This window comes from Ignavigranum ruoffiae (assembly GCF_900110675.1).
Taxonomy (GTDB): domain Bacteria; phylum Bacillota; class Bacilli; order Lactobacillales; family Aerococcaceae; genus Ignavigranum; species Ignavigranum ruoffiae.
In genome coordinates, this window is sequence record NZ_FOEN01000004.1 from 74,294 (window position 1) to 131,964 (window position 57,671).

The window sequence follows — 57,671 nt, forward strand, 5'->3', positions numbered from 1 at the left end:
TCTTTAACGGTTACCCCAAATTTGTTGGCGATAATGTATAAGCTTTCACCGGCTTTGACCGTATAGGTATTTTTATCGGGTTGTGGGGTTGGTTTCGGCTCTGCTGGTTTTTCATGATTAGCGCTTGGAATAATCAAAACTTGGTTGGGATGGATTAAGTCTGATTTAAGTCCATTTGCGGCTTTAAGCTGATCTGCGGTAATATTAAATTTATAGGCAATAATATAAACACTTTCACCCGCTTTGACGGTATAAGTATTTTGAGAGTTTGGATTAGATACTGATTCAGGTGTATTTTCTGAACTTATTTCTAGGCTTGGGCTTTCTTCTTCTGTTGTTGTAAGATTTTCTTCTTGATCAGTTGAACTATCAACTTGTTCTGTATCTTGAGCCACTAATAATACTTGATTGACGTTTAAATTGTTGGATTGAAGTTGGTTCCAATTTTTAAGATTTTCGACACTGATGTCATAACGTTTAGAAATTGAATAAAGCGTCTCACCTGCTTGAACAGTGTGGTAGGTTTCTTCGGCGGCTACGGTTTGAGCTAAAGATAGGCTGGCAGTTGCTATAAGTGGAAGAATCATTTGTTTATATGATGGGGTCATGGAACTCGCATCCTTTCTTTGAAATATAAATGTAATATATAAGTCCTTATCTTGGCTATATTGTAACAATATTACACAATTGTTACAAGGTGGTTACGATGAAGTTAATAAGAAATGTTTATGAATTTTTTAAGAAGTTTTACTTTTTCTTAAAAAATACTTGAAAGACTAGTATTTTGAACATTTTGTCTTTATTAGAAAAGGAGGAATTATATGCACTACGAGATTTATGGTCAAGGGCAATCAATTTATTTTATTCACGGACACGGTTTATCACTGGTGTCCATGGTTGAAACTTATGAGAAAATTTTTTCAGATTTGTCAAACTATCAACGGATCTATATTGACTTGCCGGGCATGGGCCAAAGTGTTGCAGACTATCAATTGGATTCGAGTCATGCCATTGCCAAAGCTTTAGTCGAACTGATTAAGTCTTTGACACCGGATGATCAAATTATACTTTTTGGCCATTCGTATGGAGGTTATTTATCATTAGCTATCAATTATCTAATGCCTGAGCGAATTAAGAAAATATTCTTAACCTGTCCTCCGGTAAAAGCAATCAAAGAAGAACGAAAATTAGCCGAACATAAGAATGTCTGTTTCTCTGAGTTTGAAATCGATCCTAAATATGCCAAAGCCTACTATAATATGAGTGTGGTCATTAGTCCTGAAACTTTGAGACGTTATCAGCGTATTAGTTTGCCAGGTATTGAAGTTTTTGATTCAGATTATGATAAATTTCTTCAGCGAGAAGATCAGCGCTATCTTAAGCTTCCTTTTGAAGCAGAAATGTATGCCATGGATCCTCAATTGTGTCTAATTCTTGGCCGAAATGATCAAATTGTTGGCTTTAAAGATCAAATTAAAGCTTTTATCGATAAAGACAACGCCTCGATCTATTTGATTGAGAATGCCGGTCATAATATTATGATTGATCAATTGGATTTTGTGCGTGATAGTGCGAAAGCTTTTCTGACGGATCAGATTGACGATGAAGGGACGAACCCTTAGTTAGAGAATGAGCGCTATATTATAGAAGAAATAGTATAGGCCCTCCTCCAAAATTGTGCTATAGTAAATACATAGTTTACTTATCCTATTGGAATAGAAAAAGATACGGATAATCAGGAGGAAGCTTATATGGAGGTTCAATATAATTTTGATCAAGTCGTTAATCGTCGACAACAACAATCAAAGAAATGGACGGCTTACCAGCACTTTGGTGTTCCGGTTTCTGACGAAATCTTACCACTCTGGATTGCTGATATGGATTTTAAATGTGAGCCACGGATTCGCCAAGCTTTGCAAGCAGTTGTTGATTATGGTATCTACGGTTATGATGCACCTGCGGATGACTTCTTTTCGAGTTTTATCGACTGGCAAGAACAGCGAAATCATTGGCAAGTGTCGTCCGATTTTTTAGTTCCTGTGAGTGGAGTGGTGCCGGGAATCTGTAATGCGATTCGTATCTTGACTCAAGCCGGAGATCGAATTTTAATTCAAACGCCCGTCTATTATCCGTTTTTTAAAGCCATTGAGACTAATCAGCGCTGTTTGGTTGAGAATCCACTGATTCGAAAAGCAGACCAATACGTCATCGATTTTGCCGACTTTGAAGAGAAAATTAAGACCTGTAAGATGTTTATATTGTGTAGTCCACACAATCCGGTAGGAAGAGTCTGGCGAGTAGACGAATTGCAAAAAATGGCTGAACTATGTTTGAAACATGGGGTTATTATAGTAGCTGATGAAATTCATTCGGATTTAATTTTTAAGGGTTATAAACATACACCGTTAGCTAGTTTGTCTTCGGCCATTGATCAACAAACAATCACACTGATGGCTCCAAGTAAAAGTTTTAATGTGGCTGGTCTGAGTCAGTCAGTGGCTATCATTGCCAATCCAGAAATTCGTCAGCGTTTTGAGGAAGGGTTATGTAGTTCAGGGTTTATGCATATGAATTCTTTTGCAGCGGCCGGATTTCCAGCAGCGTATCGTTATGGAGGAGACTGGTTGGATCAGGCCTTGACTTATATTGAAGCCAATGTGGACTATGTTTTGGATTATTTAACTGAGCGACTTCCAGAGGTTGATGCGCATCGACCAGAAGGAACCTTTCTCATGTGGCTAGATTTCACCGAAGTTAGCCGAGATCCAGAAGTTTTGATGCATCGGCTCATCCATCAGGGTAAGATTATTATTGAGGATGGAAGCATCTTTGGTCAGCAAGGTAGAGGTTTCTGTCGATTCAATATTGCCAGCCCGCGCTCTATCATTGAAGAGGCGATGAGCCGAATTGAAACGGCTATCCACTCATAAAGACCGAGCTAGTAATTAGGTCAACCGAATTCAGGACTTAATTTAGAAACTTTAACAAACATCATAAAGTTTTAGAAAATACCAAATATTTAACTGCTGAATAAGGATTTACGAAGCAAGATGATTGGATCCAGTTGAATCAAATCATCTAGCTGATAGCCGAATTATTGGCAGAGAAATATTTGGTATTTTTTTGTATCTCTAGAGCTAAAAAAATTTTTACCAGTCTATTTATTATATAATTTCTAGATTAGTACAGAAAGAAACAGAATCTTCCGTCTGTTGCATTATTGGTTGGCACAGAAAATGTAAGCAAAAACACTTGATGATACTTGACATCACAAGTTTTCATTGAAAATACTCGAAATAATTTCACAAACTCCATTGTTTTCACAAGGGTAAATAAATACAGTTTGCTCTTTAAAAGCACAACAGATCGTGATATAATGAACTTGTAAATTTGGGAAAGCTTTAACAAACTATCCACAAGGAGGAAATATAAATGGAAAAGATTGTCAATCCAGCCACTCAAGATGCTTGGCAAGGCTTTAAAGGACAAAAATGGCAAGAAGAAATTAGTGTACGTGATTTTATTCATGATAATTATACTTTGTATGAAGGAGACGACAGTTTCTTAGCGGGTCCAACAGAAAATACGACGGCACTTTGGAATCAAGTTATGGAGTTATCTGAAGAAGAACGCAAACGTGGTGGCGTTTATGATTTAGATACCAAATTAGTTTCTACAATTACTTCTCATGGTCCTGGTTATTTAGATAAAGACAAAGAAACCGTTGTAGGTTTCCAAACTGATCAACCATTCAAACGTGCTTTACAACCATTTGGCGGTATCCGTATGTCGGTGAGTGCTGCTAAAGCTTATGGTTACGAAATTGATGAAGAAGTTATTAAAATCTTTAACGATTATCGTAAAACCCATAACCAAGGGGTATTTGATGTTTATACACCAGAAATGCGTGCAGCTCGTCACTCTGGTGTGATTACCGGTCTTCCAGATGCTTATGGCCGTGGTCGGATTATCGGTGACTACCGCCGGATTGCTCTTTACGGTGTAGAACGTCTAATGGAAGAGAAACAAAAAGACTACGGCAACATTGGCAATGGTCAAATGTCTAACGATGTGATTCAACTTCGTGAAGAAGTTTCTGAACAATATCGTGCGCTTAAAGAAATTATTGAATTAGGTAATATCTATGGCTTTGATGTAAGTCGTCCAGCTGAAACAGCTCAAGAAGCTTTCCAATGGTTATATTTGGGCTACTTGGCTGCGATTAAACAACAAAACGGGGCTGCAATGTCTCTTGGTCGTACTTCAACCTTCTTAGATATCTATATCCAACGTGATTTAGAAAATGGAACCTTAACTGAAGAACAAGCTCAAGAACTTGTCGACCACTTTGTTATGAAATTACGTTTAGTTAAATTCGTCCGTACCCCAGAATACAACGAATTATTCTCAGGAGACCCAACCTGGGTTACTGAATGTATTGGTGGGATGACTGTAGATGGCCAACCGTTAGTAACTAAGAACTCATTCCGCTTCTTACACACATTATCTAACTTAGGTCCAGCTCCAGAACCAAACTTGACCATCCTTTGGTCTGAACGTCTACCTAAGAACTTCAAACGTTTCGCAGCTAAGATGTCTATTCAATCTTCAGCCATTCAATATGAAAACGATGAAGTCATGAGACCTAAATACGGCGATGACTATGGAATTGCTTGCTGCGTTTCTGCGATGGAAATTGGTAAACAAATGCAATTCTTCGGTGCGCGCGCTAACCTAGCGAAAGCTTTATTATATGCGATCAATGGTGGGGTCGATGAAAAATCTAAAGCTCAAGTAGGTCCTGCTTACCGACCAATTACTTCAGACTACTTAGATTATGATGAAGTGATGGTTAAATATGACCAAATGTTAGAATGGTTAGCAGCTTTATATGTTAATACTCTTAATTGCATCCACTATATGCATGATAAATATTCATATGAATCTGCAGAAATGGCTCTTCATGATACTTATATCAAACGGACCATGGCCACAGGTATTGCAGGATTCTCAGTAGCTATCGACTCACTATCAGCGATTAAATACGCTAAAGTTCGTCCAATTCGTGATGAAAATGGGATAGCCGTTGATTTTGAAATCGAAGGTGACTTCCCTAAATATGGTAATAATGATGATCGTGCCGATCAAATCGGTGTTGAATTATTGAAGACCTTTATGACTAAAGTGAAGAAACATCCAACTTATAGAAATTCAATCCACACAACTTCTATCCTAACTATTACTTCAAATGTGGTTTATGGTAAGAAGACTGGAAATACTCCAGATGGTCGTGAAGGTGGAACGCCATTTGCACCAGGGGCTAACCCAATGCATGGTCGCGATACCCACGGAGCGCTAGCTAGCTTATTATCCGTTGCTAAGATTCCTTATGATTATGCCTTAGACGGTATTTCAAATACCTTCTCCATCATCCCTAAAGCCTTAGGTAAGGAAGATTCTGTTCAAATCGATAACCTCGTTCAAATGTTAGATGGCTATTCAAATAAAGGCGGTCACCATTTAAATATTAATGTCTTCAACCGTGAAACATTATTAGATGCGATGGAACACCCTGAAAATTACCCACAATTGACCATTCGTGTATCTGGTTATGCGGTTAACTTTATTAAATTAACTCGTGAACAACAAATGGATGTTATTAATCGAACAATGCACGAATCAATGTAATAGTTTATCCATGCTAAGATTGCTTAAAGGAAAATAATTAAGAACTGCTGCTTAATTCTTAATTAAGCAGCATTCTTATTATCAGCAAGGATGATAAGGAGGATGTATATGACTGAAGTTAAGAAAGAAGTCATTGGGCGCGTTCATTCTACCGAAAGTTTTGGTTCTGTGGATGGTCCAGGAATTCGTTTTATCACGTTTATGCAGGGATGTCGGATGCGCTGTCAATTCTGCCATAATCCAGATACTTGGAACTTACAAAAAGGAACACCTTACACGCCTCAAGAGTTATTGGACGAAGCGATTCAATACTCTGCTTTCTGGGGAGATAAAGGTGGCATCACTGTCTCTGGGGGCGAGCCTTTGTTACAGGTTGATTTCCTGTTAGAATATTTCAAATTGGCCAAGGCCCAAGGCATTAATACTTGTATCGACACCTGCGGGGCGCCGTTTACTCGTGAAGACCCATGGTTTTCGACCTTTAATGAATTGTTAGAATACACCGACTTGATTCTTTATGATCTGAAACATATTCGCCGCGATGGTCATATCAAATTAACCGGTCTACCTAATGATAATATTATCGAACTAGCCAAGTACTTATCTGAAGTCAATCAACCAGTCTGGATTCGTCATGTTTTGGTCCCTAGTCGAACAGATTACGATGAACTATTAATGGAATTAGGGCATTTTGTCGCTACTTTAAATAATGTAAAGAAGTTTGAAGTCTTGCCTTACCATAAGTTAGGCGTATATAAATATGAAGCTTTAGGTATTCGTTATCCATTAAAAGGGATCGAACCACCGACTCAGGAACGGGTAGAGAACGCAAAACGTTTGTTAAGAACTGAAGACTATCAAGGTTATAAGACCATGTAAACCAAAGTGAATTCATTTCAATGTACTTGCTCTTAAATTTCCTGCCTTGGGGGGCAGAAATTTAAGAGCAATTTTTTTGTTCCGATTAAAGGGGTCTTTCTTGCAAGTCCTAAGCGCATATAATACAATGAGCTCAACATCTTACTTTTTGAGAGGGAGGTTTCTATGGAATACAAGCGTTTTGATCAGACAATTGTTCTTCGCGTTCAGCGTGGGGAAGAACTATTAACTTCGATTCAAAAAGTTGCTGAAGCAGAAAACATTTTTTTGGCGAGTGTCACGGGAATTGGAGCTTGCGATGAAGTGAAATTAGGTTTCTATCAATTGTCGACTCATGAGTACAACGAATCGGTTTATCAGGAAGATTTAGAATTAACCTCCTTGGTAGGAAATATTACCGAAAAAGACCAGGCTTACTACGGACATTTTCATGCGACCTTTGGTCGTGAGGATAATAGTGTCATCGGTGGTCATCTGGTTTCGGCACGCGTGTCGGTTACCGGCGAGATTATTATTCAGTGTCTGCCGGGGCAGGTCAATCGTCAAGCGGATCAGGAGACAGGAATTAACTTGTTAAGTTTTGAATAAGGGGTAAAGGGCTTATTGTAAGCCCTTTTTTAATGTTTTGATGCTTTTTTAAGAATTATTAAATTATCTTTACAATTGTCAATCCACAGTCACTTAAAGGTATTTCGTGAGTGGTTTGTGTTATAATTGCGCTGAATAATTTATATAATTCTTAAGAAATAATAAATAGAAATGAGCTAGATGCATGGAAGAAAGTCAAGAAATTACAAATCAAGAAATGAGTGGTCATAGTCCTCGCCGTAAAGAAATCCACGGTCAGAAGAATAAACTCGGCTGTTTATCGATTGGAGCCATCGGCCTAGTGATTGTCCTCGGTCTGGTAGTTTTTAAATTGTGGGATATGTGGTCGTCCGTAGAGAGCACGGTCAACAAGATTCAAATGCCGCGGGCAGAGAACCAAATCCAAATTAGACCTAAGCCGGTAACTGTAAAGGAAGATCAACCTTTCTCAGTGTTATTACTAGGGATTGATACGGGAGAATATGGTCGCGTAGAAAAAGGCCGGTCAGATGTAATGCTTGTAGCCACGGTCAACCCAAGTAGCGATAAGATTACTTTAACTTCGATTCCCCGAGATTCCTATGTAGAAATACCGGGGACGGCAGATAAAACAAAAATCAATCACGCCTATGCCTATGGGGGGCCAGGTTTAGCCGCTAATGCGGTCCAAAATTTGTTAGATATTCCCATTGATTATACCGTTGCCGCTGATATGAAAGGCTTTAAGGAGATTATCGATGCCGTCGGAGGCATCACGGTGACCCCACCAACCACTTTTTCTCAAGGGGGGTTTGATTTTCAAGAAGGCGTGCCGATTAAGATGCATGGCACGATGGCGCTTGAATATATCCGCAATCGTTATGATTCCGGCGGAGATTATGGCCGTCAAGACCGAGCCCGTCAAGTGGTCTTAGGTATTATTCGTTCTGGCTTAGAATTAGATACCTTAATTAATTATCAGAATATTTTAAATTCTATTAGCAATAATGTGAAGACCGATATTAGCTACGAAGAAATGATGCATATTGCCAGCAATTATCGATCTGCCATTAATCATGTGGAAGAGTTCCAACTCAAAGGTCAGGGAGAGAAGATTGATGGTGTTTATTATGAAATATTAGATCCATCGGCGGTTCAAGAAGTGAGTCGATCGATTCAGGCAGAATTAGATATTGAATAACTATTATTTTCCAGTGAGGAGCCGATTTAAATGCAAAGCAAAGGGGCTAGTCAGCTCATTGTAGACATGGTTGAAAAATTATCCCCCCAGTTAAAACGAGTGATTTGGGACATTGCCGATTTATTCGCATTTGTTTTAACGATATTCTTGAGTTATTTGTTCTTTTACCGAATGATTGAAGTCCCCTGGACTTTCTACCTTTTCTTACTTACTGTAGGATACTTAATCTATCGAATCGTTGGTAGACTTTCCTTACTGGATTCGAGATTGAATCGCTACAGTGGGATACAGGAATTTATTCAATTGTTCTTCTTAGTGCTTTTTAGTTTGTTATTTACTGGGGTCATCGGGATGATAATCTTTAAAATATCCCTCTGGCGGACAGTAATTTTCACCATGATTGTGACGGCTATCTTTTGTGTGGCTTGGCGTTTAATCTGGCAGACGATTTACTTATCACGGTTCAAGTTTCAAGATTCGAACAAGAACAAGCGTCGAGTTATTCTGGTCGGCGCCGGGGATGGCGGATCAATCTTTATGAATAACTTCCGTCGGAAGCCAGGGAACATGGACGTGGTTGCCATCCTAGACTGTGACGAAACGAAGATTGGTAAGGTCATCGGTGGCGTGAAGGTAGTGGGCGATGTCGACTTAATACCAACCATCGCCGAACGCTATGGGGTAAAGGAAATCATTGTTGCCATTCCTTCGATTAAACCTGAAGAATATGAGAACATTCTTCAAATAGCCAATCCCCACAAATTAAAATTATATAAAATGCCGCCAGTTGAAGATATCTTGCAAGGAAACCATCGTTTATTAAAATCGACCAATAAAGTGAATATCGCTGATTTACTCGGGCGTAAAGAAGTTCATCTTGATGACAGTCGTTTGCGCGCTGAAATCGAGGAGAAAGTCATTTTAATCACAGGCGCAGGAGGGTCAATTGGCTCCGAAATAGCTCGCCAGGTTTCTCGATTTGGCCCACGAACGGTTGTTTTACTGGGTCACGGTGAGAACTCTATTTATCAGATTTTCCATGAATTGAAGAAACACCATAATATGGTTGAATATAAACCAGTGATCGCAGATGTTCAGGATTATCAGCGCATTGTTGAAGTCTTTCAAGAGTTCAAGCCTGATATTATCTACCATGCAGCGGCTCATAAACATGTGCCGCTCATGGAATATAATCCGGTGGAAGCTTATAAGAACAATGTGATTGGGACGTATAATGTTGCCAAGGCCGTGGATGCTTGCAAAGTCAGTAAGATGGTCATGATTTCCACCGACAAGGCAATTAATCCACCCAATGTCATGGGGGCTTCTAAACGAATTGCTGAGCTTATCATTACCGGTTTCGACCAACGAAGCGATTCTAACTATTCCGCCGTACGCTTTGGAAATGTACTCGGATCGCGTGGGTCGGTGATTCCGCTCTTTGAGAAACAGATTGCTCAAGGGGGGCCAGTAACTATTACCGATTATCGAATGACGCGATATTTCATGACGATTCCTGAAGCCAGTCAGTTGGTGATTTATGCAGGAGCTTTTGCCAAAGGTGGCGAGGTCTTTGTCTTAGATATGGGTGCCCCGGTTAAGATATTAGATTTAGCCAAGAAGCTTATTTTATTATCGGGCTTCTCAGAAGGAGAAATAGAAATTATTGAATCAGGCATCCGTCCTGGTGAGAAGTTATTTGAGGAAATTTTGACGACATCTGAGGCTGTTTCAGAGCAGGTTGAGAAAGATATCTTTATTGGTCGGGTAACGACGATGCCTTTGGCAGATATCGAATCCTTTATGGAGAGACTTAATCAATCATCCGCTGAAACGTTGAAACGAGAAATTGTTGCCTTTGCCAACCATAGTATTAAATAGTAAATAAGGGGGAGCTTATGCAAGAAGAATTGAGTTTATTGGAACTATTTAAGGTATTAAAAAAACATATCTTTATGATTTTGATATCAATGATCCTCGGCGCCGGCCTTTCGAGTGCTTTTATGATTTTCTTCGTCGATGAGATTTATAAATCAGAGGCTCAATTAATCGTGAACCAGAATTCCAATATCGATAAAGAAGTTGCTGCGGTCCAATATAATGACTTACAAACTAGTATTAGTTTAATCAATACCTATAGCGATATCATTAAATCACAAAGTTTACTTCAAGAAGTAAGTAATTCACTAAATAATGAAATTTCTGTTCCAGCCTTGCGACAAAATTTAACCGTCGAACAATCACCGGATTCACAATCTTTTATGATCAAGGCGAATTTAGGGTCACCTGATTTAGCTCAGCGGGTCGTTGCCACCGTGACTGAGAAATTTATTGATGTTTTGCCGAAAATCTATCAAGACAATACGACCAATGTCTATGTCTTATCTGACGCTTCATATAATAGTGATCGTGTTTCACCAAGTTTATTTAGATATATTGTCATCGGTGCAATCTTAGGCCTGCTCCTCAGTCTGATTATGGTCTTTATTCGCGAAATTAATGATAATACCATTCGCAACGAAGACTTCTTAATGTCGATTGGTCTGGTGAATCTGGGTGAAGTTAATCGTTTATCCAAAGATGAACGCAAGCATGCCCGCTTAGGTCAACAGATGAGTCGGAAATTTGGACGGAGAAAGGGGTAAAGCATGTTTAACTTTATGAACAGACGCAAACGTAAAGAAGAAAAATTCTTGCAAGAACAGGTTGAGGGTGCACCTTTAATTTCTTACTTTAAGCCTAAATCAGTCTACGCTGAACAATTTAGAACCATCCGAACGAATATTACTTTCGCTCAGCTCGATAATGATCTTCGTTCAATCTTAGTATCTTCGAGTGTACCTGCAGAAGGAAAATCAACCATTTCAGCCAATCTGGCGATTGCGATGGGAGCTATGGAGAAAAATGTTTTAATTGTAGACGCTGACTTACGTAAACCTACTTTGCATCGGACTTTTACCTTGAATAACGAGAAGGGCTTGACTACCTTATTAATTAATCCAAGTCTACATTTCAACGAAGTGGTGATGAAGAGTACAGATTTGAATCTTTATCTACTTCCTTCTGGTCCAATTCCACCTAATCCTGCCGAGCTTTTGGCTTCGGGGCGGATGACCAAACTGATGAAAGAATTAGAAGATTTCTTTGATGTGATTATTTACGATGCCCCACCGATTAATTCGGTAACCGATCCTCAAATCCTCGCTTCCAAAGTTGATGGTTGTGTCTTGGTGGTTCGTCATGGCTATGCTAAGAAAGATGAGGTTCGTCGAGCTAAAGAAGTCTTAGAAAATGTGAATGCCAATATTTTAGGTTTTGTCTTGAATGCCAAATCCAATGAAGAAAGTGATGGTTATGGTTATTATTCTTATTACGGATATGGCCAGGACCAGAATGAAGGCGAACATAAACATGGAGATCATTGATTTACATAGTCATTTACTTCCAGCTGTGGATGATGGCGCCCAAAGCCTAGATCAGGCTTTAACATTAGCTCGATTGGCGGTGGATGAAGGGATTTCTAAATTGGTGCTAACCCCTCACCACTATAATCCTCAATTTATTAATCATGCCCAAGGAGTTATCGAGGCCTGTGACCGTCTACAATCAGCAATTGACCGGGAACAGATTCCTTTAAAAGTTTTCCCAAGTCAAGAAATCCGGATTCATGAAGATCTTATCGATCATTTATACAATGAGGATTTGTTATGTTTGGACGAGCAAGGACGTTATTTACTGCTTGAATTTCCGACCCAGTCGGTCCCTGATTATTCTATTCGCTTAATTAAACAGCTATTAGATTTAGGGATACGACCGGTAATCGCTCACCCAGAACGGAATCAGCGTTTTGGTCAAGATTTGACCTTGTTAGCTGAAATGGTAGAAATGGGTTGCATTGGTCAAGTTACCACAAGCTCATTGGCCGGCGCTTTTGGACCCAAATATCAAGAAATTTCTTTCCAAATGATTGATGCGAATTTATGTCATTTCATGGCATCAGACTGTCACCATCAAGAATGGCGTCCCTTTAATTATCAATTGGCCTGTGAGGTCTTAGCCTCACACTATTCTAAGAATAAAGTGGATCAGTTCTTGGAAGTTGCCGAAGCCATCTTCTGGGGACATGAACTTCCACTGGCTCCTGTTCAGTTAGTGGAAGAAGACAAGTCATTATGGCGCAAAGTATGGGGGTTTTTTAAGGAGAAATAAAATGTACAAAAGCATAAAACGCCTACTCGATATTGTTTTATCCCTTTTAGGTTTGGTTATTTTAAGTCCTGTCTTTTTGGTGATTGCTTTATGGATTAAATGGGACAGTCCTGGCCCCGTCTTCTTTAAACAAAAACGGGTTGGGATATACAAGCGATTCTTTAATATTTATAAATTTAGAACCATGCAGGCTAATACGCCAGCCGATATCCCCACCCATATGCTAGGGAAACCTGAGTCTTTTATTACGCGGTCGGGACAATTTCTCCGCAAGACAAGTTTAGATGAACTTCCTCAATTAATTAATATTCTGCGGGGTGAAATGTCCATTATCGGACCTCGCCCAGCCTTATGGAACCAAGATGACTTAGTCGCTGAGCGGGATAAATATGCGGCCAATGATGTCACTCCTGGACTAACAGGCTGGGCCCAAGTTAATGGTCGTGACGAACTGCCCATCCCGATTAAAGCTCAACTTGATGGCGAATACGTGCGAAAGATGAGCCTGTGGTTTGATATTAAATGCTTCTTTTATACCCTATTAAAAGTCTTTAAAGGGGAAGGTGTGGTCGAAGGAGGGACGGGTTCGATTGATCGAAAAGGCAAGCACGAAAACTAAACGGATTTTAATTACCGGTGCTAATTCTTATATTGGTAATGCCTTTACTCAATATGCTACTTCAATGCGCCCAGCTTATCAGATAGAGAAATTAAGCTTGCGCAATATTGATTGGGACCAAGTTGATTTGCAAGGAGTGGATGCTATCCTTCATTGTGCTGGCATCGCCCATAATGCTACTAAAACCAGTGATACGGACCAATATTTTGCGGTAAATCAAGGCCTAACTGACAGAATGGCTAGATTAGCTCGTCAAGCTGGGGTCCCTCATTTTATCTATATGTCCAGTATGATTGTTTATGGCAATACAAGTCGAAGCGGAGAAATTAACCTTGATACCCCTTTAACCCCAGAAAATGCCTATGGGCAGAGTAAATTAGCTGGCGAAGAAGCCTTGAATAAATTGGCTGGTGACGATTTTAAAGTGACCATTATTCGAGCGCCGATGGTTTATGGACTGCATTCGAAAGGAAATTATCCATTATTGGCCAAGTTTAGTCGTCTGAGTCCGATTTTTCCTGAATTCGATAACAAACGGAGCATGATTTATATTGAGAATTTGGCCGAATTGATCTGTCAAGTGATTGATCAACAAATTGAAGGGATTATCCATCCGCAAAATCAAGACTATGTGTCTACCGCGAATCTGGTCCACGAAATTGCCAAACAACATGATAAAAAAATTTATTTAACATCAATTTTCAATGGTGTCATTCGTTTAATGATAAAATATCCCTTAATTCAAAAAGTGTTTGGTGATCGTTACTATAGTAAAGATTTGAGTGCTTGGCCTTATGATTCCTACCAAGTCTGTTCGTTTGAAGAATCGATTCGCAGAACTGAACAGCAATAATATTATAAAGGAGCTAGTGTCTAATGAAAGCAAATATTCAAGAACAATATCAGCTTTGGCTGAATGAGACTGATTTGACTGCTGAATTGAAGGCATTGAGCCCTGGAGAAATTGAAGATCGATTTTATCAGTCGGTAGAATTTGGAACCGGGGGTATGCGTGGCCTGATGGGTGCCGGAACCAATCGAATCAATAAATATACCATTATGCAAGCCTGCTTAGCTCTGGCCAAATTAATCCGACAAGATGGATTTAAGGCTGGAAAAGTAGTGATTGCTCATGATACACGCAATCAGTCAGATTATCTAGCCCGCTGTGCGGCTGAAGCCTTGGCGAGTCAGAGAGTAAAAGTTTTAATGTTTAATCAGCCGACGCCTACTCCTGTCCTCTCCTTTGCGGTGAGGGATTTAGCTTGTCAATATGGCATTGTCATTACGGCGAGTCACAATCCTAAAGAATACAATGGATTTAAGGTATACAATGCTCAGGGAGGGCAACTACTGCCAAACCAAGCCATTCAGTTAACCAAACTCATCGATCCAGCATATCCACTAAATAAGCTGAATAATCTTACCTATCTGCCAGATGATATCCAGAGAATCGATTTATCCTATCGCCAGCGATATATGGCGGCCATACAAGGAATTTCTGCAGATCTAGCCGGATTAGATATTGTTTATTCACCACTTCATGGCTCAGGTTATAAGTATGTGAGTCACATTCTACAAACAGCGAATTTGCAGCTAGTAGACCAACAGATAACGTTTGATGGAGATTTTCCAACCGTTAAAATTCCGAATCCTGAAGAAAGAGAAGCCATGGAAGTAGCGGTTGCTCAAGCCCAAAAGACTCAAGCCGATTTGGTGCTGGCGACCGACCCAGACTGTGATCGTCTTGGAGCGGTGGTCAACCATCAAGGTGAATTCATCCCTTTAACCGGTAATCAGATCGGTGCCTTGATGATTGACTTCTTAACGAAGCGTGATACCGCTCAGAACAAATACGTCGTAAAAACGGTCGTAACTAGCGAATTAGGCGCTCGGATTGCTGAAAGGCGGGGGGCCAAAGTTCTTAATACTTTGACCGGATTTAAATATATTGGTGAGATTATTAATCAACTTGAAGATAAAAATCAAGCTGATCAGTTTCTTTTCGGTTATGAAGAAAGTTATGGATATTTGTGGGGCAGTCATTGTCGGGATAAAGATGCAATTATCAGTGCTTATCTATTAGCTTTAATGGCTAAAGAATATAAGCAGCAAGGTTTCACCTTAATTGACCAACTCGAAGAAATTTATCAATCCTATGGCTATTATCTTGATCACCTAGCTAGTTTTACCTTTACTGGATCAGCGGGACAAGAGCGGATGGGGGATTTGATGGCTGATTTTCGTAACTTGAATCGACAAAAATTGGGCCATGATTATCAGTTGCTGGATTATCAGACGGGCTTAGATCAACTTCCGCCAGCTAACTTATTGAAATTCGTTCTGGATGACGGTTCTTGGTTCGCCATTCGTCCTTCAGGCACTGAACCCAAGTTAAAGATTTATTTTTCGATTCGGGCTGCTGATAAAGAAACCGCTCAAGACAAGTTAAACCGCCTAAAAACCAAACTATCAGAAATAATAGAAGCAAGCTAGACTTTAGAAGGAGGAAGATGTTGGTGAATATGATTCTGCTATCAGGGGGATCAGGCCAGCGCCTTTGGCCACTCTCCAATAGTGTTCGTTCCAAGCAATTCTTAAAATTATTAAAGAATGAAGCTGGAGAAATGGAATCGATGATTCAACGGGTCTATCAACAAATTCGTCAAGTAAACAGTGATGCGAAAATTGCCATTGCTACCAGCCTAAGTCAAGTGGAATCGGTACGGACTCAATTAGACGATGGCGTCAATATTGTGGTGGAACCCGAACGACGTGATACCTTTCCGGCCATTGCTTTGGCTGTAGCTTATTTGCATTATAAGCGCTCAGTAGCCTTGGACGAAGTGGTGGTGGTTATGCCGGTAGATCCTTATACAGAAGATCTATATTTCCACAAAATTATGGCCTTAAATCAAATGATGCAGACTTCAGAGGCCAACCTTGGCTTGCTAGGGATTACACCAACCTATCCTTCTTCTAAATATGGTTATATCTTAAGAGATGGCGATAATATTATCGGATTCAAGGAGAAGCCGAGCGAAGCGGAAGCCCAGCGTCTAATTGGTCAAGGTGCTTTGTGGAATGGTGGGGTCTTTGTCTTCAAGGTGAAATATTTACTTGAAATCTTAGCCAACTATATTCAATTTAATTCTTATGAAGAGGTACTCGACCAATACCAAAAGCTTCCTAAGAACAGTTTCGACTATGAAGTCAGTGAGCAAGAAAGCAAGCTGGCTATGGTTGAATATTCTGGTTCTTGGAAAGACCTTGGAACCTGGAAGACACTGACCGAAGAGATAGATAGCCAAACCATGGGTAAGGTAATTATGTCACCATCTTCTAAACAAACCCATGTCATCAATGAGTTGGATATTCCGCTGACAGTGATTGGTGCCCAAAATTTGGTCATCGCTGCCAGCCCTGATGGGATTCTGGTTTCAGATAAGATTGAATCTGCTCAACTCAAGAAATACCTACCGCAAAAAGAGCAAGTCCCTATGTACAAGGAATCTAATTGGGGTAATAAGAAAATTTTGGACCTTCATGATGGACAAGCGGATACCTATTCGACGACCAGTCTCTATAATATCAATCCAAATCACAGTATTGACTTAGAGAATCCCCATCAAGCTGAAGGAAGCATAACGATTATTGAAGGGACGGGCTCGGTAGAGATTTCAGGGCAAAGCTATGATTTTCATAAGGGGAGCCATTTTGACTTTGATGCTGGAGACTCTGTTAAGATTCATAGTCGACAAGCGGTAAAATTATTAGAATTGTTATTTATTGAAGAATGAAGAAATTAGTAGATTATCAGTAACCATGATAATCTTTTTTTATAAGGATGGTTAAGATGAAAAAAGCGCTAATCTATTGCTCGGTCGCTTCAATGATTGATCAATTTAATCGAGATAACTTGCAGACTTTGCAGAAGCTTGGCTTTCAGGTTGAAGTCGCTTGTAATTTCCAAGAGGGGAATACGATTTCTCAGGAGAGGATTCTTTCCTTGCAAGAGGACTTAACTAAACAAGGGATTCGCTTTCACCAGATTCCGATCCCTCGTTCTCCTTTGGCCCTGGCTAAAATATGGCAAAGTTATCAATTAACAAAGGCCTTATTTAAGCAAGAGGATTTTCGACTGATTCATTTTCATTCGCCGATCGGCGCAGCCATTGGTCGGCTGGCCTATAAGCATAGCCATCTTAACCAAGCTCAAATTATTTACACTGCTCATGGCTTCCACTTCTATCGCGGGGCTCCCTTAGCCAATTGGATACTGTATTATCCGATTGAGTTCTTGTTAGCTAATGAAACGGATATTTTGATTACGATAAATTCAGAAGATCAGGTCTTTGCCGAGAATCATCTAAATTGTAAACAAATCGAATATGTTCCTGGGATCGGCATCGATACTCAGCGATTTATTCCAGAGATGACGCGTCGGGAAAATATGCGTCATCAATTAGGACTAGCAGCGGATGAAGTGATGCTACTTTCTGTTGGTGAGTTAAATAAAAATAAGAATCACCGTGAAATCATTTCAATATTGCCACGCTTAAAAGGGGATTATAAATATTTTATTTGTGGCCAGGGGGCTGAAGAACAAGCGCTCAAAGATTTGGTCCATCAATTAGGGTTAAGCCAGCAGGTTAATTTTTTAGGTTATCGAGCAGATATTCCTGACATCCTCCAAGCGGCTGATATTTACTGTTTCCCTTCTTATAGAGAGGGACTGTCGGTAGCCTTGATGGAAGCGATGGCCAGTGGACTTCCTTGCGTCGTCAGTGATATTCGGGGGAATCGCGATTTAATTGATGACCAAGGTGGAAGTAAATTCCCGCTAGTTGATACTGAGACTCTATACCAGGCTCTACAAACCCTTATCGTTCATGCCGATTTGCGCCAGAAGTTTGGGGCCCACAATCAGCAGAAGATGAAGCAATTTGACAAGGAGATTGTCCAAGCCAGAATGGCTTCAATCTATCAAGCGGCAGAAAGTGAGTTGAAAGAATCATGAAATCTGTGACATTAATTAATTATACTGGTAGCAAGGGTGGTGGGGCGCAATACGCTTTCGAATTAACCCAAGCTCTGTGTCAAGAAGGTCTGCCTCTGGTCGCTGTGATTTCAGAACATAACGAACACCTTGCTGAATGGCGAAGCCTACCAATCGAAAAATTGATTGTCATTCCTACGTATCAGTCCGTGGCTCAATTAATTAGCCGGTCACTATTTTGGCAAGATCAAAAAAACAGAATTCTTGAGGGCTTAAAAGACTATCAGATACAACAAATAATTAGCCCGATGATTACTTTTTGGACGCGACGGATTAATCGTTTGTATCCAAAGGCCGATTCCATTGTGGTCTTGCATGATCCGATTGCGCATAGTGGAGATCGAAATAAACGTGCTCTCCAACTCTTCGGTGAAAGTCAATTACTGAAAGAGGCCAAGGAAATTGTCGTTCTTAGTGATGTCTTCGTCTCTTATGTAGAAGACCGTTATGGAAAAGAGGGTCGGGTCAGCAAAATTCCTATGGGGACGACCCAGGTCTACGGCCAATTAAGGGATAAGATACAAGCCGTTGATTATGCTCAAGATAAGGTGAATTTCCTCTTCTTTGGCACCATCTCAAAATATAAGGGAATTGAAGTGCTTCTGCAAGCTTATCAAAAAATCAGCCAAGCGGTGTCCAATACTAGTTTGACCATTGCAGGTTCGGGAGATTTCTCTGCCTACCGTCACCTCTTAGCAAATCAACCGTCGGTTCAAGTGATTAACCGCTGGATTGCCAATGAAGAAGTTGAATCTTTCTTCGCTGATGACAGTGTGGTTGTTGTCCTCCCCTATTTGGATGCGACCCAGTCGGGTGTCATCCCCATTGCCATCGAATATGAACGGCCGCTGATTATCTCTGATACAGGGGGCCTAGTCGAACAAGCTCAGTCTTATAATACAGGGTTACTGGTTAAGGCGGGCGATGTGGATGCCTTGGCTCAACAAATGCTAGAAATTGCCAATAATGAAGACTTAAGGCATTCATTAAAAGAACAGGCTCGGGCTAATAAAAGCCAAAACACTTGGTCAGCGGTGGCAAAATCCTTCCTAAAACTGTTAAAGGAGGAGAAGAGCTAAATGCAAATTACCATCCTTACACCGGCTTATAATCGAGCAGATTATCTCCAACCCCTTTATCGATCCTTGCAAGACCAAAGTATGAAGGGATTTCAATGGTTGATTATTGATGATGGGAGTCAAGATCAGACTGAAACAGTCGTCAATCAGATGATGAGTCAACATAATCAAAGTTTTCAAATAAATTATTATCGTAAGGAGAATGGTGGTAAGCACTCAGCCTTAAATTATGCTCACCCTTATATCCAAGGGGATTATGTCATGGTCGTTGATAGTGATGACCAATTGGCTCCCCAAGCCATCGAAATTATGAGCCAGGCCATAGAAGATTTAGGATCTGCTACTGATTCTATTGGCTGGCTGGCCTTTCTTAAATGGGAGCGGACTGGTCAGGTCATCGATCCCCCTTATCGCCAAGATGGCGAGGTCCTGACCTATATCGATTATCTTAATGGAGGGCGTAAGGGTGAATGCGCAGACTTGTATCAAAGTCAGGTCTTCAAGACCTATCCTTATCCAGAAATTCCAGGTGAACGATTTGTTTCCGAAGCTTATTTAAATATTTATGCAGCGGTTGAGGGCCAATATCGAATGAAGACCTTAAATCAAGTCATCCAAATTACCGAATATTACGATCAGGGTCTGACCAGCCAGGGACGCCGCTTACAGCTCGCTAGCCCCATCGGCAATGCCAAATTGTGGCAAGCCGTTGCCGGAGCAAAATTCAGCTGGAAGATGCAAGTTAAAGGCATGCTCTTATACCTGACCTATGGTTTGGTGGGGAATCAAACCGGCCACAACTTGATTCGAGAGAGTCGTAACCCTTTCTTGGCCAGACTCATCTTACCCGCTAGTCAAATCTTAAAAGCATATTGGATTAGCAAATATAGATTAGAGGAGAAGAAATGAAGAAAATATTAAACGTCATTGGCAGTCTGAGAATTGGTGGGGCAGAGAACAATGCTATGGCCATTCTTAGACATCTGAATCCTCAAGACTATGAATACCATTTTCTAGTATTCGATCAGGAAGTTGGCGACTATGAAGCGGAAGCCCGCCAATTAGGTGCAACAATCCATCGTTTGCCAGAACCCAAAGCGGCCTACCGAGACTTTATCCATCATTTCCGTCGCTTGCTTCAAGAAGAGCAATTCCAGGTAATCCATGTCAATACTTTATGGAACAGCGGTTTACTCTTAAAGATAGCCGCTCAGGAACAGATTCCTCTGCGAATATGTCATTCCCATAGCACGCAAAGTTCTGCTCAAGAACATCTGGTGTATAAAGTTTATAAAAGACTGATGCAAGCTTGGATTCGGCGTTATGCGACTCATTATATTGCTTGTGGACAGGCAGCTGGAGAATATCTCTATGGGACCAAATTCTTTGAACAACATGGACAGATTATTTATAATGCCATTGACTTATCCATCTTTAAATTTGATAAATCGGTACGCCAGAAGATGCGCGATCAATTACAGATTAATTCACAGACTTTTGTTCTCGGTCATACCGGACGCTTGGCTCCAGTCAAGAACCACCCTTTTATGCTTAAGATATTAAAGGTCTTACGAGACCAAGGGCGACAAGTCGTTTTAATGTTGATTGGCGATGGCCCTGATCGGGATAAGATTGTCCAACTGGTAAAAACACTTGAATTAGAAGAAGCGGTCTATCTATTAGGGAGACAGCACAATATCGGAGAATGGCTTCAAGCGATGGACTTGTTTATCTTCCCATCTTTCTTTGAAGGATTTCCGGTCAGTCTAGTCGAAGCCCAAGCCACGGGACTTACCGCTCTTCTTTCTGACCGAGTGAGTTCTGAGGCCCTATTGACACCATTTAGTCAGGCTTTACCCCTAAGCCAGATCGAAACCTGGATAAGCCAGATTGAAGCCGAGATTAATCAGCCAACAGATCGAACACAGACTAATTTAAAGAAAATTCAGTCATCCTTTGATATTGACTATGTGATTCACGATTGGGAGGGATTGTATGAAGAAATTTAAAGCAAATCCACTTTGGCTTTTGTTATTGATGTTTCTTTGTTTAGGCTTAGGTCTTAAGCAGCCTTTACTTGTATTTGCTGAAAGCGAGGAGACTAAGACCGCAGTCTTTTTTGGCGATAGTATTACTCAGAATTTTGAGGCGGAAGGCCAATCCTATCCGGATATAGTCGGGGAAAAATTGGGCTTCAAAGTGATTAATCTAGGCTTTGGTGGCAGCTCACTTAGTAGCCATCCGGCTCCTCAATTTGATCAGTTCTCATTTGCCGTTCTCAGCCAAGCTATTGTCAAACAAGACTTCTCAAAGCAAAAAGAGGCCTTGGCTGGTGAAGAAATTCCGGCCTATTTTGAAGAGAAACTCAACAAGTTAGAAGCCATTGATTTCAATGAGGTTGATTTGGTCTTCTTAATGTATGGGGCTAATGATTGGGGTAAGCCGATTGATAATGATGACGATACCTATGATCGTAAGACCTATAAAGGGGCTGGGCGCTCGGCAATCGAAACCCTTCAGAAGAAATACCCTCATCTAGATATTGTTTTAATCTCGCCAATTTATCGATATTGGCCGGACTATGATAATCGCGATTCTGAAACTTCAGTCAATAGTCTAGGACTAAAACCGCGTGACTATTCTCAAGCCATGATTGATTTAGCCAAAGAATATCACCTGCCCTATGTCGATGCTTATTTTAGTTTGGGTATTAATAGCTTGAACCGGCAATACTATTTCAACGAGAATGACGGCACCCATCCCAATGACATTGGCACGAAAAAACTAGCTCAACTGATTGTAAAAACGGTTGAATCTTATGGCTTAGGGGAATAATCATGTATATTTTTTATAAAACTTTATATAAATTGTTTGCCAAGCATCTGCCAGTGTCTGATGCACGAATTTCATTCGGGGCGAAACAAATCCGCGCCTTTCTCGGGCGTCGCATGTTAAGTTATTGTGGTAAGAATGTCAATATTGAGCATGGGGCGACCTTTGATCCGACGGTAGAATTGGGCGATAATTCGGGAATTGGTATTAATTGTGCCTTATATGGTCGGGTTATTATTGGTAGCAATGTCATGATGGGGCCGGAAGTCTTCATCTATACTAGTAACCATAATTTTGCGGATTTGTCTCGGCCCATGTGCGAACAAGGCCATCAAGCAGAACAGGCGGTAATGATTGGTGATGATGTTTGGATTGGAAGTCGGGTAACCATCTTACCGGGAGTCAAGATTGGTTCTGGTGCCATCATCGGTGCCAGTGCAGTCGTAACCAAAGATGTGGCTGACTATGATATTGTAGCTGGCAATCCAGCAAAAGTGATCGGCAACCGACTGAAAGAAAGAGGGGAGGACAAACATGGTTAGTAAGAAGAAACTATTTATCACGATGATTTACGCACTGACCAGTATGGTGTTGTATCTGGCCTTAGCTCAATTTAGCCAAGATATGAATCGCCCAGCGATTCAAATAGCTGGCTGGATAATTATGGGTCAAGCGATCAATACAGCTTTAACCTATTATTGGTTAGGTATCCCACTCTTGTCTTTTTCCGGTATTTTTACTTGGTTAATGTATCTATTCCATCTCTCTCAACCCGTGCTGATTGCCTTATTTCCAGATTATAGCCTAGATTTTGATGTCTCCAAATATGTCCTAGCCACTACCTATTTCGAAGCAATTAAATATTCTTTTATGGTCCTCTTCTTCTTAGCAATCGGAGTGCTCATAATGCAATCATACCGGCGAAAAGATTTGCAAAATTCAAGTTTGATTCAGAATCATTCTGAACTCGCAGAATTGATCAAAGCCCATAATTTATTCAAGACCGGTTTATTTATATTCATATTAACGTTTCCTTTTGAGATTTATTTACAGATTTCACGGTTGTTCGTAGCTCTAAACGAAGGTTATTTGGCTACTTTTAATTTTGAATTAGGAGGATTCTTTGGAATTCTGGCTAATATTAGTTTGGTAGGCATGATAATGATGCTCTGTGGTCAGAAACATAATCAAAAAGTGGGCCGTTGGATGTTATTGGCCTACACGCTCTTCTACTTAATTGCCATGTTTTCTGGAGGGAGAATGTGGCAGGTTATTAAGTTACTCTTAGTTTTTACCTATTATCTTCAAATTTATCAAATAAAAATCAGTAAAAAAAATCTGATTCTGCTCTTAATAGGTGGGTATTTATTAGCGGGCTTCTTAAGTGTGATTGCTGATATTCGCTCATATGATTTCACCAGTAGTGGCTATATTCTAGAAATTGCCAAGAATATCTTCGCGCAAAACCCTATCCTCAAAGTTTTAGATGAATTTGGGGGGACAATTTATACCTTGACTTTAACCATAGACAAGGTTCCAGCCATGATTGAACGGTCTTGGGGCAGTCAATTTATCTTAAACTTCGCCAGTTTATTACCCAATCTAACGGGGAAAATCGACGAAATGGTCAATGAAACCAACTTTGTCCTCTTGTTGAAGATGCCTCATATCGGTGGTTCGCTGGTCGCCGAGTTGTATTATAGTTTTGGCAAATACCAACCTATTTTTAGCTTATTGTTAGGGATGGGAATTCAAGCAATGACGCAGAAGATTCGTTGGGATATTCAACATAACCAATATCGCTTTATCACCTATACCGCTTTACTCCAATATTCCTTGATTTCATGGATTCGCGGTTCATCTTCAATCCTTTATCGTAATACTTTTTATGGCAGTCTGTTTGTGCTAGTGGTGGTGACTTATATGTCAATCTTAAAGAAGAAAGAAGTACAACCCTCATGGAGGAGGTCTTAGGATGTCATCTTTAGTCTCGATCATTGTGCCGATCTATAATGCCATGCCTTATTTAGAGCAATGTATTGCCTCGATTTGCCAACAAAGCTATAATCATTTTGAGTTAATCTTGATTGATGACGGGTCTACTGATGAATCCTTTGACCATGCCCAATCTTGGGCTAGCCAAGATCATCGAATTAAGCTTTATCAACAAGTGAATTCGGGTGTGTCCAGTGCTCGAAATAAGGGACTAGAATATGCTAAAGGGGATTATATTTTATTTGTCGATAGTGATGATTATATTGAAGCCCATTGTTTGCAATATTTGCTGGATTTAGCGCAAAGTCTGACTGAAAAAGACCTGATTAACTTCTCTTATGTGGTAGAAGATGCGAGCCAATCCACCCAGATGGGCCAGACATTGGTAGAAAATAAACTCATCCCCTTAGACCAATTGGCCAGAAAATTCTGGACTTATTACCAACAAGGCATTACCAATTCGCCTTGTAACAAGCTGTACCATCATCAGATTATTAAAGAACATCAGCTTAGATTTCCCGAGAAGATGCGTATGGGTGAAGATTTGATCTTTAATTTAAATTACTTCCAATATATCGACCATATTCTCTTTACCTCAGAACCCTTATATCATTATCGGATGCATGAGCAACAAGCCACCAAAAGACCTGATCCAAGCATTAGCCAGGATATATTAGTCTTTCTACCTAAGGTAGAAGAATTTATCCGTCAATTCGCTGGATCAGCTTATTTGCCTACCTACCAGGACCATGGTCATCAATTATTACGACATTTGTTAACCGCTGCAGATAATCTGGATCTGGCTAAGGAAGGGCCAGGCAGGCCTAGCCAAGCCTATGTAGATATGTTTAAGCGGTTCGATCAAAAATTAGATATGCATCAGCTGAATTCACGCAGTAATTATGAGAATATAGTGAAGTTTCTTTTTACTCATCGTTACTTTAACACCTTGGCTCGATTATTTCGCTTTAAACAACAACTCAGAACAGGGATTAAATCATAATAAAGGAGCTTATTATGGATATTTTTTTAGATATTTATTTGGAGAAAAATCTAGGCGACGATCTTTTCTTAATTACTGTCTTAGAAAAATACCCCCAAGTAAATTTCCATGTTTTCTGTCAGAAAGACTATCAGTCAATTGTCAATGAATATCCTAATTTGAAAGTCATCCGTTTGAATAAATATTTTAATTATTTCTTAGCCAAGAGCAAATTGAAAATAGCTTGGATTCAATCCTACCTCCGTCGTCAAAAAATTTCAGCCTATCTGTGTATCGGCGGATCAATCTTTATGCAATCCGACAATTGGCGTTCTATGTATCAAGATCGGCTAAAGATGTGGCGCTTTTTAGATAAACAGGGGATTCCACTCTATATTCTAGGAGCAAATTTCGGGCCTTATCAGGATCAAGAATTTATCGAATCTTATCGCCAAGCCTTTAGGTATGCCAAAGATATCTGTTTCCGTGATAGCTACTCCTATGAGTTGTTTGCTGATTTGGCTCAGGTGCGACAGGCAGATGATATTGTCTTTGGCCTGAATTTGCCTAAGCTACCAAAGATTGATCGAAGTCTAGGAATCTCGATGATTGATTTATCATCAAGACCCCAATGGCAAGCTTATCAACAAGCCTATTTGGACCAAGTCCATCATTTGATTAACCAAGCCCTGGCGGAGGATTACCAGGTATATCTTTTTTCCTTTTGTCAAAGTGAAGGCGATGAGAAGGCGATTAATGATTTGTTGAGTCGGATGAGCCAGCACTCTAAAGTGACGCCGGTCTATTATCGAGATAATCACAAAGAATTTTTGGGTCAATTCCAAGCCATGGAGTTAATCGTCGCCACTCGTTTTCATTCTTTAATTCTAGCCCTTTTAAATGATCAAGCGATTCTGGCGTTGAACTATAGTAAAAAGACGCAAAATATTATTGATGACCATCATCTACCGCTTGAGGCGTATTCGTTGACTGAAATTCAGCAAATAGCCTGGGACGCTTGGTTAAGCCATTTTAAATCAGCGGGTTGTTCGGTGGATCAGCAAATCCAATCAAGTCATCAACAATTTTTATCTTTAGACCGATTGATTGAAGGAGAAGAACACGATGAAATCAATTAGAAATAGCTTGCCTTATCGGGCGATTGCTAAGACCAATCGAAAACGTATCTTAAAAGAATATCGGGAACGGATTGAAAATCAAAATTTTTCAATTCTAGCCAGTAATTGTATGGCTGGTTTCTTCTACCATGATTTAGCACATCCTTTTTTAAGTCCAACCATCAATTTATATCTAGATGGGCCTGATTATATTAAATTTCTAAAAGATTTAGATAGCTATTTAAATTTAGAAATAGAAGCCCATCCTCAATCTGACAGTTATTCGTATCCTTTGGGACTTCTAGGTGACTTGTCCCTCCATTTTGTCCATTATGATTCTTTGGCAGAGGCGATTGCTAAATGGCAAGAGCGCAAAGAACGGCTTAACCTAGATAATTTATTTGTCGTAGCGACTGATCGAGATGGTATGACTATTGATTTAATCAGGGAGTTTGATGCCTTAGACTATCCCCACAAGGTTGTTTTTACTCATCAGGATTATCCTGAACTTCAATCCGCCTTCTATATTCCTGGTTTTGAAGACCAGGGCATGGTCGGGGAATTAAACCTTTATAGAAATCTACGCGGTGAACGTTTATATGATCAATTTGATTTTGTCTCCTGGCTTAATCAAAAATAAGGATTTGATTAGCCATGGTGTTTGTTGGGAGGTAGCATGGAAAACAGGCAATTAAAGCTCGGCGTGATATTATCTTATCTGTCAATGAGCTTGAAAATCATTATTTCTTTAATCTATACGCCAATCATGTTGCGGATTCTGGGCCAACAAGAATATGGGTTATATCAGTTGGTAATATCTGTGATATCGAATTTAAGTATTCTAAATATCGGATTTGGCTCGGCTTATATTCGTTTTTTTGCCCAGTTTCGGGCTCAGAAGACAGCTAAGGAATTGGCTAATATGAATGGCTTGTTTTTTGCTATCCTTTCCATTTTAGCCGTGTTTACCATTATTTTAGGCTTTTGGCTTGGCTTTCAGCCGAGTTTGGTCTTTGGCCAAGGACTTCAAGCTGATGAGTTGCGTTTAGCGCAAGAGTTATTATTTATCTTGGTCATTATGTTAGGTTTTTCTTTTATTAATTTGCTTTTTAATAGTTATATTATTGCGAATGAGAAATTCTCTGTTCAAAGAGGCTTAGATTTGTTGCAAACCTTGGCCAGTCCCTTATTGCAACTTCCTTTATTATTGCTAGGGTTAGGTTCTCGAGGAATCGTAATTGGTACGACGATTACTAGTTTATGTATTTATTCTTATAATATTTATTATTGCTATCGCCGGCTCAACTTTCGCATGTCTTGGCAAGCCATTGATTGGTCGCTCCTCAAAGAAATTGGTCACTATTCTTCCTTTATTTTCTTAGCGATGATTATTGATCAAATTAATTGGAACGTCGATGTCTACCTGGTTGGTCGCTTTTATGGAACTGTAGCAACCGCGGTCTATTCGATTGCTGAGTTGATGGACGGTTATTTCCGTCAATTCTCTTCATCCTTCTCTAGTTTACTGACACCCAGAATTCATACCCTCGTCAGTGAGAATATTTCCGACCGAGCCTTAACCGAATTCTTTATCAAAATGGCACGCATCCAGTTCTTAATTATGGCGCTGATTGCTTCAGGATTTATTTTCTTTGGCCAAGCCTTTATTTATAAATGGGCCGGCCCTGAATATCAAGACTCTTTCTATATTTCACTGGTTCTAATCCTGCCATTATTAGTTCCGATTATTCAAAATGGGGGCATTGAAATTCGTCGAGCTAAGAATCAACATCAGTTTTATACCAAAGTCTCTTTCATTACAGCTCTGATGAATGTTGGTTTTACCATTATTTTATTAAATTTCTTACCAGCGATTGGGGCGGCGATTTCGACCTCAGTCACCTTATTAATCAATTCAATTATCTTAAATATTAACTATCACCGGTCGATGAATTTAGATATGATTTACTTTTGGCGCGAGATTCTTTCTTTATTTAAGGGAATGATTCTACCAATAGTTATGGGAACAATATTCAATGTATTTGTCGATTTAAATGATATGCTTCTCTTCGTCCTTTGTGGCATAATGTATGTGTTCATTTATGGGATATCCATGTGGTTCCTAGCCATGAATGCCTATGAGAAGTCCTTAGTAAAAAATATTTTAGGGATAGGTGATTAATATCGTACGAATGCTGTGGCAAGCTTTGAAAGGCTTGATTAAAATCGCCCTGATTTGTTTGGTAGCCTTTATGGTTGTCATGTATTTCAACTTAGATGTGGGGACAAATCCGCAAAAGGCCGATGTTATTATTGTTCCTGAAGGACAAATTTTGCGGGGCATGAAGGCGGTCAAGTTGCTAAATCAAGACTATGCTCGTAGTCATAAAATTATTGTCTCTCCTCTGAATCGAGCTTCGGGCACCTTGAAACAAACCTATCATGATATTGGTGCCAGCCAGGATAGTATTGTGGCGGAGCCCAATGCTACTAGTACCTGGACCAATGCGACTCAGACGATTAAATTGATGAAAGAACAAGGCTGGAAATCGGCCATCGTTGTAACTTCAGATTTCCATACCCGTCGAACTAAGCTAGCCTTTGACCGAGCCGCTCAAGGAACCGACATGACCTTCACCATTGTTTCAGCTTATGCTGACCATGAGGGTCAAGAAGTTAAGTATTACCAAGATGGTGAGAATTTGAAACTTTCTGTCCAAGAAATTTTTAAATTGGTGGGTTATTATTTGTATTTATATGAGTGGGTAGATATATAAGAAGGAGATTAACATGATACATATTGGCCCCATCCAAAAACAACAGCAGGCGGATCACGCTCGCGTCTGGGCACCTGTCAAGATTGGCTTAGATAGTGAACATGAATTATTTTTTCAGGTTGATTCAGCCTATTTCGATGCTTTAACCGATCAGCGTTCCGATGGTTTCGTGGTTTCCTTACTGCCCTTAGCCTTGGCTAGGGGAGAGGATATTCATTTTGAAACACCGATGTCGCAGCAATTGTATTTTCAAATGAAGCATTTTTTGATTCCGACTTTAGTGAAGAAGGGCTTTGGCAAAGCTTTCTCACTTAATGGACCTAGTAGATCGGACCAGCTAAATTCACAAAATGGCGCGGGGACAGGGTTTTCAGCTGGGGTTGATTCCTTATATACTTTCCTAGCGAATCGTCAACATGCTGAAGATCGCTTTCGTTTAACCCATCTGACCTTATTCAATGTGGGGTCCCATGGCGATTATGGAGGGGAAGAAGCCTACCAAATGTTTAAGGATCGAAGTCAACTGTCGATCAAATTTGCTGAAGAAGAGGGTTATCCACTCATATTATTACATTCGAATATTAGTGAAATTCTGCAAATGCCTTTTATAGCCAGTCATACTTTTCGCACCATTGGGGCGGTATTGACCTTACAGAATTTATTTTCAGTATATTACTTTTCTTCAGGGTATCCAGCCGTGCTCGATTTTAATACGGGGGATACGGCAAGCTTTGATTTGTGGAGTTTACCACTCTTATCGACGGAAAGTACTCAAGTATATTCTTTTGATGGTTATTCAGCACGGCAAGATAAATTAAAGCAGATTGCTGATTCAAGCATTGCTCAGAAATACTTAAACGTTTGTCAGGTCTCTGATGTAAATTGTGGCCAGTGTGAGAAATGTCGGCGCACTCAATTAGGACTCTATGCCTTAAAGCATTTGGATGATTATCAGCAGGTGTTTGATGTTGCTCGTTTCAAGAAGCATCTTAACCGTGAATTGGGCTTTCTCTTGTTTATGAGGCAACAAAAGGGGAGTGCTCGTCCCTATAATGAAATCTATCAGAGTTTAAAGGACAATGGTCTACCCATTCCGCTCTCAGCCTATGGTCATCAACTGGTCTATTATTTCAAACACCTATTCAGAAATAACGAATGGGCCAAAAGTTTCTATTTTAAATATCTGAAAAAATAAAAAAGCTAAGCCAAGGCTTAACTTATATGGATGATTAATGTTGAACTTTATTAGAATCAAATGGATAAAAATGATTATCTAAAGATTCTTTATGAATTAAGCGAACAGGTTGACTGACAACAATAGTATGATCAGGAATATCATCAACGACAACAGCATTGGCCCCAATTCTTACATTGTTACCGACGGTCACATTCCCGATTATTTTGGCTCCAGCTCCGATATAACAGTTGTCGCCGATGCTAGGTGCCCCGTAATGCTTGGAGTCCGCCAGGGTATTGGAACCAATGGTTACTTGCTGGAAGATAACGGCATTCTTACCGATGCTTGCCCCCGAAGAAATATGAACGCCAGTAATGCCATGGGGGAAAGTGGGTCGATTGGCAAACTTGGCGGCTGAAGCAATTGAACTCCCGGAGAAAAACAGAAAAAAACTAATAATTTTACTATAGAATAAAATGAGATACGGATTCCTGGTACGACTTCTTGCTTCAATTAAAGACCAAAGCAACTTCATTCTCTCCACTCTTTTCTAATTAATGGTTTGGTAAATGTAGTTTAGCAAATTTCGATAACGAAATAAACAGAAGTATTGGAGGATATTATGGCACAGAGAAATTACCAATGGATGATTCTTATCAGTATCATAGCAGCTTTGGCTGGCGGATTTACTGGTTATTATTATCAGCATCAACCAGCTCCAGAAAAATTAGCTCTTTCTTTGGGCATTGCCGATATTGGGTCGGCCAATACTGATTTTATTGGTCAGTTTCCCATGAGTCAACATCATATGAATCGGCGGACCCTCTTCGATCAATTAAAGCCGTCGACGGGTCAAACCATTTTTCTTGGAGATGAGATTATTGAAGAAGCTGAATGGCGAGATCTCCTTGGCCAGTCAGATATTTTGAATCGCGGGATTGATTTAGATACGGTTGCTGGCGTTAAAGATCGTTTGCCCCAATTATTAGATCAGCAACCTCAGCAAATTATTCTAAGTATCGGTCGGCAAGATATCCTCCAGAATTCTGATTATTTCCAACGCGATTTTGAAGAAATCCTGGCGCTGATCAAAGAAGACAGTCCGCAAACTAAATTAATTGTCATGGATTTAATTCCTTTAAGTCAGTCATATGCTAATAGTGACAAGCTGAATCCGGTCATTGAACAATTCAATAAGCAATTAAGCGATCTGCAAAAAGAATATGCTTTTGAACTGGTAGCGATTGGAGCTGAGTTAACCGATTCGGAAGGTTTCTTAGCTGAGGAATATTCAGCCGATGGTTGGCAGTTGAATGGTCAAGCCTATCAGAAAATTGTCCAAGCCTTGAAACCATTGCTTAAGGGAGGAGAATAAGGATGAAACAACATCATCTCATTAAATGGATTCTATTTCCGCTGATAAGTTTTGTTATCGCATTTGGATTAATCTACTTTGTCAAAGGGCAAGGATTATTCAATCAATCGGTAGCTTCAACCGATCAAGCTGAGGAATTAGTCAGTGAATTTCAAGCCCGTGAGAATTATCTCAATCGGGAAAGCTCCTTTGTTTATGATTCGATTAGCCAAGATAATATTATCTTTATTGGCGATAGTTTGATTCAACGTAGCGAATGGGCCGAATTATTAAGCAATCCTAAGATTATGAACTTTGGTATCAATGGCGATACTATCGCAGGAGTTTATCGGCGGATGAACGAGATTCTTGAAAGACACCCCCAAGCGATCTTTATGCTAGTGGGGGTTAATGATCTCTATCTCAATCAATTCTCCGAAAGTGAACTGGTTAATCAATATCGGCAGACTGTCCAACGAATCCGCCAGCAATCCCCTGATAGTCAATTCTATGCCCTAAGTCTGCTACCAGTCAATCAAAGTAAATTTGCTCATCCGGTAGATAACCAAAAAGTTGTGAGTTTCAATGGAGAGATTCAGCCCATTGTTGAATCATTGGGAGGTACATTTATTAATGTCCATCCTAAACTCTTGAATCAAGCGGGCGAATTGGATGAGAAATATACCTATGATGGGATTCACTTAAATGCTGATGGCTATACCATCTTAGCCCAAACAATACTCGATCAGATCCAGTAAGATGATTTGAAGTTAAACAAACGAGTGAATGCGATCGAATTATCAAGCCCTACTACTAAATTTAGCTGAAAAAGGACCTGCCATATTTCCCCAAAGGGTAATCTAGCAGGTCCTTTTGTGATGTCTTTTTATCTTACAAACGCCAGAAATTATAACCAGCTTGGACAAATTTTTCTTTATCAAGCACACTTTTAACATCAATAATGATGCGTTCTTTTGGTTCTAATTCTGGATTAAACAAAGAGGTAATTTGTTCGAAATCTAGCTCAGTAAATTCTTTGTGGCCAACAGTAAAGACAAGAGCATCGGCATCTTTAATGGCTTCAAGGGGACTCAGTTGTAAGTGATACTCTCTTTGAGTTTCTTCTGGATTAGCCCAAGGATCGACGACGACAGGTTGAATATGGAATTCTTCGAGACGATGGATAATATCAATCACTTTAGAATTTCGGGTATCAGGGGTATGTTCTTTAAAGGTCATGCCTAAGATGACTACTTTAGCTTCTAAAGGTTTTTTACCTGATTGAATTAACTTCTCGACGATTTTATTGGCAATAAATTCGCCCATACTGTCATTTATTTGCCGACCATTCGCAATAATCTGACTGTGATAGCCTAGATTTTCAGCTTCATAAACAAAGTAATAAGGGTCAACACCGATACAGTGTCCACCGACTAGACCGGGTGTAAAGCCCAAGGCATTCCATTTGGTATTCATCGCTTCAAGGACATCTTTTGAATCGATGCCCATTTTATCAAAAGCTAAGGCTAATTCATTCATAAAGGCGATATTGATATCGCGTTGGGAATTCTCAACCACTTTGGCGGCTTCGGCCACCTTGATTGAAGGCGCGCGGTGAACTCCAGCTTTAACAACAATTTCATAGACTTTGGCAATATCTTCTAGGTATTCAGGGAGAGAGGAGGAGACAATCTTAGTAATGGTTTCCAAGGTATGAACCTTATCCCCTGGATTAATCCGTTCTGGCGAATAACCTACCACAAAGTCAACGCCATGTTTTAAACCAGAACATTCCTCTAAGAGGGGGATACAAATATCTTCAGTAACGCCGGGGTAGACGGTTGATTCGTAGACGACAATCGATCCTTTACTTAAGTTCTCTCCTAAAGTTCGGGTAGCCCCGGTGATTGGAGTTAAATCCGGCGTTTTGTCTTGGTTAATCGGGGTAGGCACTGCGACAATATGGAAGCTGGCTTCTTTAAGGCGGCTAGGATCCGCGGTAAACATTAAGGAACTGTTTTGGATGGCTTGGTCGCCCACTTCTTGGGTAGGGTCAATTCCTTGTTGGTAAAGTTGAATCTTATGTTCATTATTATCGAAGCCAATGGTGGGAACGTGTTTGGCGAAAGCCACTGCAATTGGCATACCCACATAGCCAAGTCCAATGACCGCTAATTTGGCCTGACCTTGGGTTAATTGTTCATATATATTCATCATAATTCCTCGCTTCATTTATAGATTTATCTGAAGTGAGCCCATTATAGCACAGATCTAGCTTTAATGACTCAATAATGTCAATCTCAGTTAATTCTTCATAAATAAGTCTAATATCTACACAAATTCTGTCCTTGGATTATAATAGGATGAGAAGGGGGTCAAGGGAAAGAGAATTTATCAAAGTTTTAGAGGATAGAAAGGAAGAGATGGATGAAACTATTAGCAATTGTGGGTAATAACGCCGATGTTTCGACGAATCGGACCTTATTACAATATATGGCCCAGCATTTCGCCGAGCAAGCAGAAATCAATTTGGCCGAGATCAAAGACATTCCAGCCTTTAATGAGCCAGCAGACCGTCAAGCTCCCCCAGAAATTATAGAATTATCTCAAAAAATTCAGGAAGCAGACGGTGTGATTATTTCTACTCCAGAATATGACCATTCCATACCCGCTGCCTTAAAATCAGTGATTGAGTGGCTCTCTTATACTACCCGCTCCTTAATCGATAAACCGGTGATGATTACCGGCGCTTCATTAGGTGCCTTGGGATCGTCACGGGCACAAGCTCATTTACGTCAAATATTAGATGCTCCGGAAGTCAAGGCCAGGATTATGCCCAGTGCCGAATTCTTATTAGGACATTCAAAACAAGCTTTCGATGAGCAAGGGCAGTTGATTGATCAAGAAAAACGGCAAGAATTGGAGGATAATTTCAATGAATTTCTCTTATTCGTGCGTCTAACCAATCAATTACTCAGTCAGATTCGATCTAAGCATTCAGTGGATACTGAATTCCCCTATGAGTTGGACTAAGGAGGATTAGCATGAAATTATTAGCCATCGTAGGCACCAATGCCGAACATTCTTATAACCGGAAATTATTAAAATTTATGCAAGGGCATTTCGAAGAAGAAGCTGACATTGACATTCTTGAAATTAAAGATGTCCCTTTGTTTAATGCCAGTCAAGACCAAACCGATTCCCCTATCATCCAATCCATTCAAGCTAATATTAATCAAGCGGATGGTGTCATTATTGCCACGCCTGAACATAACCATTCGATTCCGTCGGCCTTAAAGAGTTTAATTGAATGGTTGTCCTATCAAATTCATCCCTTAGATGGTAAACCTGTTATGATTGTGGGCGCTTCTTATGATGTTCAAGGATCTTCCAGAGCCCAATTACACTTACGGCAAATTTTGGATGCACCTGGGGTTAATGCCAGTGTGATGCCGGGCAATGAATTCTTATTAGGTCGGGCCCATCAAGCCTTTACCGATCAAGGTCAATTGGCTGATGCCGGCACGATTAAGTTCTTGGAAACCTGCTTTAAGAAATTCTTGCGTTTTGTCGAAGTGGCCAATTTATTGGCCCTACCTGAGGAGATTAGTTTCGAGCCGGGCAATTATCAAGTGACCGCTGTCGGACATAATGGGGACTTGCCAATGACTGTCAGTCTATCTGCAGATCGTATCGAGAAAATTGATATTGATACCCAAGGCGAATCAGAAGGTATCGCTGATGTGGCCTTTAGCCGAATTCCGCAAGCGATCATTGAAGGACAAACCTTAAATGTTGACGTGGTTTCAGGGGCAACGGTTACCAGTCAAGGTGTAGTTGACGGGGTGGCCAAGGCCATCGAGTTAGCCGGGGCCGATCCTGAGATAATGCGTAAAAGACCAAAATCTTATCGCAAAGCTAGCAATCCGCCACAAGAAATGGAGACCGACGTGGTTGTTATTGGTGCTGGTGGCGCCGGACTCAGTGCAGCTGCTAGTGTCTTACAAGCTGGTAAACAAGTCATTGTTGTCGAGAAATTCCCCGCTGTTGGCGGCAACACCATTCGTACCGGAGGTCCGATGAATGCGGCCGATCCAGAGTGGCAGAAGAATTTTGCTGATTTACCAGGAGAGGCCCACCGTCTAGCTGAAGTATTAGAGATAGATCTCAATGAGATTGATAAAGAATATCAAGCGGACTTTACAGCTTTAAAAGAAGAAATTCAAACCTATTTAGCGCATAAAAAAGCTGGCCAAGACTATTTATTCGACTCCGCCTTATGGCACCGAATTCAAACCTACCTGGGTGGTAAGCGTCAAGATTTGCAAGGGAATCGAATCTATGGCAATTATGATTTGGTGAAAGTCTTGACTGATCGAGCGCTTGACTCGGTCAAGTGGTTGAGTGAGATTGGCGTAGAGTTCGATATGGAACATGTAGAAATGCCAGTGGGGGCGCTCTGGCGTCGAGGCCACAAACCGCTGAAGAATCAGGGCTATGCATTTGTAGCAGCCTTGAAAGACTTTGTTCAAAGTCATGGTGGCAAGATTATCACGGATACTGCTGTCCAAGAATTATTAGTAGAAAACAATCAAGTCATCGGCGTCAAGGCAACTGCTACTGATCAAAGTCAGTTAATCATTCGAGCAAAAGCAGTTATTATTGCTTCGGGTGGTTTTGGAGCCAATACGAAGATGCTGAAAGAATATAATACATATTGGCCTGAAATTGATGATGATATAAAGACATCCAATTCACCAGCGATTACCGGTGACGGCATTCGTCTAGGGCAAAGTGTGGGAGCAGATTTAGTCGGAATGGGCTTTTCTCAAATGATGCCCGTCTCCGATCCTAATGATGGTAGTCTCTTCTCTGGCTTACAAGTTCCACCAGCCAATTTCCTAATGGTCAATCAATCTGGACGTCGTTTTGTGAATGAATATGCGGGTCGGGATACTCTCACCCTAGCCGCTATGGAAAACGGAGGCCTATTCTATCTGATTGGTGACCAAGAGATTGCCAAAACAGCTTACAATACGAATCAAGAGAAATTAGACCGGCAAGTTGAAGAGGGGACTTTATATCGTGCCGATAGTCTGGAAGAATTAGCTCAACAAATTGGTATGGATCCTCAAGTCTTGACACAGACGGTTAAGACCTATAATTCTTATGTCGATGCAGGATCTGACCCCGATTTCGGCAAGGATGTCTTTGATTTGAAAGTCGAGCACGCTCCATATTATGCCACGCCAAGAAAACCTGCTGTCCATCACACCATGGGAGGCTTACGCATTGATCCACAAACCCATGTTTTGCAAGCAGATGGTCAAGTCATTCCAGGCTTGTATGCTGCCGGTGAGGTTGCTGGTGGGATTCATGCAGGAAATCGTTTAGGCGGAAATTCCTTAACCGATATCTTTACCTTTGGTCGCATCGCTGGCCAAATGGCGGTGGAAGAACATGTCTCTAATGATAAATAATTATAAATAGATTTAATGAGTGTTCAATAAATAATCCACCCAGTCAGACTAGAAACTTAGGCGACGGGGTGGATTTTTATCTTTATGATTATTTTTGCAACTAGCGGAGCTTTTAAGCGACTTTTTCGATAAAGCTTTGAATCTCGTGATTAACGGCCCAAGGGTTGTCATTATTGGCAATGTGGCCCGCAAAAGGAATGATACGGAGTGGAATATGTTCCAAAACATTCCAAATTAGCGAATAGTACATCATAATTCCGAAGCAGTCAAATTGACCTAATAGTAGCAGTGTCGGATGTTGGCGTTTAATATCCCGATTTTCATTGATAATCGCTTGATAGGCTGCTAGACAGATCCGACGTAAATCGGCTGCAGAATAGGGTTGCAACCATTTCATCATGCGCTGATAAGTCATCGGAGTGAAGGCAGCAAATAAGCCGGTAAAGGCGGTGTACCAGGTTTCGGGAATTTGCCAAGGGTTGGTCAGACTGGTCAGACTTGACATGCTGGGTTCAAAGAACTGCATCAGACGCTTATCCGGATAATAACGCCTTCCGTAAGGCGCTGTATCAATGCCGATAAAGGCTTTGACCCGGTCTGGATAGCGGTCAGCAAATTCTTGAGAGAAGAAGCCCCCCAGAGATTGTCCTACTAATATCACTTGATCAATGCCTTCTTTATCAAGAATGCCCTGCATAATCTCAGCGCTAGCTCTTAAGGTAAAGCCCGTACATTCTTTAGAAAGTCCATGGAGGGGTAAATCCCAGGTAATAATATTATAGTCCTTGGCAAAATATTTAATTTGTGGGTCAAAAGTTTCATGATTAATTAAGACCCCATGGGTAAAAACTAGAGTGGGACGATTGGCATCGATTTTACTCAGCCAATAATGGATATCGCCTAAATCTGAGTGAAAAATAAGGTGTTCCATGAGACACTCCTTTTCTATCTAATCGCAATTTGTTTTCATCTTAATTCAATAATTATAGCATATTAAGATTAAATAATGATGAGAATCTCTTAAAGTCTTAATGAAAGCCCTTTCTATGATTTTGGTGGCTAATTAGCTAGTTCGACTGCTATAATAAATATATTGAAGATAGAAAGGGAGATGACATGGCATTCGAACCTGTCGCAAAATATTTTAGCCAAGTTAATTTAGATAATCGAATCCAGCGTTTCGCTCGAAATACTGAATCTGTCGAAGAAGCTGCAGAATGGGTTGGAACAGATCTGGGCAGTATTGCTAAGTCCATAATCTTTTATCATGGCGATCGCTTAGTTATGGTAGTTTGTTCCAGTGATGATAAGATTGACTCGGACAAATTCCAACTTCATTTCGGTATACCGGCTGAGATGTTAGAAGATGAGAAAGTTTTCGATCGAGTGGGACACGTTGTCGGCGGAGTCTGCCCATTTAATTTGCCTGATGACGTCGATGTATATCTAGATATGAGTTTACGACGCTATCCTTGGGTTTATCCGGCGGCGGGCAGCCGAGATACCGTTATTCGCTTGAGTCCTGAAGAATTATTTACCCATAGTGGCGCTAAATCCTGGAAATACCTAGCCGTCGGCAGTGATCACTATGGTCGGAACGATTTACATTTTAGTCAAATCAAGGACTATGCCGATGATTTAATAGATTGATAGGCAGCCCAGTATTGATCAGCCCAATTCAAGACCTAACAGAAAACCTTATTATAAATTGTTTTAAAAGTTTTTTCACGTTATAGTGTCTTTAACAAAGAGTTAAAATTGGTGTTTAATGCAGGATAGCATAAAAGCAATATTTACTATTCCGCTTCAAGGCCTAACAAAAAATCTCATTAGATATTGTGTTAAAAGTTTTTGCCTTTCCTGTGTCTTGATCAAAGATTTAGATGATTGTTTAATAAAGGACAGCTTTCAACAAAATATAGTAGCCAAAAACAAAGATCGAATCCGCAGTACCCGCAAGAATGAAGAAGATCCACGTAGCTTATCAGCTCTTGCAATAAGTTGCTTAGAGCTGGTCTAGTGGATCTAGTCTGGAAAAGCGTGAGCTTTGAAGGACGGTCTCTTGCTAGTACACGGATTCGATTGTTTTGTTTTTGGGATGTAAAATTTTAGTTACTGCAAAAGTTAAACTTAAATCACAAATTAATCTACTTTTACAATCGCAATATCTTCAATAAATGGACAGCGTTCTACCAAAGCATCTACCGCTTCGGCATCTATCGGTGTGTCTAATTCTAACAGGGTAATGGCAGGACCATTAATCTTAGCACGGTGATTCGCCATTAAAGAAATATTTGAATTTTGTTCTACGATAAATTGAGTCAATTTGGCAATCACGCCGATACGGTCTTGGTGTTTAATGACCAAGGTAAATTTTTCTCCTGAGAAATGCATCTTATGATCATTCAGCGATTGAATTTCAATCTTACCTCCACCAATGGACGAACCAATAATTTGGACTTGTTTGTTAGGACCAAAAAGATGAATGCGTACTGTATTGGGATGATAATGGCCTAGATTTTTTTCGATGAAATTATATTTTAGGCCTCTTTCTTCGGCAAGTTCTTTTGCCCGGCCAATATTAGGGTCCTTGGTATTGCAGCCTAGAATACCGGCAATTAAGGCTAAGTCTGTTCCATGTCCTTGATAGGTCTTAGCGAAAGAGTCCATTAAAGTAAAAACAACCTCTTCAGGTTCTTCACCTAAGAGTTGGCGCGCCACATTGGCAATCCGTACCGCTCCTGCAGTATGCGAAGATGAAGGACCGACCATGACTGGGCCAATAATTTCATAGGCTGAATGGTATTCAGCAATATCAAAAGCTGAAGCAGAACCAAAAATTCTCTCTTTAATCTCTTTTCCGGTTGGTGTGCCGGCTAAGCCGCCGATGCCGGTTTCTCTTAAAGAAGCAGGAAGTTCATTACCAATCGCATCCATAGCATCTATGACTTCATCAGGTGGAATAATGGATACCACTCCGGCTAAGGCCATATCGGCTGCGGCCATGGCCGTTAAAGCGTGGAGTCCATTTCTAGTAATACATGGAACTTCTACGAGACCCGCGACAGGATCACAAACCAGACCTAAGGAGTTCTTAAGGGCCAAACCAACTGCATTTGCAGCTTGACTTGGATTTCCTCCGTGTAATTCAACTAAAGCACCCGCAGCCATGGCGGTGGCAGAGCCAATCTCTGCTTGGCAACCCCCTTGAGCTCCAGAAATCGAAGCGCGGTTGGCAATAACTAAGCCCAGTGCTGAAGCGGTAAACATGACTTTAATAATTTGGTCTCGGCTAAATTCTCCCGAATCAAGGGCATGAACCAAGACAGCGGGCAGAATCCCTGCTGATCCCGCCGTTGGCGTGGCTACAATCCGGCCCATGGATGCATTGACTTCATTCACGGCCATGGCATTAGCGACTACCTGTAAAGAAACAGGATTGACAATTGAAGCTTGTTCTTGAATATAACGGGATAATTTATAACCATCACCACCAGCAATGCCGGTGCGGGTCATGGTAACTTCTTCGGTCCCTTTGCGGACGGATTCAATCATTACCTGAAGTTGTTGATCCATGGTGGCTAGTAATTCTTCTTCGGGAATGCCTTCAGCCTCAACTTCGGTATCCAACATCACTTGATAAATCGGTTGTTGGCGTTGTGAACACAATTGAATCAGTTCATTTAAACTGGTAAAAGACATGATCTGCCTCCTTATATGATTCTTGATTTGCGGATTATAGCTGTATCTTATCACTGAAAGCGAATAAAAAGAAGTGACTTTCAACGAATTAATCAACTTCTCATCTTGTGCTAAGATACACATTAATATGTTAGGGAATATATGTTTTGAAGATTCCTTCCTTCTCATTATAATAAAGTTATAGTAAATGATGAAAGAGTCATTTATTAGTCGTTAGTTTTTTGTCATGACAAGAACATGTTGGAACGAGAGAGATTGGTAAAGAAAAGGAGAGAAAAATCATGGTCAATAGATTTGTATATGGTACTTACCCGAATGCAGATGCAGCCGATAAGGCAATTAATGAACTAATCAACCGTGGTGTAGATCCTAGTGCTATCCATTTAGCCGCCAACCCTGATGTTTTAGACCGTTTAGATACTAATATTAACGTCATTGATTCCACAGAACTTGCCCATGGGGCTCAGGAAGATAAACGTTCTTGGTTTGACAAATTATTTGGTATTGATCAACCTGAGGCAGCTGAGGAAGAAATTGACTATACTGCTTATCAAGATTCCTTTGACCGAGAAGAAATACTTGTCTTGGTAGATAGTCACTATGAAGCAGATGCCTATCGAATGGGTGAGGCCGGTGTCGATGGGATGAATTTCAAAGAGCCTCTCGATCAAAGAGCTGATGTGACTGCAATCGATGGCAATCCTCATTATCGTGAGAAAGATTTTGCTAGTCATGACGAACTTTCTAAACGAGACCAAGATGACATCGCTTATAGTAATAAAGATGTCGATACTGAAACAATTCGCCTACATGAGGAACGATTAAGACCTAGAACGGTCGAACATGATGCCGGTGAAGTAAAGATTAGTAAAGAAGTGGTTGAAGAAACCCAAACAGTAGAAGTTCCTATCCGTCGCGAAGAAGTTCATATTACGCGGACCAATCATCCAACCGATGTTGATGCGGATGCAGACCACCAATTTACTGAAGAAACGATAGTAGTTCCGGTATCAGAAGAAGAAGTTGTAGTAGATAAAGATGTTGTTGTGACCGATGAATTGAATGTTGATCGGGTACAAAAGACGGATTATGAGACAGTTTCCGATACCACTCGCCGTGAAGAAATCAATGTTGATGGTGATGTGGATATTGAAGATGAAGACCGATTAAATTTGTAACATTCCCCTAGTTTATCGATAGTCAACATAAATTGAATGAATAACCTATCCTGGCTGACCTAGAACAATAAAAGTTATCAAGCACCGAATAGTTACCCAAGAGCTTCATGATGATTCATACATATTCTTATCTAACCTTTAAAGCTAATGATGAGTGTCAATGAATCAAATCATGAAATGAAATCCTTAGCGAACAGCTTCTAATTCAGGTAATTATTCGGTGTCTTTTTGTTGATTTAGAAGGTTGAAATAATGTTAAATCTACCCTGATATTTAGTTTTCGAAATATTTCCACTTTTAAGAACAATGTGCTAAACTAAACAAGGAAAGTGGCTAGGTTTTATTCACTTAGCTTTATTATTTTTTAGGGGGAATTAGTGTGAAAGTAGTTGTAATTGGTTGTACCCATGCGGGGACTTCTGCGGTAAAAACTGTATTAAATGAACATCCAGAGGCCCAAGTAACAGTCTATGAACGTAATGATAATATCTCATTCTTATCTTGTGGGATTGCTCTGTATGTTGGCGGGGTTGTTAAGGATCCACAAGGATTATTCTATTCTAACCCAGCTGAACTGGCAGAATTGGGAGCAACTGTTAATATGGAACATGATGTGACTGAAGCTGACTTAAAGGGCAAGACTTTAAAAGTCAAAAACTTAAAGACCGGCGAAGAATTTGAAGATCAATTCGATAAATTAATCTTAACGACCGGATCTTGGCCAATTATTCCACCATTAGATGGCTTAGACTTAGAAAATGTCCAATTATGTAAGAACTATAATCAAGCTAAGGAAATCTTTGCCAAGAAAACGGACGCTCAAAAAGTTGTCATTGTTGGTGGCGGTTATATCGGTATTGAATTGGTTGAAGCCTTTAACCTTGAGGGTAAAGAAGTGACCCTAGTGGATGGCTTAGACCGAATTCTGAATAAATACCTAGATCCCGAATTTACAGATATTTTAGAAAATGATTTACGTGACCGTGGTGTGAATGTTCGCTTAAATGAAATGGTTCAACGTTTCGAAGGTAGCAATGGTAAAGTTGAGAAAGTTGTGACCAGTGGCGGAGAGTATGAAGCAGACTTAGTTATCTTATGTGTTGGCTTCCGTCCAAACAATGATCTCGTGAAAGACCAATTAGAAACCATGCCAAACGGAGCCATCATTGTAGACGATTATATGAAGACTAGTGTTCCAGATGTCTTCGCGGCTGGAGATAGCTGTGCGGTGAATTACAATCCAAATAATGGTCATGCCTACATTCCTTTAGCAACCAATGCTGTGCGGATGGGAACTTTAGCTGGTAAAAATATTGACGGCGATAAAGTTAAATATCGTGGAACTCAATCAACGTCTGGTTTACATCTATTCGGTTGGAATATTGGTTCTACCGGTGTCAATGAAGGATCTGCCAAAGTCTTTGGTTTAGATGTTCGGACCGTTTATGTCGAAGACTTCTACCGTCCAGAATTTATGCCAACGAATGAGAAACTATATATGAAATTAGTTTATGAAGTAGGTAGCCAACGAATTATCGGTGGCCAAGTCATGTCTAAATATGACTGTACTGCCTCTGCCAATACTTTATCTTTAGCCATCCAAAACAAGATGACCATCGAAGATTTAGCTTATGTTGACTTCTTCTTCCAACCAGTCTTTGACCGTCCATGGAACTATCTTAACATTCTGGCTCAAGCCGCTGTGGAACAAGAACGCAAATTAGCTGAATAAGTCCATTCATCATAACTTACTAGACTAGGTTAAGCTCAGGGGAATTCATTATGAATGAATCCAGGGCTAACCTAGTTTTTTCGGTTAAAAAACGAACATTTATAAAAATATTTTATCTATCATTAGGATAATCACAGGCTAAAAATAAAATTAAGCTATAATAAGGATGAAGTGATGAATGGAGGATCAATATGGAAGAAAATAAAACAATGAGTCATCAATCTTTGTTGTACGCGAATGAAGACCGTCCCCCTTTAGCCGTCTCGCTTATTTTAGCTTTTCAACATATCTTAGCGGCCTTTGCAGGTATTATCGCGGTGCCCTTAGTCGTATGTACGGCTTTAAATTTCTCAGTCCAAGAAACAGCCTTTATGGTAAGTGCAACCATCTTTGCCTCAGGCTTAACGACCATGATTCAGTCGCGTGGCTTGGGTCCAATTGGCTCACGACTTTCAGGAATGATGGGAACGGATTTTACTTTTGTGAATCCTTCGATTAATGTCGGAGCTAAGTTTGGTGTTGCCGGGATTATAACTGCCACGATGACTGGGGCTTTTGTCGAAATTATTTTAAGTCGATTTATCAAACCCCTGCGTAAATATTTCCCGCCGCTCATTACCGGGACCGTTGTCTCCTTAATTGGAATTACCTTACTTCCAGTCAGTGTGGATTGGGCTGCCGGCTCAGTGGGCTCAGCTGATTATGGCTCTCTAAAGAATTTAGGGGTAGCCTTTGCTATTATGGTCTTTACACTAGCCTTAAATTATTATGGTAAGGGAATGTGGAAGACGGCCTCGGTCTTTGTTGGAATGGTCGTAGGTTATCTACTATGTATTCCGTTAGGGATGGTCGATTTACAATCGGTGGCTAATGCAGGTTGGATTGCCTTGCCTAATATTTTGCGTTATGGTTGGCATTTTGATTGGGCGTCGACCTTATCTTTTGTGCCTGCCTATTTGGTTTCCACTATTGGAACGATGGGAATCATGATGGCTATTGGAGAGGCTTCCAAGGTTGAAGTTTCCAGTGAGCGTGCCGCAGCCGGCGTCTTGTGTGACGGCGTGGGTTCCTTTATTTCTGGTTTATTCGGTGCCGGTCCTAATACAGCTTTCTCACAAAATGTGGGTCTCATTACCTTAACCAAGGTAGCCAGTCGTCATGTTATGGCCCTGGCCGGATTTATTCTCGCCCTCCTCGGTGTCTTTCCTAAACTTTCGGCCTTAATTGCGGTGATGCCTTCGCCTGTCTTAGGGGGTGTCGGTGTGATTATGTTTGGTCTGGTCGCGGCCCAAGGGATTAAAACCTTGGCCAGCATAGAACTGGGTGATCGAGAACTGCTCATTATCTCTGTCTCATTTGCGCTGGGAATCGGGGTAACAGTTAAACCTGAAATTCTGGCTCAATTGCCTAATGCCTTGAAGATGATTTTATCTTCAGGTATCTCTACTGGAACCATCGCGGCCTTAATCTTAAACATAGTACTTAAAGAAAAACACCAATAAGTATAATAATAAAAAAAAGACGGATATGCTACAACAAGTCTGAAAGAGTCATCTTTCGCGTTTGTTGAGCCATACCGTCTTTTTTATATCAATGTCATTAGCTAGTTCAAGCTAGATTTTTAGGGTTAAGGATAAATTAAGTCCAGAATGAATTCTTTCAGCAGACGATTGACGGCCATCGGGTTGTCCATATTTGCATTGTGACCGGCATCGACCACCATCTTTAATGGAATACCTTCTTCTTGGTGCCATTGGCGGGTGTATTGACTAATCTTTCCCAGATCATCATGTTCGCCTAAGATGAGTAGAGTCGGATGCTGACGTTGAATATTATGATTCTCTTTCAATAGGGTCTTAAAAGCGATATCAGTGGTGGCCAGAATCTCGTGGTCTTGATAATTTTCTAACATGGCTAGCATCTTCTTATGAGCTTGATGGGAATAAGTAGCAGAAAGAGCGATACTCTGCCTTAAGTCCTGGGGATTCAAAAAAGAACTCATCCAACCGGTATTTTTTAACCACCATTGATCGATCGAGTTATAATACTGCAAACCAAGCGGACCAATACCGATACCAGCAAGTCCAAATACTTTTTGCGGGAATCGCTCAGCAAAAATTTGAGCACAGAAGCCACCGAGTGATTGAGCAATGAGGATGACTTGGGAAATATTTTCTTGCTGCAAAATCTGATTCATCATCTCAGCCATTTCCGCATAGGAGAAATCAGTATATCCTTTATTGGCCCCATGCAAGGGCAGATCCCAGGTCAAGATCGACCAATCTTTGAAATAATCATACTGTTCCTGGAACATGGTGTGGTTGCATAATAAACCATGGGTAAAAAATAGAGTTGGGCGATGATCTTTTCCAGGTTGACGCCAGTAGCGAACCGGTTCTTGGTGAAAGATTAAAGTTTTTTCTTGCATCGGGCAATCTCCTCATAGAAATTTAATCATAGTCTGAGTATACCATAATTGACCTAAAATTTAGCAGAAAATTGTCCAATTGTCCCTCAACATCTTGACATAAAAATCTCCTATGATAACCTATAATCACAATATGTAGTGTTGAAATTATAAAATACCACTACATGTAGGAGGTTATTGCATGGAAAGTCTTCAAAATCAACGATATATAGTGGATGATTTCGGGAGCATGCCAGATATCAAGACGCTATTAGAAAAAGCCTTGCCCAATTTACAAGCAGGGATTGAACATCTTTTAGCCCAAGACAAATCAGTCGTCAATGAAAATGCGAACAAGGATAGTCGGGTCTTCAATACGCAACGAGATTTGATGGCGGGTGTGCTCGCAAAGTCGATCGGTTTAGCCCTATTACCCGAAGCGGTAGCTCAAGCCCACCAAGCTGGTGATTTGCATATTCATGATTTAGATTATCAACCTTATGCACCGATGACGAATTGTAGTTTGATTGATTTTAAGACGATGTTTGAGCAAGGTTTCACCATCGGTAACGCTCAAGTAGAACCTCCTCGCTCGATTAATACGGCAACTGCTCAGATGGCTCAAATTATTGCCAATGTGGCTTCAAGTCAATATGGCGGGACTACAGCGAATCGAGTAGACGAATTGTTGGCTCCTTATGCTCAAATGAACTATGACAAACATTTAACCAGGGCGCAAAAATGGCTGACTGATCCTGACCAACAAGAAGCCTTTGCTAAAGAAGCCACCCAGAAAGATATTTATGATGCGATGCAAAGTTTGGAATATGAAATCAACACGCTTTATACGTCGCAAGGACAGACTCCATTTACCACCTTAGGGTTTGGCTTAGGAACTTCTTGGATTGAACGGGAGATCCAACGAGCGATCTTAAAGATTCGAATTGAAGGCCTAGGCAAAGAAAAAAGAACAGCGATCTTTCCTAAGTTAGTTTTTACGCTCAAAGAAGGCACTAACTTGCATCCTAAGGATCCCAACTATGATATCAAGTGTTTGGCTTTGGAGTGTGCGACTAAACGGATGTATCCTGATGTCTTAATGTACGACAAAATTGTTGAATTGACCGGTTCATTTAAAGCACCCATGGGTTGTCGATCATTCCTACAGGGTTGGCGGAATGAAGAGGGTCTTGAAGTCAATGAAGGCCGGATGAATTTGGGCGTAGTCACGCTCAATTTACCTCGCATTGCTTTAGAATCCCAGGGTCATTTGGATCAATTTTGGCAAACTTTGTCAGCTCGTTTGACGTTGGCAGAAGAAGCACTATTGTATCGGATTCACCGTGTTCTGCAAGCTCAACCAGAGAATGCGCCAATCATCTATCAATTTGGGGCTTTTGGCCATTATCTGAAGAAAGATGATTCGGTGAAACAACTCTTTGATCACCGAAGGGCGACGGTCTCTTTAGGATACATCGGTTTGTATGAAGTGGCTACCGTATTTTATGGGCCTGATTGGGAAAGTAACGCCGAAGCCAAGGCATTTACCCTAGAAATTATGCGCCGACTTAAAGAAAAAGTTGATCAATGGAGTCAACAATATGATTATCATTTTTCAATTTATGGAACTCCTTCAGAGAGTTTGACCGATCGTTTCTGTCGGTTAGACCGTCAACGTTTTGGCGAAGTGGCTCATATTACCGACAAAGGCTATTATACGAATTCTTTCCATTATGATGTGCGTAAGCAACCGACCCCATTTGAGAAGATTTCTTTCGAACAAGCTTATCCATACTATAGCAGTGGTGGCTTCATTCATTACTGTGAGTACCCGAATTTAGAACAGAATCCACGGGCCTTAGAGGCGGTCTGGGATTATGCCTATGACCGCATTGGCTATCTCGGTACTAACACGCCGATTGATTATTGTTATGAATGTGGATTTAAAGGGGATTTCAATCCCACAGAGTTTGGTTTTGAATGTCCGCACTGTCATAATCGTAATCCCGAGACTTGTGATGTGGTCAAACGGACCTGTGGTTATCTAGGCAATCCTCAACTCAGACCGATGGTGAAGGGCCGTCACCGTGAGATTACCGCCCGCAAGAAGCATCTGGGAGTGACAAGCCATGGCCTATAAAGATCCCCAAACCGGGCTGCTATACCCACAACCTCAAGAATGGTTAGCTAAAGACTGGTCGCAAGGCAAGGTGGCTGATTACAAAGCCTACAACTTTGTCGATGGCGAAGGTGTCCGTTGTTCTTTATATGTGGCTGGCTGTCTGTTTGCTTGTCCCTTCTGTTATAATCGGAAAATTCAAAATTTTAATCAAGGAATCCCCTATGATGAAGCTTTGGAAGCGCAGATTTTAGCAGATTTAGCGGCTCCATATTGTCAGGGCTTGACTCTATTAGGCGGGGAACCCATGTTAAATACCGGTATTCTTTTACAACTTTGTCAGAAGTTGCGCCAACGATTTGGTGGAGATAAAGATATCTGGGCTTGGACCGGCTATACTTGGGAAGAGTTGATGAAGGAAAGTCCCGATAAATTGGCTCTCCTCGATTATATTGATGTTCTGGTGGATGGTCGCTATGAACATGGCCTGCGCGACTTGCGTCTACGTTTTCGCGGATCGGCTAACCAGCGAATTATTAATGTCAAAGAAAGTCTCAAACGGAATCAAGTTATCTTATGGCAGGATTCACTTAAGAAGCGTTCTGAATAAAAAGATGACAGAGAGGATATCTTCTTTTTTAAAGAGAGGCCGTTAATTCCCAAAATTATACATTTACTTTTAAATCAGCTAGATCAGCTTTGAATGATTTGATAAGCAACTTAAATTCTTAGGTACTAGTTTAGTCTTATGTGACAAACTAGTGCCTATTTTTTGTCTATCTTTAGCAATGTTTGCTTGAAAAATTAAAGTAAATCTCCCGCTGAGAATTATAGGGAGAAAACGATTAAACTTCTAAATTTATTTTCTGAAAATCATGATGAAAAGATTTTTATTAAATCATCCTTAGTATTTTCTTATCTAATTTTTATGTTTCAATGAAAACATAGTGTTATAATGTTATTATAAAGCGCTTACACTATATTATGGGGAGGAAAAAAGATGAGAAAATTTTTATCACGTTTAGGATTGGTTTTCGCTGCGGGAGTGATGTTAGCTCAGCCAGTGGCTGCCTGTACCGGAGTTTATGTGGGTAAGGATTTAACGGAAGACGGTTCAGTAATCTTTGGACGGACTGAAGACTTAGAACAACATCATAATAAGACATTTATTGTAGTTGAAGCTAAGCAGAATGAAGAAGGCGCCAAATTAGTTGACGAATATACTAAATTCGAATACGAACTACCAGCAGAATCTTATAAATATTTCGCAGTTCCAGATACTACACCTGAATGGGGCTTGTATTATGAAGCTGGCTATAATGAACATGGGGTAGCCATGGATGCAACTACAACCACTTATACTAATGAAGAAGTATTAGCGGTTGACCCACTTGTTGAAAATGGTATTTCAGAAAGTATCATGACCACAATTGTTTTAGGTCAAGCTAAGACAGCTCGTGAAGGAATTGAATTATTAGCTTCAATCGTTGATGAGAAAGGTTCAGCAGAAGGTAATGGTTTAATTATTGCTGACCAAAATGAAACTTGGTATATGGAAATCTTATCAGGTCACCAATATGCAGCGATGAAATTGCCAGATGATATGTATGCAGTCTTCCCTAATTCATTCTTCCTTGAAGGGGTAGATGTGGAAGATACAGACAATGTGATTGCCTCAGCTGATTTGAAAGCTACTGCAGAAGAAGCCGGAACCCTTGTTGAAGAAGATGGAATGATTCGGGTCGCAGACTCATATGCTGCTGAAATTGATCCAGGATCTATTTCTCGTTATTGGTCAGGTGTGAAGACTTTAGATCCAGATGCTGAAGTGAGCATGGATGATACTGAATTCCCATTCTTACATAGCACTGACAAGAAAATCACTTTAGAAGACGTGATGAATCTTCAACGTAACCGTTTAGAAGGTACTGATTATATTCCAGCTGATAATGTTGCTTCAGCAACCGGTGGCGAAATGGAAGAAACTGAAGCTGAAGGCGAAAGCGAAGCAGCCGAAGAAAAAACTGAACCTAGTGAAGCAGAAGAAACAGTTGCAGAAGAAACTGAGGCTGAAGGTGAAAGCGAAGTTGCTGAAGAAGAATCTGCGGCTGAAGAAGAAACCGAAGCGGAAGAAGCAGCTGAAGAAGAAACTGAAGTTGAAATGCCAGAAAATGCAAAATATCCAATTGGTAACAAAAACACCATGGAAGCTCATATCTTCCAAATTTATGAAGATATGCCAGCTGAAGTGCCAGGAGTGATGTGGTTAGCTATTGGTTCACCAACCGTTTCTCCTTATTTACCATTCTTTGGTAATATCACTGAAACTATCCCAGCTTACCAAGTAGAAAGCAATGAATATGATTCAGAATCATTCTACTGGGCTGTAGATAGTATCCTAACAGCAATGCTAGCCGATGAAAGTAATTTGAAAGATGAAATTCGTGAAAAAGTACTAGCGATTGAGAAAGTTGCGATGGATCAATTCGAAGAAGTTCGTCAAGAATTAATTAAGAAATATGGAGAAGATCCAGCAGCCGCTGCTGAATGGATTACTGAACAAACTAAGAAATTCTCTCAAGATGCCTTTGATCAAATCAAAACGATTGAAAGTGACTATGTGACTGAATAATTTCTATTTTAAGAAAATCTATTCGAATGTTATTTGTGGTTTTCTTCGTTGAATTGAATAGCTAATATTCCGAAACCGCCGGTCAAAGAGTTGCTTTGATCGACGGTTTTTGCTTTTAGATTCATTTATTTTTCAATCGGTTTTTGATCAAGCTTCAACATTTTGAAATACAAAGTCAAGAGTTTGTCGATCAACAAGCCCATATTTTAGTCCTTTTGAGAGGGCTTTCATTAAATCGGGAAATCCAAATGTTTTTACAGGCTTGTGAATCTTCGTTACAATGAAAGAACAATCTAATATTCGAAAGGAGCTTGATGATGGAACGATTATATGCTTTTCCAACAGAAGAACTAGAACAAGATGGACCTTATCTGACAATCAATCTCTGCATTGATCAAGATGATCAGTCTCAAGAGGCATTGAGGATTCAGTTAGAGAATGCATCCAAGCAAGCTAAGAAACTTATCGAAGAAGATTTATCAGAGCCTAGCCTGGCAGAACCCATCCTAGCCCAATTAAAAGGCTTAGCCGCTGATTACAAAGCTTTGCCACAACAAGCCAGAGACTTGGTGTTTTATATTCATGCTTCAGGAATTTACTATTATCATCTTTTTGAACGGGTTCCTGCTTTTGAATTTGTAGCTGACTACCCAGCATTGAGTCCTGTCTTGATTAATAATCAATTGCATAATCATTTCCACTTGCTAAAATTGAGTCGCGGCAAGATTAAGTTATATGAGGTCTACGGGGACCAACTTCAACCTGTCACGTTAGAGGGGAAGGATATTCCTGAAACGATGGCTGAAGCCGTAGGGACTGATTATGATCCAGCCAATATTACGCCACCATCTACCCCAGCCTCACATGCCTTTCATGGCCATTCAGATACCAGTGATGAACGGGATAAAGACCGAGAATTTTATTTCAAATTGGTCGATGATTATATATATCAACAATATTCAAAGAAATATAAGCTACCCTTGGTCTTATTGGCCTTAGAAGAGAATGAAGTCGTCTTTAGAAAATTATCTAAGAATCAATATTTAGAAGATCAAGCGATTCATTCAGGTAATAATTTTACCGACCAACAAGTTGAAAATATTGTTAAAGAAAGTCTGCGAGCGCAGAAAGAACAAGAGCTAACCAACTTGAAACAACGTTTCCAAGAGACTTCTCCTGAATTTAAGGTTAAAGATAGTCTCGATAGTCTGGCTCAATTAGCTATTGCCGGACGAATCGAAGAATTAATTTTGGCCAAAGAATATATGCCACAAGGCGATTTTGACCCGACAGGTCAATACAATGAAGCTGGGAAAGGGTATCGTCAACAATTAATTCATCAAGTACTCAAGACCCAAGGCAAGGTTTATCTCTTAGACCAAGATCTATTGGGAGATGAATTCAAAATAGCCGCTCGTTTGCGTTACTGATGGACGAGCGATGAAGCCAACAAGTTATAAAATAAATTAATTTAGCCGACAATCACTGTCTTACTTTTGAACATCAAGAAATGTTCAAGCTAAGGCAGTGATTTGTTTTTTGTTGGCAAGGGCTGTGATAAGATAAGTTTAATGGTTAGAGAGGAGTGACCGTACTTATGCGAATATACATTGTCGAAGATGATCCGGTAATCCAAGAACGTTTAGAAGAAGCACTAAAGAAATGGCATTATCAGGTAGAAGTGAGCCAAGATTTCAATAATATCTTAGCTGAAGTTCAAAGCTTCGATCCTCATTTAATTCTTTTGGATATTGTCTTGCCCGTCTTTAATGGTTATTACTGGTGTGAAGAAATTCGAAAAACATCGAACATCCCGATTATTTTTATTTCATCCCGGGCAGAAAAGATGGATATTGTGATGGCCGTACAGATGGGGGCAGATGACTATATAACCAAACCCTTCGATTTAGAGATTGTGATTGCTAAGATTCAAGCTTTGTTGCGTCGGACTTATGATTTTGGGCCCGATCATGGCTATTTGACCTGGCAAGCTCTAAGCTTGATTCCCGACCAAGCCTTACTTCGTTATGCTGATCAGGAGCTGGTCTTAAGTCGAACGGAATTGATGATTATGGAGGCGCTGTTTGTGGGTCAGGGAGCTTTTGTCAGTCGCAATAAAATTATTGAGAAGTGCTGGCAGAGTGATGATTATATTGACGATAATACCCTCTCTGTCAATATGACGCGATTAAGAAAGAAATTGACGTCGATTGGTTTAGACCAATTAATTCTCACCAAAAAAGGCTTAGGCTATGGATTAAATTCAGAAAGCGGGCAAATCAATGGCTAATTGGCAAAAATTTCTAAAAAGTAAAAGACAGTGGTGGGGAAGTTTTGCTTTGTTTCATCTCACTTTCCTGTTAGTCTCACTCTTGCTGTATCAAAATCTGTTGCTATTTATTTATGTGCTAGTCCTTAATAGCTTTCTGAGTCTAGTCTACTTAGTCTTGGCCTATCCTTATTATCAAGAGCAGCTATCCACTCAAAAACAAATGCATCAACTGAAAAAAGAACATCGAAACTTGCAAGATCAATGGTATCAATTTAAGTCCGATTTAAGTTCTTACTTCTTAATTTGGATTCATCAAATTAAAACGCCGATTACTGCGGTCATGTTATTAGCTGCTGAAGAAGAACCCAGCCGCCAAACCCTCAACGATATTCGCATCCAAACTTTACGGATTGATAATTATACTCAGACAGCCTTAAATTACCTTAAGTTATTGGATGAAGAAGTGGCTTTGGATTTGACGGACATTGATTTAGATCAAGTGCTTCGTAAGATTATTAAATATTATGCGCCTTTATTTATTGAGGCTCAGATCCATTTGAACTTTAGTCCCAGCCAGGCAATCGTGGTAACTGATGGACAATGGTTAACGATTCTGCTAGAGCAATTAATTGATAATGCTGTCAAGTATAGTCCGCAGGGACAGATAGACATCTATTATCAGACTGAGGAGCGGGCTTTAGTTATTCAAGATAGTGGTCGTGGAATTCACCCCCACGACCTGCCTTTGATTTTCTCCAAAGGATATGCTGGGATGAATGGACGTTTAAATAAGAAATCGACCGGTGTTGGCCTTTACATTGTCCAGGTAATTGCTCAAAGACTGCAATTGGAGATTAAAGTTGAATCTAAATTGAAGCAAGGCAGCAAATTTTTAATCTATTTTCCTAAGAATTCTATCGGCTAAGATTTCTATAATAGCTAATCTTTCAATAATGTAAGATTCTAAGTCAAAGTGTCACTTTAGATAAAGGCAAGCGGTGGTTGGATCCGTTAAGATAGGATTATCAGAAAAGGAGTGAGACGATGACTTTATTAGAAGTAAATCATTTAAAGAAAGTTTATGGCGATCAACACTCAGTTCAAACCGAAGCACTTTCTAAAGTTAGTTTTACCGTCAATCAAGGCGAGTTTGTGGCTATTATGGGCGAATCTGGTTCTGGCAAATCAACCTTATTGAATATTATTGCCAGCTTGGATCACGCTACCGCAGGCTCGGTTATTCTTAACGGGCGGAATCTAAGTAAGATTAAAGCCAAAGATTTAGCTCGTTTCCGTCGGGAAGAATTAGGTTTTGTCTTTCAACAGTTTAATCTGTTAAATAGCTTTAGTAATCGGGATAATGTTTTGTTGCCTTTAGTTTTGTCGGGGGTCAATCAAAGTGAAATGAATCAGCAGCTGATGTCACTGGTGAATCTGTTAGGTTTAGCCGATATCTTAGATAAATATCCCTATCAAATTTCTGGCGGTCAACAACAAAGGGTGGCGATTGCTCGGGCCATGATTAGTCAACCTTCATTGCTTCTGGCGGATGAACCGACCGGCGCTCTAGACTCCAAATCGAGTCAAGTTATTTTAGATTTATTTAGCCAATTGCAAAAAGCGGGGCAGACGATCTTAATGGTAACCCATTCTTTAACCGCCGCTGCTTATGCAGACCGGGTATTATTTATTAAAGATGGGATTGTCTATAACGAGATTTACAAGGGTGGCGAGAGTCAGCGTCAGTTCTTTAATCGCATTAATCAGTCACTCGAAGTTATAAGTGCAGGTGAAGCTCATGAGTAGACATCTATTATGGGGCCTTGCCCGGCGAAATCTTCTGGCCCACCGTCAATGGGAAGCCCCTTTTGTGATGGCCAGTTCTTTGATGGTGGCTCTGTTCTATATCGTTCTTTCATTAATTAATAATCCATACATCACTCGCGAGCACACTGATCTTAAGAGTTTACTTTATTTGGGGATTATTCTTGTCGGCTTGTTTACCATTGTCTTTATCCTCTATGCCAATCGATTGGCGATAAAGACACGAAGCTCGGAGTTTGCCCTTTATCAAGTCATGGGTTTGGAGCAAGGACACATGATTAAGCTATTGGGGCTGGAGACTTTGTTGAAATTTGGCTTGACCAGTCTCTTTGGTCTGATCGGTGGCCATCTTTTTGGGGTATTAATCTTTATGAGTTTAAAACACTTGATTCATGCCCAAGCAATGTCGATGGGTGACTACCAATGGAGTTGGACTGTGTTTGCTTACGCTTTAGCCTTTGTCGCAGTCACATTCTTATTACTCTTCTTATTAAATGCCTGGCGAATTTGGCGAGTGAATCCAATGGAATTGATGCGTCAAGCCAAGGCCGGTCAAGCACCGCCACGTAATCGTTGGTTGGTCCTGGTTCTTGGTTTAGCACTATTAGCTTATGGCTATTATTTAGCGCTGGTTACCAAAGGGAATTTACAATCCGTCTTGACCTTTCTCTTAGCAGCCATCCTAGTGATGTTAGCCAGTTATTTGCTTTTTGAAAGTTTGTCAGTATTTATCCTGAACGCATTAAAGCGCAAGAAGTCTTATTATTATCGGGCTGAGAACTTCTTTTCCTTGTCAGGCATGCTTTATCGAATACGCGCGAATGCCATGGGTTTGGCGAGTGTATGTATTATGTTAACCGGTCTGATTATCACCTTAGGGACGACCGTAACGGTCTATCGGAATGTCGATCAGACGATTGATGCTAACTCACCGAAGGATTATATGGTTGAGGGCGTCCAACTGCCGATAGATTTAACTGAGGCAGAATTGGACCAGCAAGTTGAGCAACTTAAACAGGATGTACAGGAGATTCATCAAGAACTGGGTCAGTCAGTGCAACCTTTGGCTTATTTCCAAAGTCTACTCCTGGTTCTAGATGAAGAGGGGAGGTTAACGCCGGCCGATGGCTTCTCGATAAATGACTCGAATCTGCGCTTGATCTATTTAGAAGATAGCAAACACTTTAATGCGCGGACGGGGGAAAACTACCAGCCAGCTGACAATGAGTTGCTTTTCTATAGTGATAGTCCGGCGGCAAAGAAATTAACCCAACTTTCGATTGACCAAACGAACTATCAATTAGTTCCTATCCAAAGTCAATTGCCAAAGAATATCGCTTTTGAAAGTTATCTACTGGTAGTGAAAGATTATTCATCATTACAAGAAATCAGTCAGCAGCTAGGATCCAAAGAATTTCCACAGGAATACAAAGTCAATTTAGGTTGGGATAATATAGATGGCGATGAGACCTACCGTCAGACTGTAGAAGATGCCTTACGGGCGAAGGGTTATTCGATTAGAATCAATTCTAAATCAAGTTTACGGGCAGATCTTTATAGTATGTATGGAGGCTTGGTCTTTATTGGGATCCTCGTTTCGATTGTCTTCTTAATCGGTACGATTCTGGTCACTTATTATAAACAATTGAGTGAGGGACAAGAAGATCAAGGAAATTATCGGATATTGAGACAAGTGGGCTTAGACGAAACTTTAATTCAGAAAGTCTTGAAGAAACAAATTATTTGGCTCTTCTTCCTTCCTTTATTAGTAGCTTGCTTACATACTTTAGTGGCCAGTAAATTAGTTTCTCGTCTCTTAATGACGATTGGGATTTATGATTATCAGTTCTTCTTAATCTCTCTGCTATTAACGGTGTTAGCAATCGTCTTTATCTATTATGTGGTCTATAAGCTAACTTCGCGAGTTTATTATCACTTGGTAAGATAAGCGAGCCAAAAATTAGCCCGATTATTTGAGCACAAATATAAAAAATAAAAACCGAATCGTTATGAGCACAATTAGTTTCTTGTCTCGTAATGATTCGGTTTATAGTTTGATCAAAGTATCATTGTCATAGAGCGAGGCACTTAGCCTGACATGATAAATGTCGGTCAAGATTCAAAGTCTATTGAGAATTGATTCCAAGGTTCAAGCCTAGGGGGCAAACTGTTCACTTGAATCAGGCGATCTTGAGTCGGATGTTTGAAGCTTAATTGATAGGCCCATAGGGCAATTTGTTGACCGACTTGATTGAAGTCTGCTCCATATTTTTGGTCGCCATAAAGTGGGTGGCCGATATGTGCCATTTGTACACGTATTTGATGGGAGCGCCCAGTTTCTAACTGGACTTCGATGAGAGAATATGGGGCTTGATAAGCGATTCTTCGATAATGGAGAATCGCTTTTTTGCTGTGAGGGTAATCAGCGCCAACAACCCGTGATTGGTTATGTTTACGGTCTTTATACAGATAATGGGTCAGTGATTGCTCAGCGAATTTACTTTGACCATGGACAATGGCCAGATATTTTCGCTTGACCTTTTGTTTCTGTAGTTCTTTAGCCAATCGGCTGGCTGCTTTGGAAGTTTTCGCAAAGACCATGGCGCCTCCTACTGGTCGGTCCAAGCGATGAACCAAGGCTAAATAAACATTGCCTGGTTTGTGATCACGTTTTTTTATATAGTCTTTGATTGCTGTGAGCAAATCAAGGTCATGGGAATCGTCAGCCTGGACGGGCATATTGATTGGTTTCTCCACGCAAAATAGGTGATTATCTTCGTATAGAATTT

Annotated in this window: 49 protein-coding genes and 1 pseudogene (1 of these 50 cut by a window edge); 43 read left to right on the forward strand and 7 right to left on the reverse strand. The window is 40.4% G+C overall.

Features of this window, described 5'->3' with window-relative positions:
• On the reverse strand, positions 1–608 hold a 608-nt coding region (locus BMX34_RS09730; RefSeq protein WP_159428851.1), incomplete at its 3' end, for a LysM peptidoglycan-binding domain-containing protein.
• Between the two features lie 213 nt (positions 609–821).
• Here BMX34_RS09730 and BMX34_RS04460 point away from each other — a divergent pair.
• From BMX34_RS04460 to BMX34_RS04590, 27 genes are all read left to right on the forward strand, one after another.
• Positions 822–1,622, forward strand: a complete 801-nt coding sequence (locus tag BMX34_RS04460; protein WP_092571236.1) for an alpha/beta fold hydrolase — start codon at positions 822–824, stop codon at positions 1,620–1,622.
• 129 nt (positions 1,623–1,751) lie between these two features.
• On the forward strand, positions 1,752–2,930 hold the full coding sequence (locus BMX34_RS04465) for a MalY/PatB family protein (protein WP_092571238.1): 1,179 nt from the start codon (positions 1,752–1,754) through the stop codon (positions 2,928–2,930).
• Between the two features lie 502 nt (positions 2,931–3,432).
• Positions 3,433–5,688, forward strand: a complete 2,256-nt coding sequence (gene pflB / locus BMX34_RS04470) for a formate C-acetyltransferase (RefSeq protein WP_092571240.1) — start codon at positions 3,433–3,435, stop codon at positions 5,686–5,688.
• Between the two features lie 108 nt (positions 5,689–5,796).
• A complete protein-coding gene (pflA, locus tag BMX34_RS04475) occupies positions 5,797–6,567 on the forward strand; it encodes a pyruvate formate-lyase-activating protein (protein ID WP_092571242.1) in 771 nt (256 codons plus the stop codon).
• A 165-nt stretch (positions 6,568–6,732) separates the two neighbouring features.
• Positions 6,733–7,155: a PPC domain-containing DNA-binding protein gene (locus BMX34_RS04480; RefSeq protein WP_092571245.1), complete on the forward strand. Its 423-nt coding sequence runs from the start codon at positions 6,733–6,735 to the stop codon at positions 7,153–7,155.
• 184 nt (positions 7,156–7,339) lie between these two features.
• Positions 7,340–8,335 carry an LCP family glycopolymer transferase gene (locus BMX34_RS04485; RefSeq protein WP_092571247.1) on the forward strand — a complete coding sequence of 332 codons (996 nt, stop codon included), beginning with the start codon at positions 7,340–7,342 and terminating at the stop codon, positions 8,333–8,335.
• 30 nt (positions 8,336–8,365) lie between these two features.
• Positions 8,366–10,216, forward strand: a complete 1,851-nt coding sequence (locus BMX34_RS04490; protein ID WP_092571250.1) for a polysaccharide biosynthesis protein — start codon at positions 8,366–8,368, stop codon at positions 10,214–10,216.
• A gap of 17 nt (positions 10,217–10,233) precedes the next feature.
• Complete coding sequence (locus tag BMX34_RS04495) at positions 10,234–10,980, forward strand: YveK family protein (RefSeq protein WP_092571252.1); 747 nt, start codon at positions 10,234–10,236, stop codon at positions 10,978–10,980.
• Positions 10,981–10,983: 3 nt separating this feature from the next.
• Positions 10,984–11,760, forward strand: coding sequence for a CpsD/CapB family tyrosine-protein kinase (locus BMX34_RS04500; protein WP_092571254.1), 777 nt, complete (start codon positions 10,984–10,986; stop codon positions 11,758–11,760).
• Positions 11,747–12,544, forward strand: a complete 798-nt coding sequence (locus tag BMX34_RS04505) for a tyrosine-protein phosphatase (RefSeq protein ID WP_092571256.1) — start codon at positions 11,747–11,749, stop codon at positions 12,542–12,544. Before BMX34_RS04500 ends, BMX34_RS04505 begins: the two co-directional genes overlap by 14 nt.
• Before the next feature lies 1 nt (position 12,545).
• Positions 12,546–13,163: a sugar transferase gene (locus BMX34_RS04510; protein WP_092571258.1), complete on the forward strand. Its 618-nt coding sequence runs from the start codon at positions 12,546–12,548 to the stop codon at positions 13,161–13,163.
• Positions 13,135–14,016, forward strand: coding sequence for an NAD-dependent epimerase/dehydratase family protein (locus BMX34_RS04515; protein ID WP_159428852.1), 882 nt, complete (start codon positions 13,135–13,137; stop codon positions 14,014–14,016). The genes BMX34_RS04510 and BMX34_RS04515 overlap by 29 nt, the downstream gene beginning before the upstream one ends.
• A gap of 23 nt (positions 14,017–14,039) precedes the next feature.
• Positions 14,040–15,659 (forward strand): phospho-sugar mutase, encoded by a 1,620-nt coding sequence (locus tag BMX34_RS04520; RefSeq protein ID WP_092571262.1) that lies wholly within the window; start codon positions 14,040–14,042, stop codon positions 15,657–15,659.
• A gap of 29 nt (positions 15,660–15,688) precedes the next feature.
• On the forward strand, positions 15,689–16,963 hold the full coding sequence (locus BMX34_RS04525) for a sugar phosphate nucleotidyltransferase (RefSeq protein ID WP_234971676.1): 1,275 nt from the start codon (positions 15,689–15,691) through the stop codon (positions 16,961–16,963).
• A 56-nt stretch (positions 16,964–17,019) separates the two neighbouring features.
• Complete coding sequence (locus BMX34_RS04530) at positions 17,020–18,183, forward strand: glycosyltransferase (RefSeq protein ID WP_159428853.1); 1,164 nt, start codon at positions 17,020–17,022, stop codon at positions 18,181–18,183.
• Positions 18,180–19,301: a glycosyltransferase family 4 protein gene (locus tag BMX34_RS04535; protein ID WP_092571266.1), complete on the forward strand. Its 1,122-nt coding sequence runs from the start codon at positions 18,180–18,182 to the stop codon at positions 19,299–19,301. The genes BMX34_RS04530 and BMX34_RS04535 overlap by 4 nt, the downstream gene beginning before the upstream one ends.
• Entirely contained in the window at positions 19,302–20,210 is a 909-nt protein-coding gene (locus BMX34_RS04540; protein ID WP_092571268.1) for a glycosyltransferase family 2 protein, read from the forward strand. It begins immediately after the preceding gene.
• A complete protein-coding gene (locus BMX34_RS04545) occupies positions 20,207–21,310 on the forward strand; it encodes a glycosyltransferase (protein WP_092571270.1) in 1,104 nt (367 codons plus the stop codon). The genes BMX34_RS04540 and BMX34_RS04545 overlap by 4 nt, the downstream gene beginning before the upstream one ends.
• The gene (locus BMX34_RS04550; protein ID WP_092571272.1) at positions 21,297–22,136 is read left to right on the forward strand and encodes an SGNH/GDSL hydrolase family protein; all 840 of its coding nucleotides are present in this window, start codon (positions 21,297–21,299) and stop codon (positions 22,134–22,136) included. Before BMX34_RS04545 ends, BMX34_RS04550 begins: the two co-directional genes overlap by 14 nt.
• Positions 22,136–22,675 carry an acyltransferase gene (locus BMX34_RS09960; RefSeq protein WP_375163584.1) on the forward strand — a complete coding sequence of 180 codons (540 nt, stop codon included), beginning with the start codon at positions 22,136–22,138 and terminating at the stop codon, positions 22,673–22,675. The genes BMX34_RS04550 and BMX34_RS09960 overlap by 1 nt, the downstream gene beginning before the upstream one ends.
• The gene (gene wzy, locus BMX34_RS04560; protein WP_092571274.1) at positions 22,668–24,107 is read left to right on the forward strand and encodes an O-antigen polysaccharide polymerase Wzy; all 1,440 of its coding nucleotides are present in this window, start codon (positions 22,668–22,670) and stop codon (positions 24,105–24,107) included. The genes BMX34_RS09960 and wzy overlap by 8 nt, the downstream gene beginning before the upstream one ends.
• 1 nt (position 24,108) lies before the next feature.
• Entirely contained in the window at positions 24,109–25,131 is a 1,023-nt protein-coding gene (locus BMX34_RS04565) for a glycosyltransferase (RefSeq protein ID WP_092571276.1), read from the forward strand.
• 14 nt (positions 25,132–25,145) lie between these two features.
• On the forward strand, positions 25,146–26,249 hold the full coding sequence (locus BMX34_RS04570) for a polysaccharide pyruvyl transferase family protein (protein WP_092571278.1): 1,104 nt from the start codon (positions 25,146–25,148) through the stop codon (positions 26,247–26,249).
• A complete protein-coding gene (locus BMX34_RS04575; RefSeq protein ID WP_092571280.1) occupies positions 26,236–26,868 on the forward strand; it encodes a DUF1919 domain-containing protein in 633 nt (210 codons plus the stop codon). Before BMX34_RS04570 ends, BMX34_RS04575 begins: the two co-directional genes overlap by 14 nt.
• Positions 26,869–26,904: 36 nt before the next feature.
• Entirely contained in the window at positions 26,905–28,410 is a 1,506-nt protein-coding gene (locus BMX34_RS04580; protein ID WP_092571282.1) for an oligosaccharide flippase family protein, read from the forward strand.
• Positions 28,403–29,005, forward strand: a complete 603-nt coding sequence (locus BMX34_RS04585) for a YdcF family protein (protein ID WP_143440730.1) — start codon at positions 28,403–28,405, stop codon at positions 29,003–29,005. Before BMX34_RS04580 ends, BMX34_RS04585 begins: the two co-directional genes overlap by 8 nt.
• A gap of 13 nt (positions 29,006–29,018) precedes the next feature.
• Positions 29,019–30,200, forward strand: coding sequence for a hypothetical protein (locus tag BMX34_RS04590; RefSeq protein WP_092571286.1), 1,182 nt, complete (start codon positions 29,019–29,021; stop codon positions 30,198–30,200).
• Positions 30,201–30,234: 34 nt separating this feature from the next.
• Here BMX34_RS04590 and BMX34_RS04595 read toward each other — a convergent pair whose 3' ends face one another.
• Complete coding sequence (locus BMX34_RS04595) at positions 30,235–30,717, reverse strand: serine acetyltransferase (RefSeq protein ID WP_092571288.1); 483 nt, start codon at positions 30,715–30,717, stop codon at positions 30,235–30,237.
• 87 nt (positions 30,718–30,804) lie between these two features.
• On the opposite strand from BMX34_RS04595, the gene BMX34_RS04600 reads away from it, so the two are divergent.
• Together BMX34_RS04600 and BMX34_RS04605 are read left to right on the forward strand one after the other, a co-directional pair.
• Positions 30,805–31,557: a GDSL-type esterase/lipase family protein gene (locus tag BMX34_RS04600; protein WP_092571290.1), complete on the forward strand. Its 753-nt coding sequence runs from the start codon at positions 30,805–30,807 to the stop codon at positions 31,555–31,557.
• A gap of 2 nt (positions 31,558–31,559) precedes the next feature.
• A complete protein-coding gene (locus BMX34_RS04605) occupies positions 31,560–32,294 on the forward strand; it encodes a GDSL-type esterase/lipase family protein (protein WP_092571292.1) in 735 nt (244 codons plus the stop codon).
• Between the two features lie 133 nt (positions 32,295–32,427).
• Here BMX34_RS04605 and BMX34_RS04610 read toward each other — a convergent pair whose 3' ends face one another.
• Positions 32,428–33,750 carry a nucleotide sugar dehydrogenase gene (locus tag BMX34_RS04610; protein WP_092571294.1) on the reverse strand — a complete coding sequence of 441 codons (1,323 nt, stop codon included), beginning with the start codon at positions 33,748–33,750 and terminating at the stop codon, positions 32,428–32,430.
• 213 nt (positions 33,751–33,963) lie between these two features.
• Here BMX34_RS04610 and BMX34_RS04615 point away from each other — a divergent pair, with 213 nt between their 5' ends.
• Both BMX34_RS04615 and BMX34_RS04620 read left to right on the forward strand, forming a co-directional pair.
• Positions 33,964–34,569, forward strand: coding sequence for an NADPH-dependent FMN reductase (locus tag BMX34_RS04615; protein ID WP_092571296.1), 606 nt, complete (start codon positions 33,964–33,966; stop codon positions 34,567–34,569).
• Between the two features lie 11 nt (positions 34,570–34,580).
• Complete coding sequence (locus BMX34_RS04620) at positions 34,581–37,016, forward strand: flavocytochrome c (protein WP_092571298.1); 2,436 nt, start codon at positions 34,581–34,583, stop codon at positions 37,014–37,016.
• 112 nt (positions 37,017–37,128) lie between these two features.
• Here BMX34_RS04620 and BMX34_RS04625 read toward each other — a convergent pair whose 3' ends face one another.
• Positions 37,129–37,947, reverse strand: coding sequence for an alpha/beta fold hydrolase (locus BMX34_RS04625; RefSeq protein WP_092571300.1), 819 nt, complete (start codon positions 37,945–37,947; stop codon positions 37,129–37,131).
• A 185-nt stretch (positions 37,948–38,132) separates the two neighbouring features.
• Between BMX34_RS04625 and BMX34_RS04630 the strand changes: the two genes are divergently transcribed.
• Entirely contained in the window at positions 38,133–38,666 is a 534-nt protein-coding gene (locus BMX34_RS04630) for a YbaK/EbsC family protein (protein ID WP_092571302.1), read from the forward strand.
• A gap of 492 nt (positions 38,667–39,158) precedes the next feature.
• On the opposite strand, the gene sdaAA is transcribed toward BMX34_RS04630, so the two are convergent.
• Positions 39,159–40,718 carry an L-serine ammonia-lyase, iron-sulfur-dependent, subunit alpha gene (gene sdaAA / locus BMX34_RS04635; RefSeq protein WP_092571304.1) on the reverse strand — a complete coding sequence of 520 codons (1,560 nt, stop codon included), beginning with the start codon at positions 40,716–40,718 and terminating at the stop codon, positions 39,159–39,161.
• A gap of 281 nt (positions 40,719–40,999) precedes the next feature.
• On the opposite strand from sdaAA, the gene BMX34_RS04640 reads away from it, so the two are divergent.
• The 3 genes from BMX34_RS04640 to BMX34_RS04650 all read left to right on the forward strand — a co-directional run bounded on the left by BMX34_RS04640 (position 41,000) and on the right by BMX34_RS04650 (position 45,130).
• Positions 41,000–41,896 (forward strand): YsnF/AvaK domain-containing protein, encoded by an 897-nt coding sequence (locus tag BMX34_RS04640; RefSeq protein WP_092571306.1) that lies wholly within the window; start codon positions 41,000–41,002, stop codon positions 41,894–41,896.
• A 379-nt stretch (positions 41,897–42,275) separates the two neighbouring features.
• Entirely contained in the window at positions 42,276–43,628 is a 1,353-nt protein-coding gene (locus BMX34_RS04645; RefSeq protein WP_092571309.1) for an FAD-dependent oxidoreductase, read from the forward strand.
• A 191-nt stretch (positions 43,629–43,819) separates the two neighbouring features.
• A complete protein-coding gene (locus BMX34_RS04650) occupies positions 43,820–45,130 on the forward strand; it encodes a nucleobase:cation symporter-2 family protein (protein WP_092571311.1) in 1,311 nt (436 codons plus the stop codon).
• Positions 45,131–45,255: 125 nt separating this feature from the next.
• Here the strand turns inward: BMX34_RS04650 and BMX34_RS04655 are convergent, their stop codons facing one another.
• Positions 45,256–46,056: an alpha/beta fold hydrolase gene (locus BMX34_RS04655; RefSeq protein ID WP_092571313.1), complete on the reverse strand. Its 801-nt coding sequence runs from the start codon at positions 46,054–46,056 to the stop codon at positions 45,256–45,258.
• A gap of 193 nt (positions 46,057–46,249) precedes the next feature.
• On the opposite strand from BMX34_RS04655, the pseudogene nrdD reads away from it, so the two are divergent.
• The 8 genes and pseudogenes from nrdD to BMX34_RS04695 all read left to right on the forward strand — a co-directional run.
• Positions 46,250–48,175, forward strand: a pseudogene (gene nrdD, locus BMX34_RS04660) (anaerobic ribonucleoside-triphosphate reductase); the annotation flags it as partial.
• Complete coding sequence (gene nrdG, locus BMX34_RS04665) at positions 48,165–48,764, forward strand: anaerobic ribonucleoside-triphosphate reductase activating protein (RefSeq protein ID WP_092571317.1); 600 nt, start codon at positions 48,165–48,167, stop codon at positions 48,762–48,764. The pseudogene nrdD and the gene nrdG, both read left to right, overlap by 11 nt.
• A gap of 390 nt (positions 48,765–49,154) precedes the next feature.
• Positions 49,155–50,786, forward strand: a complete 1,632-nt coding sequence (locus BMX34_RS04670) for a C69 family dipeptidase (protein WP_092571319.1) — start codon at positions 49,155–49,157, stop codon at positions 50,784–50,786.
• 317 nt (positions 50,787–51,103) lie between these two features.
• Positions 51,104–52,216: a baeRF6 domain-containing protein gene (locus BMX34_RS04675; protein WP_092571321.1), complete on the forward strand. Its 1,113-nt coding sequence runs from the start codon at positions 51,104–51,106 to the stop codon at positions 52,214–52,216.
• 167 nt (positions 52,217–52,383) lie between these two features.
• Complete coding sequence (locus BMX34_RS04680) at positions 52,384–53,076, forward strand: response regulator transcription factor (RefSeq protein ID WP_092571323.1); 693 nt, start codon at positions 52,384–52,386, stop codon at positions 53,074–53,076.
• A complete protein-coding gene (locus tag BMX34_RS04685) occupies positions 53,069–53,983 on the forward strand; it encodes a sensor histidine kinase (RefSeq protein ID WP_092571325.1) in 915 nt (304 codons plus the stop codon). Before BMX34_RS04680 ends, BMX34_RS04685 begins: the two co-directional genes overlap by 8 nt.
• A 119-nt stretch (positions 53,984–54,102) precedes the next feature.
• A complete protein-coding gene (locus BMX34_RS04690) occupies positions 54,103–54,864 on the forward strand; it encodes an ABC transporter ATP-binding protein (RefSeq protein WP_092571328.1) in 762 nt (253 codons plus the stop codon).
• Positions 54,857–56,830, forward strand: coding sequence for an FtsX-like permease family protein (locus BMX34_RS04695; protein WP_092571330.1), 1,974 nt, complete (start codon positions 54,857–54,859; stop codon positions 56,828–56,830). The genes BMX34_RS04690 and BMX34_RS04695 overlap by 8 nt, the downstream gene beginning before the upstream one ends.
• A gap of 164 nt (positions 56,831–56,994) precedes the next feature.
• Here BMX34_RS04695 and BMX34_RS04700 read toward each other — a convergent pair whose 3' ends face one another.
• A protein-coding gene (locus tag BMX34_RS04700) for an RluA family pseudouridine synthase (RefSeq protein ID WP_092571332.1) crosses the window boundary here: on the reverse strand, positions 56,995–57,671 show its 3' portion. The gene runs 4 nt beyond the window's last position; only the last 677 of its 681 coding nucleotides appear in the window; the start codon falls outside the window, past its right edge; the stop codon is at positions 56,995–56,997.

Coding starts and splice junctions, on each gene's coding strand:
- BMX34_RS04695 (WP_092571330.1), top strand. CDS start 54,857: ATGAGTAGACATCTATTATGGGGCCTTGCCCGGCGAAATCTTCTGGCC.
- BMX34_RS04640 (WP_092571306.1), top strand. CDS start 41,000: ATGGTCAATAGATTTGTATATGGTACTTACCCGAATGCAGATGCAGCC.
- BMX34_RS04505 (WP_092571256.1), top strand. CDS start 11,747: ATGGAGATCATTGATTTACATAGTCATTTACTTCCAGCTGTGGATGAT.
- BMX34_RS04510 (WP_092571258.1), top strand. CDS start 12,546: ATGTACAAAAGCATAAAACGCCTACTCGATATTGTTTTATCCCTTTTA.
- BMX34_RS04570 (WP_092571278.1), top strand. CDS start 25,146: ATGGATATTTTTTTAGATATTTATTTGGAGAAAAATCTAGGCGACGAT.
- BMX34_RS04530 (WP_159428853.1), top strand. CDS start 17,020: ATGAAAAAAGCGCTAATCTATTGCTCGGTCGCTTCAATGATTGATCAA.
- BMX34_RS04675 (WP_092571321.1), top strand. CDS start 51,104: ATGGAACGATTATATGCTTTTCCAACAGAAGAACTAGAACAAGATGGA.
- BMX34_RS04545 (WP_092571270.1), top strand. CDS start 20,207: ATGAAGAAAATATTAAACGTCATTGGCAGTCTGAGAATTGGTGGGGCA.
- BMX34_RS04610 (WP_092571294.1), bottom strand. CDS start 33,750: ATGAATATATATGAACAATTAACCCAAGGTCAGGCCAAATTAGCGGTC.
- BMX34_RS04615 (WP_092571296.1), top strand. CDS start 33,964: ATGAAACTATTAGCAATTGTGGGTAATAACGCCGATGTTTCGACGAAT.
- wzy (WP_092571274.1), top strand. CDS start 22,668: ATGGTTAGTAAGAAGAAACTATTTATCACGATGATTTACGCACTGACC.
- BMX34_RS04685 (WP_092571325.1), top strand. CDS start 53,069: ATGGCTAATTGGCAAAAATTTCTAAAAAGTAAAAGACAGTGGTGGGGA.
- BMX34_RS04520 (WP_092571262.1), top strand. CDS start 14,040: ATGAAAGCAAATATTCAAGAACAATATCAGCTTTGGCTGAATGAGACT.
- BMX34_RS04655 (WP_092571313.1), bottom strand. CDS start 46,056: ATGCAAGAAAAAACTTTAATCTTTCACCAAGAACCGGTTCGCTACTGG.
- BMX34_RS04625 (WP_092571300.1), bottom strand. CDS start 37,947: ATGGAACACCTTATTTTTCACTCAGATTTAGGCGATATCCATTATTGG.
- BMX34_RS04590 (WP_092571286.1), top strand. CDS start 29,019: ATGATACATATTGGCCCCATCCAAAAACAACAGCAGGCGGATCACGCT.
- nrdG (WP_092571317.1), top strand. CDS start 48,165: ATGGCCTATAAAGATCCCCAAACCGGGCTGCTATACCCACAACCTCAA.
- pflA (WP_092571242.1), top strand. CDS start 5,797: ATGACTGAAGTTAAGAAAGAAGTCATTGGGCGCGTTCATTCTACCGAA.
- BMX34_RS04550 (WP_092571272.1), top strand. CDS start 21,297: ATGAAGAAATTTAAAGCAAATCCACTTTGGCTTTTGTTATTGATGTTT.
- BMX34_RS04595 (WP_092571288.1), bottom strand. CDS start 30,717: ATGAAGTTGCTTTGGTCTTTAATTGAAGCAAGAAGTCGTACCAGGAAT.
- BMX34_RS04690 (WP_092571328.1), top strand. CDS start 54,103: ATGACTTTATTAGAAGTAAATCATTTAAAGAAAGTTTATGGCGATCAA.
- BMX34_RS04480 (WP_092571245.1), top strand. CDS start 6,733: ATGGAATACAAGCGTTTTGATCAGACAATTGTTCTTCGCGTTCAGCGT.
- BMX34_RS04630 (WP_092571302.1), top strand. CDS start 38,133: ATGGCATTCGAACCTGTCGCAAAATATTTTAGCCAAGTTAATTTAGAT.
- BMX34_RS04485 (WP_092571247.1), top strand. CDS start 7,340: ATGGAAGAAAGTCAAGAAATTACAAATCAAGAAATGAGTGGTCATAGT.
- BMX34_RS04535 (WP_092571266.1), top strand. CDS start 18,180: ATGAAATCTGTGACATTAATTAATTATACTGGTAGCAAGGGTGGTGGG.
- BMX34_RS04565 (WP_092571276.1), top strand. CDS start 24,109: ATGTCATCTTTAGTCTCGATCATTGTGCCGATCTATAATGCCATGCCT.
- BMX34_RS04620 (WP_092571298.1), top strand. CDS start 34,581: ATGAAATTATTAGCCATCGTAGGCACCAATGCCGAACATTCTTATAAC.
- BMX34_RS04575 (WP_092571280.1), top strand. CDS start 26,236: ATGAAATCAATTAGAAATAGCTTGCCTTATCGGGCGATTGCTAAGACC.
- BMX34_RS04465 (WP_092571238.1), top strand. CDS start 1,752: ATGGAGGTTCAATATAATTTTGATCAAGTCGTTAATCGTCGACAACAA.
- BMX34_RS04540 (WP_092571268.1), top strand. CDS start 19,302: ATGCAAATTACCATCCTTACACCGGCTTATAATCGAGCAGATTATCTC.
- BMX34_RS04460 (WP_092571236.1), top strand. CDS start 822: ATGCACTACGAGATTTATGGTCAAGGGCAATCAATTTATTTTATTCAC.
- BMX34_RS04525 (WP_234971676.1), top strand. CDS start 15,689: ATGATTCTGCTATCAGGGGGATCAGGCCAGCGCCTTTGGCCACTCTCC.
- BMX34_RS04490 (WP_092571250.1), top strand. CDS start 8,366: ATGCAAAGCAAAGGGGCTAGTCAGCTCATTGTAGACATGGTTGAAAAA.
- BMX34_RS04650 (WP_092571311.1), top strand. CDS start 43,820: ATGGAAGAAAATAAAACAATGAGTCATCAATCTTTGTTGTACGCGAAT.
- BMX34_RS04680 (WP_092571323.1), top strand. CDS start 52,384: ATGCGAATATACATTGTCGAAGATGATCCGGTAATCCAAGAACGTTTA.
- BMX34_RS04670 (WP_092571319.1), top strand. CDS start 49,155: ATGAGAAAATTTTTATCACGTTTAGGATTGGTTTTCGCTGCGGGAGTG.
- sdaAA (WP_092571304.1), bottom strand. CDS start 40,718: ATGTCTTTTACCAGTTTAAATGAACTGATTCAATTGTGTTCACAACGC.
- BMX34_RS04495 (WP_092571252.1), top strand. CDS start 10,234: ATGCAAGAAGAATTGAGTTTATTGGAACTATTTAAGGTATTAAAAAAA.
- BMX34_RS04580 (WP_092571282.1), top strand. CDS start 26,905: ATGGAAAACAGGCAATTAAAGCTCGGCGTGATATTATCTTATCTGTCA.
- pflB (WP_092571240.1), top strand. CDS start 3,433: ATGGAAAAGATTGTCAATCCAGCCACTCAAGATGCTTGGCAAGGCTTT.
- BMX34_RS04605 (WP_092571292.1), top strand. CDS start 31,560: ATGAAACAACATCATCTCATTAAATGGATTCTATTTCCGCTGATAAGT.
- BMX34_RS04500 (WP_092571254.1), top strand. CDS start 10,984: ATGTTTAACTTTATGAACAGACGCAAACGTAAAGAAGAAAAATTCTTG.
- BMX34_RS04600 (WP_092571290.1), top strand. CDS start 30,805: ATGGCACAGAGAAATTACCAATGGATGATTCTTATCAGTATCATAGCA.